Annotated in this window: 43 protein-coding genes, 12 tRNA genes, 1 rRNA gene, 2 pseudogenes and 1 other annotated feature (1 of these 59 running past the window's edge); of the genes and pseudogenes, 7 read left to right on the top strand and 51 right to left on the bottom strand. The window is 37.0% G+C overall.

The window, feature by feature from the left end; genetic code table 11:
• The 4 genes from ACYSNQ_RS07865 to yidD form a co-directional block, all read right to left on the bottom strand.
• Positions 1 to 270: the start of a branched-chain amino acid ABC transporter permease gene (locus ACYSNQ_RS07865; RefSeq protein ID WP_426082493.1), read on the bottom strand. It extends 609 nt beyond the left edge of the window; the window shows 270 of its 879 coding nt (coding positions 1–270); it begins with the start codon at positions 268 to 270; its stop codon lies beyond the left edge, outside the window.
• Positions 271 to 580: 310 nt separating this feature from the next.
• A complete protein-coding gene (locus tag ACYSNQ_RS07860; protein WP_426082351.1) occupies positions 581 to 1,750 on the bottom strand; it encodes an ABC transporter substrate-binding protein in 1,170 nt (389 codons plus the stop codon).
• Between the two features lie 392 nt (positions 1,751 to 2,142).
• Positions 2,143 to 3,021 carry an ROK family protein gene (locus tag ACYSNQ_RS07855; protein WP_426082350.1) on the bottom strand — a complete coding sequence of 293 codons (879 nt, stop codon included), beginning with the start codon at positions 3,019 to 3,021 and terminating at the stop codon, positions 2,143 to 2,145.
• A gap of 25 nt (positions 3,022 to 3,046) precedes the next feature.
• Positions 3,047 to 3,328 (bottom strand): membrane protein insertion efficiency factor YidD, encoded by a 282-nt coding sequence (yidD, locus tag ACYSNQ_RS07850; RefSeq protein ID WP_426082349.1) that lies wholly within the window; start codon positions 3,326 to 3,328, stop codon positions 3,047 to 3,049.
• A gap of 359 nt (positions 3,329 to 3,687) precedes the next feature.
• On the opposite strand from yidD, the gene ACYSNQ_RS07845 reads away from it, so the two are divergent.
• Positions 3,688 to 3,819 (top strand): SPJ_0845 family protein, encoded by a 132-nt coding sequence (locus tag ACYSNQ_RS07845; protein WP_426082347.1) that lies wholly within the window; start codon positions 3,688 to 3,690, stop codon positions 3,817 to 3,819.
• Positions 3,820 to 3,845: 26 nt separating this feature from the next.
• Here ACYSNQ_RS07845 and yihA read toward each other — a convergent pair whose 3' ends face one another.
• Positions 3,846 to 4,427 (bottom strand): ribosome biogenesis GTP-binding protein YihA/YsxC, encoded by a 582-nt coding sequence (yihA, locus tag ACYSNQ_RS07840; RefSeq protein ID WP_426082346.1) that lies wholly within the window; start codon positions 4,425 to 4,427, stop codon positions 3,846 to 3,848.
• A gap of 128 nt (positions 4,428 to 4,555) precedes the next feature.
• Entirely contained in the window at positions 4,556 to 5,806 is a 1,251-nt protein-coding gene (gene clpX, locus ACYSNQ_RS07835; protein WP_426082344.1) for an ATP-dependent Clp protease ATP-binding subunit ClpX, read from the bottom strand.
• 188 nt (positions 5,807 to 5,994) lie between these two features.
• On the opposite strand from clpX, the gene ACYSNQ_RS07830 reads away from it, so the two are divergent.
• Positions 5,995 to 7,023 carry a lactonase family protein gene (locus ACYSNQ_RS07830; RefSeq protein ID WP_426082343.1) on the top strand — a complete coding sequence of 343 codons (1,029 nt, stop codon included), beginning with the start codon at positions 5,995 to 5,997 and terminating at the stop codon, positions 7,021 to 7,023.
• 657 nt (positions 7,024 to 7,680) lie between these two features.
• Here ACYSNQ_RS07830 and ACYSNQ_RS07825 read toward each other — a convergent pair.
• From ACYSNQ_RS07825 to ACYSNQ_RS07810, 4 genes are all read right to left on the bottom strand, one after another.
• A complete protein-coding gene (locus ACYSNQ_RS07825) occupies positions 7,681 to 7,848 on the bottom strand; it encodes a hypothetical protein (RefSeq protein ID WP_426082341.1) in 168 nt (55 codons plus the stop codon).
• 72 nt (positions 7,849 to 7,920) lie between these two features.
• Positions 7,921 to 8,748 carry a prenyltransferase/squalene oxidase repeat-containing protein gene (locus tag ACYSNQ_RS07820; RefSeq protein ID WP_426082340.1) on the bottom strand — a complete coding sequence of 276 codons (828 nt, stop codon included), beginning with the start codon at positions 8,746 to 8,748 and terminating at the stop codon, positions 7,921 to 7,923.
• 72 nt (positions 8,749 to 8,820) lie between these two features.
• Positions 8,821 to 9,906, bottom strand: coding sequence for a threonine aldolase family protein (locus ACYSNQ_RS07815; protein ID WP_426082339.1), 1,086 nt, complete (start codon positions 9,904 to 9,906; stop codon positions 8,821 to 8,823).
• 377 nt (positions 9,907 to 10,283) lie between these two features.
• A complete protein-coding gene (locus ACYSNQ_RS07810) occupies positions 10,284 to 11,117 on the bottom strand; it encodes a Cof-type HAD-IIB family hydrolase (protein WP_426082338.1) in 834 nt (277 codons plus the stop codon).
• 322 nt (positions 11,118 to 11,439) lie between these two features.
• Here ACYSNQ_RS07810 and ACYSNQ_RS07805 point away from each other — a divergent pair, with 322 nt between their 5' ends.
• Positions 11,440 to 12,447: an ROK family protein gene (locus tag ACYSNQ_RS07805; RefSeq protein WP_426082337.1), complete on the top strand. Its 1,008-nt coding sequence runs from the start codon at positions 11,440 to 11,442 to the stop codon at positions 12,445 to 12,447.
• A 402-nt stretch (positions 12,448 to 12,849) separates the two neighbouring features.
• Here the strand turns inward: ACYSNQ_RS07805 and ACYSNQ_RS07800 are convergent, their stop codons facing one another.
• From ACYSNQ_RS07800 to ACYSNQ_RS07780, 5 genes are read right to left on the bottom strand one after another with little or no spacing between them, the layout of a single operon-like run.
• Positions 12,850 to 14,088 carry a dicarboxylate/amino acid:cation symporter gene (locus ACYSNQ_RS07800; RefSeq protein ID WP_426082336.1) on the bottom strand — a complete coding sequence of 413 codons (1,239 nt, stop codon included), beginning with the start codon at positions 14,086 to 14,088 and terminating at the stop codon, positions 12,850 to 12,852.
• Between the two features lie 11 nt (positions 14,089 to 14,099).
• Positions 14,100 to 15,035 carry a carbamate kinase gene (arcC, locus tag ACYSNQ_RS07795; protein ID WP_426082335.1) on the bottom strand — a complete coding sequence of 312 codons (936 nt, stop codon included), beginning with the start codon at positions 15,033 to 15,035 and terminating at the stop codon, positions 14,100 to 14,102.
• Positions 15,036 to 15,056: 21 nt separating this feature from the next.
• Positions 15,057 to 16,298: an MFS transporter gene (locus ACYSNQ_RS07790; protein ID WP_426082334.1), complete on the bottom strand. Its 1,242-nt coding sequence runs from the start codon at positions 16,296 to 16,298 to the stop codon at positions 15,057 to 15,059.
• A 16-nt stretch (positions 16,299 to 16,314) separates the two neighbouring features.
• Positions 16,315 to 17,154 (bottom strand): oxamate carbamoyltransferase subunit AllH family protein, encoded by an 840-nt coding sequence (locus ACYSNQ_RS07785; protein ID WP_426082333.1) that lies wholly within the window; start codon positions 17,152 to 17,154, stop codon positions 16,315 to 16,317.
• Complete coding sequence (locus ACYSNQ_RS07780; RefSeq protein ID WP_426082332.1) at positions 17,141 to 20,152, bottom strand: bifunctional FdrA/YlbE family protein; 3,012 nt, start codon at positions 20,150 to 20,152, stop codon at positions 17,141 to 17,143. The genes ACYSNQ_RS07785 and ACYSNQ_RS07780 overlap by 14 nt, the downstream gene beginning before the upstream one ends.
• A 113-nt stretch (positions 20,153 to 20,265) precedes the next feature.
• Here ACYSNQ_RS07780 and ACYSNQ_RS07775 point away from each other — a divergent pair, with 113 nt between their 5' ends.
• On the top strand, positions 20,266 to 21,846 hold the full coding sequence (locus ACYSNQ_RS07775; protein WP_426082331.1) for a PucR family transcriptional regulator: 1,581 nt from the start codon (positions 20,266 to 20,268) through the stop codon (positions 21,844 to 21,846).
• On the top strand, positions 21,839 to 22,651 hold the full coding sequence (locus ACYSNQ_RS07770; RefSeq protein WP_426082330.1) for an alpha/beta hydrolase: 813 nt from the start codon (positions 21,839 to 21,841) through the stop codon (positions 22,649 to 22,651). The genes ACYSNQ_RS07775 and ACYSNQ_RS07770 overlap by 8 nt, the downstream gene beginning before the upstream one ends.
• Positions 22,652 to 22,717: 66 nt before the next feature.
• Here the strand turns inward: ACYSNQ_RS07770 and ACYSNQ_RS07765 are convergent, their stop codons facing one another.
• The 5 genes from ACYSNQ_RS07765 to ACYSNQ_RS07745 all read right to left on the bottom strand — a co-directional run bounded on the left by ACYSNQ_RS07765 (position 22,718) and on the right by ACYSNQ_RS07745 (position 29,529).
• Positions 22,718 to 23,998 (bottom strand): MFS transporter, encoded by a 1,281-nt coding sequence (locus tag ACYSNQ_RS07765; RefSeq protein WP_426082329.1) that lies wholly within the window; start codon positions 23,996 to 23,998, stop codon positions 22,718 to 22,720.
• 724 nt (positions 23,999 to 24,722) lie between these two features.
• Positions 24,723 to 27,092 (bottom strand): transglutaminase domain-containing protein, encoded by a 2,370-nt coding sequence (locus ACYSNQ_RS07760; RefSeq protein WP_426082328.1) that lies wholly within the window; start codon positions 27,090 to 27,092, stop codon positions 24,723 to 24,725.
• A 62-nt stretch (positions 27,093 to 27,154) separates the two neighbouring features.
• On the bottom strand, positions 27,155 to 27,760 hold the full coding sequence (locus ACYSNQ_RS07755; RefSeq protein WP_426082327.1) for a hypothetical protein: 606 nt from the start codon (positions 27,758 to 27,760) through the stop codon (positions 27,155 to 27,157).
• The gene (locus ACYSNQ_RS07750) at positions 27,757 to 28,257 is read right to left on the bottom strand and encodes an RNA polymerase sigma factor (protein WP_426082325.1); all 501 of its coding nucleotides are present in this window, start codon (positions 28,255 to 28,257) and stop codon (positions 27,757 to 27,759) included. The genes ACYSNQ_RS07755 and ACYSNQ_RS07750 overlap by 4 nt, the downstream gene beginning before the upstream one ends.
• 474 nt (positions 28,258 to 28,731) lie before the next feature.
• Positions 28,732 to 29,529: an ankyrin repeat domain-containing protein gene (locus tag ACYSNQ_RS07745; RefSeq protein ID WP_426082324.1), complete on the bottom strand. Its 798-nt coding sequence runs from the start codon at positions 29,527 to 29,529 to the stop codon at positions 28,732 to 28,734.
• 556 nt (positions 29,530 to 30,085) lie between these two features.
• Here ACYSNQ_RS07745 and ACYSNQ_RS07740 point away from each other — a divergent pair.
• Positions 30,086 to 30,613 carry a GNAT family N-acetyltransferase gene (locus ACYSNQ_RS07740; protein WP_426082323.1) on the top strand — a complete coding sequence of 176 codons (528 nt, stop codon included), beginning with the start codon at positions 30,086 to 30,088 and terminating at the stop codon, positions 30,611 to 30,613.
• Between the two features lie 148 nt (positions 30,614 to 30,761).
• Here ACYSNQ_RS07740 and ACYSNQ_RS07735 read toward each other — a convergent pair whose 3' ends face one another.
• From ACYSNQ_RS07735 to ACYSNQ_RS07655, 17 genes are all read right to left on the bottom strand, one after another.
• Positions 30,762 to 34,394, bottom strand: a complete 3,633-nt coding sequence (locus ACYSNQ_RS07735; protein WP_426082322.1) for an Ig-like domain-containing protein — start codon at positions 34,392 to 34,394, stop codon at positions 30,762 to 30,764.
• Between the two features lie 230 nt (positions 34,395 to 34,624).
• Complete coding sequence (locus tag ACYSNQ_RS07730) at positions 34,625 to 35,365, bottom strand: cyclase family protein (RefSeq protein ID WP_426082321.1); 741 nt, start codon at positions 35,363 to 35,365, stop codon at positions 34,625 to 34,627.
• 13 nt (positions 35,366 to 35,378) lie between these two features.
• The gene (locus ACYSNQ_RS07725) at positions 35,379 to 36,485 is read right to left on the bottom strand and encodes a 5-methyltetrahydropteroyltriglutamate--homocysteine S-methyltransferase (RefSeq protein WP_426082320.1); all 1,107 of its coding nucleotides are present in this window, start codon (positions 36,483 to 36,485) and stop codon (positions 35,379 to 35,381) included.
• Positions 36,486 to 36,558: 73 nt separating this feature from the next.
• Positions 36,559 to 36,805 (bottom strand) — a binding site (T-box leader).
• A gap of 80 nt (positions 36,806 to 36,885) precedes the next feature.
• On the bottom strand, positions 36,886 to 37,347 hold the full coding sequence (locus ACYSNQ_RS07720; protein WP_426082319.1) for a phage tail protein: 462 nt from the start codon (positions 37,345 to 37,347) through the stop codon (positions 36,886 to 36,888).
• Positions 37,348 to 37,718: 371 nt separating this feature from the next.
• The gene (locus tag ACYSNQ_RS07715; protein WP_426082318.1) at positions 37,719 to 38,069 is read right to left on the bottom strand and encodes a DUF2200 domain-containing protein; all 351 of its coding nucleotides are present in this window, start codon (positions 38,067 to 38,069) and stop codon (positions 37,719 to 37,721) included.
• A gap of 495 nt (positions 38,070 to 38,564) precedes the next feature.
• Entirely contained in the window at positions 38,565 to 40,388 is a 1,824-nt protein-coding gene (locus tag ACYSNQ_RS07710) for an ABC transporter ATP-binding protein (protein WP_426082491.1), read from the bottom strand.
• A 41-nt stretch (positions 40,389 to 40,429) separates the two neighbouring features.
• Positions 40,430 to 42,157 carry an ABC transporter ATP-binding protein gene (locus tag ACYSNQ_RS07705; protein WP_426082317.1) on the bottom strand — a complete coding sequence of 576 codons (1,728 nt, stop codon included), beginning with the start codon at positions 42,155 to 42,157 and terminating at the stop codon, positions 40,430 to 40,432.
• A gap of 714 nt (positions 42,158 to 42,871) precedes the next feature.
• Positions 42,872 to 43,549, bottom strand: a complete 678-nt coding sequence (lepB, locus tag ACYSNQ_RS07700) for a signal peptidase I (protein ID WP_426082316.1) — start codon at positions 43,547 to 43,549, stop codon at positions 42,872 to 42,874.
• Between the two features lie 10 nt (positions 43,550 to 43,559).
• Positions 43,560 to 44,234 carry a hypothetical protein gene (locus ACYSNQ_RS07695; RefSeq protein WP_426082315.1) on the bottom strand — a complete coding sequence of 225 codons (675 nt, stop codon included), beginning with the start codon at positions 44,232 to 44,234 and terminating at the stop codon, positions 43,560 to 43,562.
• A gap of 33 nt (positions 44,235 to 44,267) precedes the next feature.
• Positions 44,268 to 45,347 (bottom strand): DUF916 and DUF3324 domain-containing protein, encoded by a 1,080-nt coding sequence (locus ACYSNQ_RS07690; RefSeq protein ID WP_426082314.1) that lies wholly within the window; start codon positions 45,345 to 45,347, stop codon positions 44,268 to 44,270.
• Between the two features lie 171 nt (positions 45,348 to 45,518).
• The gene (locus ACYSNQ_RS07685; protein ID WP_426082313.1) at positions 45,519 to 46,334 is read right to left on the bottom strand and encodes a WxL domain-containing protein; all 816 of its coding nucleotides are present in this window, start codon (positions 46,332 to 46,334) and stop codon (positions 45,519 to 45,521) included.
• 34 nt (positions 46,335 to 46,368) lie between these two features.
• Positions 46,369 to 47,190 carry a WxL domain-containing protein gene (locus ACYSNQ_RS07680; RefSeq protein WP_426082312.1) on the bottom strand — a complete coding sequence of 274 codons (822 nt, stop codon included), beginning with the start codon at positions 47,188 to 47,190 and terminating at the stop codon, positions 46,369 to 46,371.
• Positions 47,190 to 47,546 carry an LPXTG cell wall anchor domain-containing protein gene (locus ACYSNQ_RS07675; protein WP_426082311.1) on the bottom strand — a complete coding sequence of 119 codons (357 nt, stop codon included), beginning with the start codon at positions 47,544 to 47,546 and terminating at the stop codon, positions 47,190 to 47,192. The genes ACYSNQ_RS07680 and ACYSNQ_RS07675 overlap by 1 nt, the downstream gene beginning before the upstream one ends.
• Positions 47,547 to 47,563: 17 nt before the next feature.
• Entirely contained in the window at positions 47,564 to 49,978 is a 2,415-nt protein-coding gene (locus tag ACYSNQ_RS07670; RefSeq protein WP_426082310.1) for a hypothetical protein, read from the bottom strand.
• A 152-nt stretch (positions 49,979 to 50,130) separates the two neighbouring features.
• Complete coding sequence (locus ACYSNQ_RS07665) at positions 50,131 to 51,426, bottom strand: pectate lyase-like adhesive domain-containing protein (RefSeq protein ID WP_426082490.1); 1,296 nt, start codon at positions 51,424 to 51,426, stop codon at positions 50,131 to 50,133.
• 132 nt (positions 51,427 to 51,558) lie between these two features.
• Positions 51,559 to 52,287 carry a winged helix-turn-helix domain-containing protein gene (locus ACYSNQ_RS07660; protein WP_426082309.1) on the bottom strand — a complete coding sequence of 243 codons (729 nt, stop codon included), beginning with the start codon at positions 52,285 to 52,287 and terminating at the stop codon, positions 51,559 to 51,561.
• Positions 52,288 to 52,666: 379 nt separating this feature from the next.
• The gene (locus ACYSNQ_RS07655; RefSeq protein ID WP_426082308.1) at positions 52,667 to 53,779 is read right to left on the bottom strand and encodes a tyrosine-type recombinase/integrase; all 1,113 of its coding nucleotides are present in this window, start codon (positions 53,777 to 53,779) and stop codon (positions 52,667 to 52,669) included.
• A 1,043-nt stretch (positions 53,780 to 54,822) separates the two neighbouring features.
• Here ACYSNQ_RS07655 and ACYSNQ_RS07650 point away from each other — a divergent pair.
• Positions 54,823 to 55,989 (top strand): annotated as a pseudogene (locus ACYSNQ_RS07650) (transposase).
• A 19-nt stretch (positions 55,990 to 56,008) separates the two neighbouring features.
• Here the strand turns inward: ACYSNQ_RS07650 and ACYSNQ_RS07645 are convergent.
• The 14 genes and pseudogenes from ACYSNQ_RS07645 to rrf all read right to left on the bottom strand — a co-directional run.
• Positions 56,009 to 56,086 (bottom strand): annotated as a pseudogene (locus ACYSNQ_RS07645) (IS200/IS605 family transposase); the annotation flags it as partial.
• Positions 56,087 to 56,256: 170 nt separating this feature from the next.
• A tRNA-Leu gene (locus tag ACYSNQ_RS07640) sits at positions 56,257 to 56,340 on the bottom strand.
• An 18-nt stretch (positions 56,341 to 56,358) separates the two neighbouring features.
• Positions 56,359 to 56,429, bottom strand: a tRNA-Cys gene (locus tag ACYSNQ_RS07635).
• Positions 56,430 to 56,438: 9 nt separating this feature from the next.
• Positions 56,439 to 56,510 (bottom strand) — tRNA-Gln (locus tag ACYSNQ_RS07630).
• A gap of 29 nt (positions 56,511 to 56,539) precedes the next feature.
• A tRNA-His gene (locus tag ACYSNQ_RS07625) sits at positions 56,540 to 56,612 on the bottom strand.
• Positions 56,613 to 56,639: 27 nt separating this feature from the next.
• Positions 56,640 to 56,713 (bottom strand) — tRNA-Trp (locus tag ACYSNQ_RS07620).
• Positions 56,714 to 56,716: 3 nt separating this feature from the next.
• Positions 56,717 to 56,797, bottom strand: a tRNA-Tyr gene (locus ACYSNQ_RS07615).
• Positions 56,798 to 56,801: 4 nt separating this feature from the next.
• Positions 56,802 to 56,874: transfer RNA gene (locus ACYSNQ_RS07610), tRNA-Phe, on the bottom strand.
• A 22-nt stretch (positions 56,875 to 56,896) separates the two neighbouring features.
• Positions 56,897 to 56,969, bottom strand: a tRNA-Asp gene (locus tag ACYSNQ_RS07605).
• 6 nt (positions 56,970 to 56,975) lie between these two features.
• A tRNA-Val gene (locus tag ACYSNQ_RS07600) sits at positions 56,976 to 57,048 on the bottom strand.
• Between the two features lie 16 nt (positions 57,049 to 57,064).
• Positions 57,065 to 57,136, bottom strand: a tRNA-Glu gene (locus ACYSNQ_RS07595).
• Positions 57,137 to 57,146: 10 nt separating this feature from the next.
• A tRNA-Ser gene (locus ACYSNQ_RS07590) sits at positions 57,147 to 57,235 on the bottom strand.
• Positions 57,236 to 57,288: 53 nt separating this feature from the next.
• A tRNA-Asn gene (locus tag ACYSNQ_RS07585) sits at positions 57,289 to 57,362 on the bottom strand.
• A 6-nt stretch (positions 57,363 to 57,368) separates the two neighbouring features.
• A 5S ribosomal RNA gene (gene rrf / locus ACYSNQ_RS07580) occupies positions 57,369 to 57,484 on the bottom strand.
• Between the last annotated feature and the right edge of the window lie 187 nt (positions 57,485 to 57,671).

Below are 57,671 nucleotides of genomic sequence, written 5' to 3'. Positions count from 1 at the left end.
AGATTTCCGCAGTGGACGATAAGCTAAAAATTCAATAACTACACCAATAACAGCCGCACAGACCATTGATAGAATTAGTGCAGGGAAAAAACCTAGCTTGAAATTGTTAATAAAAAAATACCCCATGAATGCACCTAGCATATAGATTTCTCCATGAGCGAAATTGATTAATTTTATAATGCCGTATACCATTGTATATCCAAGTGCCAGTAAGGCATAGATGCTTCCTAAAAACAGACCGTTTACCAGCTGTTGAAGCAACATTTCCATTTCCATTTTCATCACATCCAATTTTGTTTTTGTTGAGAATAAAAGAAATCGGAATAAAACAAGTTTTCTTCAAGAAATAAGTATTGGAAACAGCTATTCAGTTGTTCTCACAACTTACTATCTGTAGGCATTTAAGAATCAGCAGTCTCAAATATAAAATGATTTATCCGCCTGTCTTATTCTTACCTGTCACTGTATAGATTATCCGGCTTATTCTTGAAGAAAACTCTTCTATCCCGCCATTTATTCATATTTTGTGCATATACAACTTGATTTATCCTGCACGCCTTTTATTCTCAAAAAGGTATTTCTAAGGATTTACAGGTTCAGCAGATGTTTCTTTTCCTTCTGTTAATCCAAGAACAACTGCAGATTTCTCAGGATTATGATTCTTATCCATCGTCATTTTTCCTGTTACACCAACAAAATCCTTCAATTCAGCAAGACCTTTGGTAATTGCTTCTGAATCAGCTGAATCTTGTTCTTCAATGGCTTGCTTCAACATATAGACAGAATCGTATGCCAGCGCATTGAAAGCTGAAGGCTGTTTGCCATACTTCTCTTTGAATGCATCTACAAATGGCTGTACTTTATCTGTTGCAGGTGCTTTTTCAGAGAAATGACCTGTATAGTATACATTGCTTACATTTGCTGCACCAGCAATCTCAACTAATTTTTCATCGCCAAAACCATCTGCACCAATAATTGGTTTATCAATACCCATTTCTCTTGCTTGTTTGATGATTAAGCCGGCTTCAGTATAATAGCCTGGAACATAAATAACATCGTAGTCAAGACCTTTAATTTTTGTTAATAGGGCTTGGAAATCTTTATCTCCAGCTGTAAAGTTTTCTTCTTTAACAACTTCCCCTTTATAAGTATCCTTAAATGAATCAGCTAATCCAATAGCGTAATCACTTGATTTATCCCCAAGAATAACAACCTTTTCAGATTTCAAATTGTCTTGAGCGAAGTTTGCTAAAATGACTCCTTGGAAGGTATCTTGGAAACAAGATCTAAACACATATTCCTGTACTTTGTCGTTAGCAATCGTAATGCTGTCATCTGTACCTGATGGTGTAATTAGCGGTACTCCAGCTTTTGTCATATTAGGAATCGTTGCTTTTACAGCACCCGACGTTGCAGGTCCTACCACGGCAACAACTTTGTCTTCGTTGGTCAGGTTGGAAGCAACAGAAGCCGCCTCACTGTTTTCAGATTTGTTGTCCTTAGAAATCAATTCTAATTTTTTACCAAGAACGCCGCCATCTTCATTGATTTCTTCAATGGCTAATTCAATTCCTTCTTTTTCAGCGTTTCCGTAAGCAGATACCCCACCAGAAAGCTCCATATTCATTCCAATCTTAATTGTATCCCCATCTGCCTTATTACCGGCAGTTCCGCCGCCACCGCTTGTTGCAGTAGGTCCGCATGCAGCCAGCAAAAATAGGCTGGCAAATAAATAGCTAAATCTTTTCATCTGATTACCCCCTCATTCTCTTTCACGCAACACTCAAAGAGTATGTATACAAATATAATAAAAAAACTAATGCTTGTCAATGAATTTTCAGAAAATTTCTATTATTCAAATTATTATTAAAATCTGCTTCTTTTTGTCGGATTTATACCAGCAAAAAATGACAGCGCATTCAATACTAGTTTAACTAAATTTAATTAGATTTTCTTATTTAAAAAGCAAGCCATTTATAAAAATCAGTTTATTTGAACAATAAAAATTCTTTGATTTCCAAACAGGAGAAAAAATTAAAAAGCCCGAGGCGTTTGTTCTCCTCAAGCTTTCAATACTCTATTTGTTTAAAACAGTTCAACCTATCAATGTTAGAGAAATACATTACGTTTGATAGCAGCTTTTTAATGACTCCAATTCTTTTTCGCCAAGAAGTTCGCCGCAGCTCCAACTAGGTTTGCATCATTTCGATAGTTACATATAACTATTTCCGGAACAAAGTCTTTTAGGCCAAAATGCTTCAGTTTCTTCTTCATACGCAGGTTGATTTCATCAAGCAAACCTGCTTTAGCGGAAACTCCACCGCCCAATACAATCACTTCCGGGTCAAGAGAAAACTGGATGCCAAACAACCCCTGCGTCAAATACTCATAAAAATTTTCAACCTCTTCTACAGCAACTGGATCGCCTGCTTCCGCCAAACCGAAGACCTCTTCACCCGATACAGCTTCTTTCTCCAAGCCTTTGCGCTCACAATAACGCCAAGCCATCTGAACAGCTGTTCCTAATGTGCTAAAGGTCCGATTTCCATCAAGAAACATTAGACCGAACTCTCCTCCATAAAGATGAGCGCCTTTTACGATTTCTCCTTTGTGAAAAACGGCTCCACCGATTCCTGTACCAATCACAACAAATGCAACTTCCTGTTTTCCTTTAGCTGCACCTTCATAAATCTCAGCCATCCCTGCACAGTTCGCATCGTTTTCAATAGTCACTGGTAATTCAAATAACTGTTCTAATTCATCATAAATATCAAAATGATGAATGTAGGGAATAGCAGAAATCCCTAAAATTTGTCTTTTTTGTTCATCGACTACACCAGGAGCACTAAATGCAACGCCCTCAATTGAACGTTCGGTTGCTGAAAATACCTTTGAGAATCCAGCTTTCATCTCTTCCCAATTTTTAGGTGTAGAAAATTTTCCAGTTTCAAGCAACTGATTTTCATCCCATACTCCGTACTTTACTGCTGACCCGCCTAAATCAAATGCTAATATTGCCATATTCTTCCCCTTTTTATTTATGTTATTATTTATTTCTCCGATAATTATATGGACCATGGTATTCTTCATCTGGATTTCTCTTTAAACTAAATTTCAGCGGCACATAATCTATTCCGCCCTTTACAAACGGGTGACAGCGGCAAATACGAGCCACGCCCATTAGCCCTCCCTTTGCACCACCGTGTGTCTGAACTGCATCCAGCATATATTGAGAACAAGTTGGGTGGTACCGGCAACGGGGTCCCAAAGCTGGAGAGATAAAACGCTGATAAAATCTAACCAAAGAAATAATTAACTTACCAATCATTTCGTTTTTTTCCTTCTTTCCTATATAAACCTATTTAAACGATGAGTAGTCCACTTTTGCTTAAAATTGTAGTAACTGACAATTCTGCAAAAACTTTGTAAAATCACTCTTTTGCTGTAAAATAGATAGAGCTTATCTCTGCTTACTCAGGAGAGTCAAGCGAAATCCTACTCCCAAAAATATTTTCAATTATTTAAGAAAATCAGCGACACTTACCGCCCGATTTTTCTCTAATAGAATTTATACATTTGGACAAACTATACCGTGTTTTTCTTCATATTGCAAGTTAGTTTCTCCTCACAAAAACTATCCAAAAAATGAAAAACATGATAAACTAACGAGGACTGGAGGGATGAAAAATGGGCTTAAAATTTGAACGAAGCGACGACCTTGACAAGCTTTTTGAATCTTTTGCTGTTGACCCTAAAAAGAAGGAAAAACCAGAAGATAAAAAAGATTCTGATAAAGATGAAAAAGAAAAAAAGCAGTGACCAGTTTCTAACTGATCACTGTTTTTTTATAGATATTTTTCAATAGCCTGCCAAGCTTCTTCTTTCCCCATTTTTGTTTGAGAAGAGAAAAGTATGAACTCATCAGTAGGATCAAAATTTAAAGCTTTTTTAACAATACTTTCATGCTTATTCCATTTTCCACGTGGGATTTTGTCCGCCTTTGTTGCAACAACAATAACCGGCAAATCATAATATTTTAGAAACTCATACATTTGAATATCATCCTGTGTGGGGCTGTGACGCAGGTCTACCAGAGATACCACAGCTTTTAGCTGTTCTCTCTGAGTAATATACGTCTCAATCATTTTCCCCCATTTGGCCCGCTCCGTTTTTGATACTTTCGCATAACCATACCCTGGAACATCAACAAAATGAAGGGTATCTTCAATTAAATAAAAGTTCAATGTTTGTGTTTTCCCAGGCTTTCCAGATGTTCGAGCCAGATTTTTTCGATTAATCAATGTATTAATAAAGGAAGATTTCCCCACATTAGATCGTCCGGCTAATGCAATTTCAGGCAGCTGAGAATCTGGATATTGAGCAGGTGAAACGGCACTGATTACAATCTCTGCATTATGTACATTCATCTTTTTACTCCTTTTTGCTTATTTTTGGTTTGCCTTCTGTTTACAAAGTTTCAGCCAAAAGGCCGGGAGCGGTATCTTCTCAGAAGATACCCTGTCCCGACCTTTCATCCTCGTTCTATAAACAATTGTTAACCGGCTTTTTGATCTTTTTTATCGTAAACGATTGCCGGTTTTCCTTTGCCTTCAACTGCAAGCTCCGTAATAATTACTTTCTTGATCGTTTCATCAGAAGGAATATCAAACATGACATCCAGCATAATTCCTTCAATGATTGAACGTAGTCCACGAGCACCTGTATTGCGCTCAATCGCTTGTTTTGCGATTCCACGCAGGGCATCATCTTCAAACTCAAGCTCTGTATTATCTAGAGACAGCAGCTTTTGATATTGTTTCACTAAAGCATTTTTAGGCTCTTTTAAGATGCGAACTAAATCATCAACAGTCAGTTTTTCTAAAGCTGCAGTAACCGGCAAGCGACCGATAAATTCAGGAATCAATCCGAATTTCAGCAAGTCCTCCGGAATAATCTGCTGCATGATGCTTTCATCTTCAGACAATTTACTGTTATTTGTTCCAAAACCAATCGTTTTTTCTCCTAAACGGTTTCTAACGATTGTTTCGATTCCGTCAAAAGCACCGCCAACAATAAACAGAATATTGGTTGTATCGATTTGAATAAACTCTTGATGAGGATGCTTTCTACCTCCTTGAGGCGGTACACTGGCAACTGTTCCCTCTAGTATCTTAAGCAATGCTTGTTGGACACCTTCACCAGAAACATCTCTAGTGATGGAAACATTTTCGCTTTTACGTGCAATTTTATCAATCTCATCAATATAGATGATCCCTTTTTCAGCACGTTCAACGTTATAGTCAGCCGACTGTAAAAGTTTTAACAAAATATTTTCCACATCTTCACCAACATAACCAGCCTCAGTTAAGCTGGTTGCATCTGCGATAGCAAATGGAACATTTAGAGTTCTAGCCAATGTCTGAGCCAGAAACGTCTTTCCTGAACCAGTAGGTCCAATCAGACAGATATTACTTTTTTGCAGTTCTACTTCATCTGAACTAGTATTTTCAGTATGATTTACACGTTTGTAGTGATTATAAACAGCTACAGAAAGAGCTCGTTTCGCCTGTTCCTGACCAATCACATACTGATCCAGAACATCTAAAATCTCTTGCGGTTTAGGAACATCTGTTAGTTCACGAACAGCTTCGTCGTAAAATTCTTCGTCAATAATCTCTTTACACAAGTCAATACATTCATTACAAATATATACGCCAGGTCCTGCAACGATTTTCTTAACTTCTTCCTGTGTTTTGCCACAAAAAGAACAACGCACAGGGCCGTTATTGTTTGTGTTGTCGTACACGTATGTTCCTCCTTAAAATCGAAAGTAATTGAGAGTACAGTCTTTAGCAATGATATCACAAAGGGACAAAAATTGCGAGTTTTCTGTTAGACTGCTCTAATGAAAGTAGTTCTTCAGTAATCCCTATTTATGTTATACTATCCTTGTATGTTTATTTTATCAAAAATCAATAACTTGGAGGGTAATATATGTCAGAAAAAATCTTGTTGGGTACGTACACTCGTAGAATAAGTAAGGGAATTCATGAAATTACTCTGGATACGGATAAAGGTGAACTAACTACAGCTGAGCTAGTGGCTGAAGCGAAAGGACCGACCTATGTTACAGAAAGCCAAGCTGGAAAGCTTTATTCTGTAATCGAAATTGGGGAAGAAGGTGGTGCTGGTGCATTTAAACCGGCAGGCGGCTCTTTTGAACTATTGAATGCGGTAACAGAAGAAGGCGCTCCTCATTGCTATGTGGCGGTTGATGAAGAACGTCAATTGGTCTATGGGGCAAATTACCATCGCGGAATGGTCTACAGTCACCGCATCTTAGAGGACGGTTCTTTAGAGTTAGCTGATAAAATAACTCATGATGAAGAAACCGGACCTCATGAAAATCAAAACAAAGCACACGTCCATTATACAGATTTAACGCCGGATAAACGCTTAGCGGTCTGTGATTTAGGAACAGATCGGGTTTACACATATGATGTAGATGCAAAAGGCAAGCTGACGGAGATTGCTCAATATATTGCGGAGCCTGGTACTGGTCCCCGCCATCTTGTCTTCCATCCAAACAGCCAATTTGCTTATATGTTTGGCGAATTAGATAATACGGTCACTGTTCTTTCATACAACAAAGCAGACGGAACCTTCAAACAGACGCAAAAGCTGTCAACTTTACCTGAAGATTTCACTGAATTCAGCGGCGGAGCTGCTATCCGTATAACCAAGGACGGCCGTCATCTTTATGCCTCAAACCGCGGACATAACTCTTTAGCTGTTTTTTCAGTAAACGAAAGCGGTGATACTATCGCACTAGTTCAACTGATTTCAACTGAAGGAGATTTCCCTAGAGATTTCGACTTGAATGCGACAGAAGATTTTGTAGTTGCTGCTAACCAAAATACAGACAATTTGACATTATACCGCAGAGATCAAGAAAATGGTTTGCTGACAATGATTCAAAAAGATATATTTGCTCCAGAATGTGTATGTGTGTATTTTAGATAAGCTCTTTTAAAAGAAGCAGATAAAATGCTATTCAGCATTTGAAGCACCACCGGAAATTAAATTTTTGGGAGGTGCTTCATTTTTTTCTGCTTTTTATGTGTTAACCAAGACGTGTTTGAAAACTAACGAGGAAACGATAGTTCAGTAGAAATCTAGAAAAAGAGTTTGGGACATAAGTAACTGCCCGAACTCTTCTTTCTCTAAAATCCGAATAAACGGCGTTCCAAAAGTAGCTCACTACACTTCGTTCCGATAGCATCAACTTCTAAGTGCTAAAAGCACTAAGAGTTGAAGTTCTCGGAAATAAGCCGAACGATCTCAAAAATATGAAAAGCTCCAGGTAGGTATCAATCAACAGCTACTCGGTTCCCTCGTAGTGTTTCTTGATAATTTCCGGATAATCCGTCTTATTGCTGTGAAACACAGCGAGGGATGAGCTGATGTTGAACAGTACCTACTTGGTTCTCGAAGCTAAACACTTTTGTCTCGACCTCTTCACGAAAACGATATCCATAAAGATCATGAAAAAACTCGTTATTTTAGCTTTCAAACACATCTTAGTATCTGAAATCTGGTGTAACAAAAAATTGACCATTTTCTATTAACTGATTTTTTACTTCTACTATCTCAGCTGTCTTCCCTTCGCAGACAAGAAACTCACCAGCTTTCAACTTTTGTTTTCAGCAGGTTTTCTCCAGCAGCACGCGCAACGGCTTTCACATATACCTTGTCTGATTTTTTATTTTGATACGCATACAATTGATAGTTAGCATCTTCTTTGTATACGTCGTTGCTACACCCCAACTGCAGCTTGAACAACCACATACCCAGCTCAAACCGACTATCTTACAGACTGCTCTTTATCCACATATCGGAAACTAAAACTCATTCATTCCTCTATTTCAAATTCCTCAAAATTTCCTCATAGCATTTTGTTGCTCGACCATTCGGCTTGCCCTTTTTACAAAAGGACAAGCCGCTAAGCTTACGGTTAACCCGTGTTAAAACAATTTGATTATCCTCCATAGTCGCCTCCAATGCAGCTAGCGCCTCCAGAAAACGCGGATCTTTTTTTGCTGTTTCATAGAATGAAAGTACATACACATAATAAAATAAATTATAGGTTCTAAATGGATATTCCGGCTGCATAAACAACGTACCAATTCCATAATGGCAGGGACCAATCGGCTTTCTAATACGCCAATGCTCCAACAAGAATTCAACAGTTGGTTCAAGTAGCGGTTCCTTGTTCAGATACTCAGTAAAACGAAACGCACTCAATCCCAGCAACGTAGTTCCCGGGTTGGAATATTCTGTCTCTTCTCCTCTTCCATAGCTGAACTTGTTACAGCGCCAGCCGCCGTCTATGTACTGAGTTTCCAGAAGATGCTGAAACGTCTTTTTCAGCCGCTCATCCTCCTTATATCCCAGTTGAACAAGAACATTAGCCGCATGAGTCGTATGACAAGGTAAAATACCGCCTTTAGGATACAGCTTAAATCGGCCATCTTCACGCCATGTACTCATAATCAGCTCACCCAGTTCAGCAAGCAGAGGATCTGAAACGGGCATTCCTGCTTCCAAAAGCAACATCGCACTCTCCAATGTTGAAAAAGGGGCCCCTTTAATCAAACGCTTATCTTCTGTTGTCCAATAATCCCAGCCATGATCAAATCGATGCCCAAGAATCAGCTCAACGTCGTTCTTATAATCAGTTTCTGTCATTTTTTACTCCTTTCAATCCAGAATCAACTCATAGAATCATCATTAACTATTAGCTGATTTACAACCCAGCAGCTAATTCATAGCCGTCTTCAATGTATCAAAAGCAATTTTTAAATTTTCCTCAGGAATCGTTAGGAAACTTTCGCCAATCGATAGTTCAAATGCTGAAACACCTTCGGCTTCTTCCCACAGCATTAAAGTAAAACCAACATCACTTTTCTCTTGCACCTCTGCAAAAACTTGCTCCATATCAGCAATTGTTTTTGAGAAGTGTACATGAAACATATTAGCTACCGGAATCTTTGGAACTGTTTTTGTGTTTGAACACTGATTAAACAATTCCGCCACTTTTTTTGCTGCTTGAACATAATCCGGCATGCTGCCTATCCGCTGTTCATAATAATAATCTGCTGTCACAATATAGGGATATAAACTAATCAAATCGCCGCCATGGCGCCTTTTCCAAATTTTTGATTCTTCAATAAATTCAGCCTCTCCAGCCAATATTGCGCCGGCAATTCCGCCAATACCTTTATAAAAAGAGACATAGACACTATCAAATAATGCACAAATTTCTTCTGCTGTTTTATCGTAATAAGGCAGGCATTCCCAAAGGCGTGCACCATCTAAATGTAGTTTAATTCCCTTTGCTTTACAATAGCCGGAAATTGCTTGAAGCTCTTCAAATGTTGGCAGCTGGCCGCCAATTTCTCTTTGGGGCAGCTCTATTAAGATACAAGCCAGCGGCTCTTCCACAGCTTGAATATCTTCCAATGTAATTAAACGTTCCTTGTTTCCCAGTAAAATTGGATAAATATGGTGAAGCTCCTTCAAACCGCCTTCCTCATGAATTTCTAAATGGGAAAGAGGATGATAACCAACGGTTGCTCCTTGTTTACGGTCTGACCAAATACGCAAAGCGATCTGTTGAGCCATCGTGCCGCTTGGGAAGAAAACCGCCGCCTCTTTTCCAAGAATTCCTGTCATTTTTTCCTGAAACTGTTCAATGACTTCGCCATTTCCATAAATATCACTTGATTGCTCCCCATCCAACTGATCAATGACCTGCTTCAATACAGAAACATTGCGCTCGCCGTGATGACTTAGCCGATAATGTGTTTGATCATAGCTTTTCGTTAACTTACTTTGTTCTGTCAAACGAATCCCTCCCCATTGCCTTCTATTTTGAAAGCATTTACTATTTAAAAGTGTAGCATAGCACCATAATAGAAACAATCGTTCCTTCCATGTTCCATTGAACTTAAAGAAGCTGAACTAAAAGTGTTGTGTTTAAAAAATAAGGCGGACTATACTGAAAATGTCTCGACATTTTCAGTATAGTCCGCCTTATTTCCGAAGAGGCAGCTTTTAGATCGCCCTTTATTTGGGTTTTAGGAATAGAAAGCGGTGAAGCTTTATTTATATCCTACCCAGTTTGCTAATTCAAAACCAAATAAACGTTGTTTCAGTCAGTCCATGCTTCAAGAGCTGCAGCCTATTAAGAATCAAAGGTATAAAAGCAACACTCAATCTTTCTACAAATATTTTTCCAGCATAACCGCTATACCGTCTTCGTTATTCGACAGAGTAATTTCATCAGCTGCAGCTTTTAACGCATCTACAGCATTTGCCATTGCTACGCCAACTCCAGCGTATTCAATGATTGATTGATCATTATGCCCATCTCCGAAAGAAATGATTTCACTTGAATGAATATCAAATTTTGGTAAAACAGTATCTAGTGCTTTCGCTTTATCAATTCCTTTATCCGTAAATTCAAAATAAACCGGCGCCGTGAACATTGCGTTTAAGCGGTCAATAAATGGCTCTTGAATTTTCTGGTAATTTTCTTTTAGATAATCAGGATCTCCGGCAATAAGAATTTTATTTAGCGGAAAATCAACAAATGCCGCTAAATCTTCTTTTTCACATAATTTGAAATTCCCGCCTCTTGACTCATATTCAATAATATTGAACTCTCCAGTTGGCAGGTTTACTATATTGTCAAAGACATCGTTCACATACAGATAATCTTCCTTATCAATCATCGGCTTAACATTAAAACTTTTCAAATGCTCAAGAATTGCCTTACTATCTTCAACAGCCAAAGCCTGATTAAACAATACTTCTTGTGTCCTGCAATCCACTACGCAGGCACCATTAAATGATACAATAAAGCCGTCATACTGATCCATTTGTAGCTCTTTAACGTGCTTCTCCATCCCCGTTGTCGGGCGCCCGGAAGCAAGTATGACCTTAATCCCTTGTTTTTGTGCATTGATTAACGCATTCTTTGTTTTTTCTGAAATCTCTTTTTGATCATTCAATAAGGTGCCGTCAATATCTAATACAATTGCTTTTATTCCCATCTGCAAGTCTCCAATCTTTTTTCCATCTATATAAATCCTGTAAAAGATTCTGTATATCAATGTAGACAAAGATAAGTCTAGTAGACGCTCCTTTAATAGCATCTATAATATTTTCTAACACAATTTATATAGTTTAATAGTAAAGTAAGCGGTTAAAGAAATCAATAGTTAAAAACCTTTATTAAGAGTTTTAATTAATTAAAATTCTTAATAAGTTTATCATTCCTTAAAATGAGTGAATCTTGTTTACAGATGCACTAATATAGTCTATCATTAATAAAGTGAATTAATTAAGTTTTTCTTTATGAAAGGTGGTACCTTCTTGACAGAAAAAAGTAATCTTATCCGACAAAAAAATCTGGAAAAGCTCAAAGTTTTTCTTTTTGAAAATAAAAAAGCATTAAAGGCAGAGATGTCTAAAGAAACTGGAATTAGTGTTGTGACAATCAACTCTCTGGTTAAACAACTGGTCGCCGACCAAATTTTTATCGAATCTAAGCCTATCCAACAGCCCTTAGGACGCCCTGCAAATGAATATCTTTTTAATTATGATTTGGTTCATTATTTATTAGTCTCTATTCAGGAAAAAAGAGAGCCACACGAAAAACGCAGTCTTGTTATCATCGGGAAAGTTGTCAATCTAGCAGGTGTGGAGAAGTATCATACAACAATCGATTTTTCAACGCCCTCTCTAGAAGGGTTGATGGCTGCATTTAAAGACATGCTTCAATTTTCAGTACCAGTCGAAAAAATAGGACTTTCCATTCCCGGAAAAATCGATCATTCTATTATTGTTTCCAGCTGGGATGATTTATTTGATGGTTGGAACATTGAACAAGAGTTGGCACGGTTTAGCGATATTCCTATTACTATTCAAAATGATGCACATTTAATGACCATGGGCTTTTGTGTGGAACAAGGTCTATTAGAACAGCATACAGTTGTTGGCATTTTCTATCCTGAAAAGAGTATGCCAGGTATCACTATTTGTGCTAACGGGGTATTGCTTGAAGGAAACCGCGGACTTGCTGGAGAAGCAAAATATTTGCCGGCTTTAATTGATTCTCCAGTACCTGCCACAGACGAAGAATTAGGAGAAAATCTTGCAGATATCCTATCTCTGTATAACGCCGTAATTGCGCCTGATAGTTTTGTGCTTTCGTCCGAGACAGTTAATGAAGAGCTATTAAGCGATAGAATTCAAAAACGATCATTACTTTCTAGACAGCCTAATCAGCCCCAAATTTATTTTGCTCAAAATTTTCAACATGTGCTGACACTAGGACTTCGCTGGCTGGTAAGCATAGAAACTACTTATAAACTGCACTAATAGAGCATGCCAGAACTTTTCACCGTCCAAATAAAACTAAGAAAAAGCGGCTCCATTGAAATAGAAATCTATTTATACAGTTGAAAGCATGCTTTTTCGATACTATTTGTTTCGTTTCATGAACGCATCATTTTTTAGTCAAGAATGAGAGTGGCCAATATTCAGAAGAAAATCTGATTGTTGTCTCACTTTTTAATTTTAGAGTACACAAAAAGCACACAGCCTTGTATGATTAAAGTGACTAAACCCAATCAAAAGAAGTGTGCTTTTATGTTTAAAGATTATACCATCAATCAAACGATTTTACCATTAGAGTTGGAAAACAGCTTATTTCTGAAACGGCTGTCTCTTGTGTAGTCAATACCAGCCTCTTTTTGTCTTCTATTTTAAAGGCAATCCTAATTATTTTATCGGTTCCTCTGAATTGCTATTAAACACGTTATAATTAATTTCATTCACTGATTTTCCAACTATGATTGCAGAATATACATCTGAATTTACATTTAATATTGTTCGAAGCATCCCCACAAACCATTCAACACCGGCAAAAACAGCAATACTGTCAAGCGGCAGCCCCATTTGGGGAACAATAACAGCTAATGAAACCAGCCCAGCTCCTGGAACTACAGCATTTGCCAGCGATACAAAGGTCGCAGTTACTGCTAGATAAAACATCTGCTGAAAATCAAACCCCTGTTGGTACATCTGTGCAATTGTCATCACTGTTATGCTCATATGCATAGCAGAGCCATTACTGTTCAATGACATTCCTAGTGGTAAAACTAAGTTCGTAATCCGTTCACTTAACCCTAATTGTGTCCGGCTTTCTTTCATTGCTACAGGTAAAGTGATGGCTGAAGAAGTTGTTGCCAAAGCCATTATAGACATATTTTTCATGTTCTTGACCAAACGAATTGGATTCACCTTGCAGTAAACGCTGACTAGTAAAACCCAAATACCTAAAAACAGTAGCGTACCTCCGCCATAGACAATCAGATATTTCAATAGCGGCAGAATAATCTGTAAGCCTAAGTTACTAATTGTTGAAGCAATCAAAGCAAAAATTCCGATTGGTGCGGCCTTCATTACATAACCAATAATGAGTATGATGACTTCATTAAAATCAATGATTCCTTTAAAAAGCTGTGATTTTGGATGGGTCTGCAGGTATTTATTCAAGGCAACACCAAAGAACAGAGCAAATACGATAATTTGAATGATTGATCCTTGGGTTAGTGAATCAAAAATATTTTTGGGAAAGAAATCCAGTAGTGTATCAGCAAAAGAAATCGTCTGTGATTTTAATCCTGTATCCTTTATTTCAGCTATCTTTATTCCATTACCGGGATTGAAGATTACCGCCATAACAATTCCCCAGCAAGCAGCGAAAAAAGAAGATACACCAAACACTAGAATTGTCCGCCAGCCAAGGCTTGTCAGTTCCTTTGAATCAATGCTTCCAACTGCCTGAATGATCTGACCAAGAATTAACAGCGGGATAGCCATCTGCATTAGACGGAGAAAAACATCGCCCAACAGCTTTACCTGTCCTGCAACAGAGGGCAGAGAAACTCCGAATACTACACCTAATATCACTGCTATAAGGATTTGAGTAACCATTGATACTTTCTTCGTAGTCATACTTTTTCCACCTATCTATTGGTGATTGTGGTTCCTACACCATCCTGAAGCCGAACAAGGTTCTCAATTGATGTAATGACTGCTTCCCGATGGTCCTTCCCCTTGACAAATGACACAGCTGCTTCTACTTTCGGAAGCATACTGCCAGCAGCGAAGAAACCCTCTTTAATATAGGTTTCCGCCTCTTCTTTAGTGACCTTTTCAAGTGCTTTTTGATTTGGCTGATTGTAATTGATGTAAATATTGTCTACACCTGTCAATATAATCAAACGCTCTGCATTGACATTCTCAGCTAAAACTCTAGCTGAAAAATCCTTATCATTTACAGCTTCTACACCAATTAGTTCGGTTCCTTTTTGAATTACTGGAACTCCGCCTCCACCAGCACAAACAACAACTGCACCCGAATGAACGATTGAACGAACTACATCTTTTTCAACAATCTCCTGAGGCATTGGAGAAGGAACAACTTTTCGATACCCTCTACCAGCATCTTCCTTAAAACTGCCGCCTGTACGCTTCGCTTCCAATGCTGCTTCCTCTTTACTAAGGAATGGACCGATTGGCTTTGAAGGCTCCTTGAATGAAGGATCTGTTTCATTTACACGAACTTGTGTGACGATTGATACTACAGGTTTTGAAATTTGACGGCTCAAAAATTCATTCGTCAGAGCATTCTGCAGCCAATAGCCAATACTTCCTTGCGTCATCGCTACGCAGGAATCCAGCTTTAGTGCGGGATTCTTTTCAGTTTCAGCTGCTTTCTGCTGCAGCAGTAAATTTCCCACCTGAGGACCATTTCCATGACATAAAATAACATCTTCACCAGCAGCTATAAAATCTGCAATATACACCGCTGCTTTTTTGATTACTGCTTTTTGTCCCTCATCAGTTGGATCCGTTTCTAGTATAGCATTGCCGCCAAGCGCAATAACATTCAAACTCATCTTGTTTCTCCTCTCGCTCTTTTATTCTTCAACAGGCTTTTCTTTTGCCAGTATGGCAAACAAAATTAGACCAATGACCAGCAGAACACATGCTAGATAAAAACCAACCTGCATTGATCCTAGTGAGTCTGCTAAATATCCAGTTAGATAAGGAGCCAAAATCGATCCTGACATACCAATAAAGTTATAGGCGCTCAAGGTAGTAGATAAAGATCCGGCAGGTGCATTTTTGGTCACATAGGTAACGATGATTGGATCCAGTGCCAGCTTACCAGTCAATCCATAAAGAATCAGCACTGCAATCAACAAGGTTCGGTCAGTCACAAAAGCAATTGAAAATACAGATAGTATTGCCAATGGCACTAGTAAATACACCAGTTTTTTCGTTGCACCGGATTTGTCGGCAAAACGGGCAAAGATTAGAGCTCCGGGGATAGACGCCCAAGGTACTAAAGATGAAATGAAACCGACACTTGCACCTTCAAATCCTCGTTCTGCAATTAAGAATGACGGCAGCCAGGTAATGATTACAAAATTGGCATAGATACTTGTAAAGCACAGAATAAATGCAGCCAGCAAGTTTTTATTTGAGAAAATCGCTTTAAGAGAAACCTTCTCTTTTGGTTCTGCACTTTTTTCAGCAGCTGTATCTTCTGGACGGACAACCTTTTCCTTCAACATTGTATAAAATAGGACCGCAACAATTACTGTTGGAATTGCCATAATAAAGAACGGCTTGCTCCAATGCTCTCCGTTTTCTAAAACGAGTTTACTTGAAAGCAGGTATCCTCCTGATGTTCCAAAAGCCATCCCACTGTTAATAATTGCATTTCCTACTGTTCGTTTTTTTGTCGGTATGGCTTCTGTAGATAAGGCATACTGAGGCCCATAATAAGCGCCTTGACCAATTCCCGCAAAAGCCCGAATAATCAGAAACATTACAAAAGTCGTCGCAATTCCGCTAAGATAAGTCATAATCCCCATCAAAACAAATCCAATTGTGATCACCAGTTTGCGTCCAAGCCGATCGCCTATCATTCCCGAAGGAATCTGCGCAACTGCATAGGTTAAGAAAAAGACACTATTTGCCAATCCTAACTGGGTATTACTTAAACCAAATTGTGCACCTACAGTTCCCATAATCGGATTAAAAATCGTACGAGTTGCATACATAAGTATCCAACCGACAAAAAATAAGGCAACGACTTTCATCCAGTAAGTCTCATTAACCTTAACTGCTTTTTTTTGACTTGTATTCTCCATATTAAATCCCTCTTTTCTATAATTTATCGTTTATTACAGCTTGTGCCCCCAGCAGCAAACCAAAACATAAATCATTTCCGGATGTGTGACCAATGGATCTGATTTTTTTTATCGCTTCATCTATTGATGCCGCTGTTCTTCTATTCTCCAGGTCTGAAAATAATTGATAAATAAATGAATTCACATTTCCCTCAGCCGCTTCGAGAATATAAGCTTTACTCACATCCGTTGTTGACGGCAGAGGATGAGTGAGAGCAGAGGATAAAGCCTCAGCTCTCTGATCACCCGCCCAATGAAGCACGCTAAGATATGCCGTCAATATGTCGTCTCCACTTGGAGTTAAACCTTTTCCCCGTCCTGCCAGATAAGACACACTTTTTTTAAAATCAACAGAGGCTGCTGTTTTAGGCATACTGCTTAGAGAATAAAATATTTCCTGCTCCTCTTTATTTAGAGGCAGCCCAAGAGCATCTGCCAATCTTAATTTTTCCAGCTTATTTTTCAATAGCTTCAAGTGTTCCATAGAAGAATTTTGACCTAGTACATTCAATGAAATGATTTGAAGCTGACTAAATTCAACGGTTCCCACACCATAACAGCTATAAATGCGAAAACCATTTTCTATGATTTTCACAATGTTTCCCTGCTGGATATAGGGCTGGATCTCCTCAAAAAGTTTTACGGGTATTTGAATGCCAAAACTAGATAAGTATTCTGTAAAGGCTGAGACATGAATCAAGCGATTAGAGATGAGCAGGTTGAACGAATGCTCAAAAACACTATGAATTTTCCCCATTCGTCCAAACCTTTTCAAATCGACAGCATTCTGACCGGCAACCGCCTTAGTCTTCCACATTGATTCCCAGCTCTTTTGCATAGGCTTCCAGTGCCTTTTCAAAGCAGCCCAACGGTGCTCGAACCGTACCAGCTCCTACCTGACCTACTCCAGCTTCTTTATGAGCAATTCCCGTATTAATAATCGGCGTAATCCCTGTTTCCACTACCTTACGGATATCAATTCCTAAGCAGGTTCCTTGAAAATCCCATGTTGGAATAGAGAAGGTTGAATTGTGTCCTACACAAATTTCAGCCATCTCATCAGAGATATTTAACGCATCTTGAAATCCTCCCGCACCAACAAAACGTGTTACACCTGGTGCTGCCACCATTGCCATTGCTCCTACGCCAATTGTTTCTGTAATCGCACTGTCTCCTATATCTGGATTTCCATCTTCTTCTGTAAATCCGGTAAAGTATAACCCCTTAGGTGTATTTACAGGAGCTGTATGCCAGCTATCGCCGGTTTCAGCGATGCGCACGCCGAAGTTTACACCATTGCGGGTCATCGTTGTTACAATGGTTCCCTTTGTCCCTTCTCGCGCCCCATCAACTATGGCTTTACCAGTTGCCATCATGATATTTAGGAAGAACTGATCTGTATCAGCAAGGAACTTGATTACTTCATATTTTTGCTGCTCTTCAATCGGCAGTTCAATAATCAACGGTGATATCTCTTTTAGAAAATTCAAAGAAGCTGCCATATTGCGCTGATGGAATTCATCTCCCATCGTAATTGAACGGGCAATCAGAACATTCAAATTAATTCCTTCTTCAGTCTTCTGTAATGCCTGAGCAATTGTCGGTCCTAAAATATCCCGCATCCATTCTAAACGAGTAACAACTTCTTTCGAGTACGCCCCAAAACGTAATACTTTCCCGATACCTTCATTCATGGTGCAGTAAGCCTGATTCCCAGTTAAACGATTTTCTACAACTAAAACCGGCATATTGCCAGAAGTAATTCCTCCCATAGGTCCCACCGCTTTCACGTGGTGACAAGGGATGAAGCGAATTTGTCCATTTTCAAGTAGTGTCCGGGCTTCACTTTCATTCTTCGCCCATCCTTCAAATAGCGCCGCTCCTATACAAGAACCCTGCATAGGTCCTGTCATCTCTTCATAGGCAATAGGCGGTCCAGCGTGGAGTAAGGTTTTCTGCGCTTCATTCAGTTCTGAAATCACTGTTTTTGCCGGTACCACATCAATTAGAAACGGTTGCGCATTTTTTATCTTATCAGTAACCTGTTGATTTTCAGCTTCGATTTTTTCTGAAAATTCATCCAACTCATTCAAGATGCGAATCATTTTTTTGTTGCCGCCAGCTCGCGGCTTCCAATTAAACTGCTCAGATGCTCCTCCGTACTCGATAATCGATTCGTTAAAGCTTTGCAGACCAACATTGATAATTCGCGGCTTCGTGTTTAACAACTCCAACACTTTCTCACTAACTTTGGGAAGCTCAATCGTTTTTCCAGTATATGGAAGAACTGCTTTGTCCTCCTCCTTTAATGTTATTCCTTTCATCATCATCGCTAAACGTACAGCCTTAGCATTACTTTCTTCAACGAAAACACCAGCTTCTTTCAAGCGCTGAACTGTTGACTGATAGTTTTGCGGATCTTTTTCAGTACCACAGACTGTTGCCACAAAATGCAATTCCCGCTGTTCTTTCTCTGCTGCTTGCTGTGCTTCTTGAATTGCAGGCAGCAAGGCGCCGGCCATATCTTGATGCGCACCATAACCCAATACAATATCCAGAAGAATGATGCCTGTTTCAGAATCGGCTGCGTAATCCTTTATCTTGTTTATCCGAACATCTGGATCAATCATTGGGTGTGGTTTTCCCTGCGTATAAATATCATCACCCAAATCGATAACATCATAGCCATGGGAATTCAGAATGTAGCCTTCCTTTTTCACTAACCCGTCCAAGCCCAATGCCTCAGAAATCAGCATACCAGCTTCGGCAGCTAGCGTACCGCCGGAATACAACCCCTTCACAACTTTATCTGCTCCAACAGTAGGTAAATTTGGTTGAATCATGTCTTCAAAATAATTACTCTGTACATCGTTGTCGTTTGCCAAATCCACTGCAATTTTAGCGGTCTCCTCTAATGTATGTGCTAGATAAACCTTTCCTTCATGAGCTTTAGGCCTCTCTCCCAAGAAAATAGCAACAACCGGTTTAGAAATACTTTGCAGTAACTCCACTACTTCATCCCGGACTTCTTTCGCAGGCGGTTTGGATATAACACAAATGACATCTGTCGGTTCATGATTTTCCAAAGCCATTACAGCATCCTTAACCGTTATTGCTCCTACCTCTGAGCTAAGGTCCCGTCCGCCAGTGCCGATTGCGTGTATCACGCCTCCACCCAATCGGTCAATAATGGTTGTTACTTCTTGTATCCCAGTACCGGAAGCACCAACAACTCCAATATTTCCAGGAGAAACAACATTGGTGAAGGCGATTGGAATACTAGAAATAATACCTGTACCGCAATCCGGACCCATCATCAGCAAGCCTCGTTCATGAGCCAGCTTCTTTAAGCGAACTTCATCTTCAATTGCAACATTGTCTGTAAATGAGAAAACATGCAAATCGTTTTTTAATGCCTTCTCCATCTCAGCTGCTCCGTATTCTCCCGGAATACTGAACAATGCCACATTTGCCTCAGGGAGTTTTTCCAATGCTTCTTGCCAAGAAGAAGCTGCTTGGCTGACTTCACTATTTCCTTTTGAAGATAAATCATCTAGAAAAAGATGAACTGCCGGCAGAACTTCTGTCATAATATCAGCGGTATCGCTTTCAACAACAATCATTAAATCATTGGGAGATGCCGCTTCTGCTTCTGCAGTCAGCAGATTGGTGTTTTTTAAGATATCTTTATTGGCATCTGTTCCCATCATAATCTGGCTCATTTTCACCTGATCCAATTCATTAATTGTATTGGTCAGCAGCATCAGATTAATTGAATCCTGATAATTATTTTTCAAAATAACTGTAGTTAACATTTTTTTCTCCTCCATTCACAAATCTATTGTAAAAGTTAATGTTTTCGTTTACATTGGATAAAAGTCCAAAATATACAGGTATTTTTTATCCAAAAGAGGAAAAGAGGAGAAAAATGAAACTCAAAGACTTGATGCGCCTTGATTTATTTAAAGCAAGTAAAATACTGACAGGAGAAATAGGATTAAATAATGAGGTCGAATCAGCTATGGTTTTAGAAGCCATTGATATTGAAAAATGGAGTAAAGAAAATCAGCTGATTTTAACGTCTTTTTATGCATTCAACAATGTTCCACATTCTGAACTAGTTGAATTTTTTGAGAAAATGCGTTCGATAGGCGTTAGTGGTCTAGTTGTTAAAATGAATCGGCTGATTACTATGATTCCAGAATGGCTTATTGCTTTGTGTTCAGAATTTAAAATTCCACTGATTAAAGTGCAGCAGAATGTCAGCTATGAAAAAATCATGCTTTCCATCTATGAGCCTATTTTAAATTATCAAACCCATCTTTTACGTACTTACTATGATGTACGACAACGGTTTACAAAAATTGAACGGAATCTTGCTTCTTTTGATCAAATCATGCAGGAATTTTATCAGTTAATTCAGCTGAGCTGCTCTCTGCACATTCCCAGCAAAGGAATTGATATCAAAATGGGAAAACTTCCCAACGATTTTGTAGTAGTTGAGCAGAAAACCTTGGAAAACATGGAATTTACAAAGAATAGTTATGAACAGCTACATCTTTTCTCTCATCAGGAGTCCAGAGAAATCATCGCACTAAAAACAAGGGTGAGTAATTTTTATACAAATGACTGTTCCTTACTGGTTTACCAAGACAGCCCCGAGCTAAATGAAGCAAATCTGATGATTATTGAAAATATCATTGATATTATCTACGAACGTCTGCAAATGGAATACCTGATAAAAAAAGACCGCTACACTCGTTTAAATAATTTAGCAGATGCCATTTTGCAGAATACACCTAGTAATATTGATGAGTTGAATAGTCTTCTTCTGGAAGCAAAAATGGACAGCTATCCTTACTATCAGGGGATTGCCTTTTCTTCGACGATTCATGATGATCCTAAAATAAGGAAAAAAATATTAACTGTTCTTCGTTCTCTAAATAGTCAAGAGCTCTTTTTTGAACACCACAATTACCTCATTATTCTTTATAATTTTGAACAACCTGAACAGGCGATAACAAAAGCTCAGCTAAAGAAAAAGCTCCATCCTTTTTTTGATGAACAGCCTGACCTGACCTTTGCAATCAGTCAGGTAAAAGAAAAAGAAGGACTGAAGGAAATCTTAGTTGAGTGTCTGGATGTCCTGCGATTCAACCGTTCCTTTTATATTGATCCAGTTGTAGAAGTTTCTGATTTAGGAATTTTCAGATACTTCATGCGAGAAAATCAGTTAGAGCAGTTAGAGGAGCTGATTCCTGAAGAATTGCGCCAGTTAGCTAAAAAAAATCCCGAACTGCTTGAAACCCTCTATACCTTTTTCCAGTGCGGCCGCAACTATAAGAAGACTGCGGAAACATTATTCCTACATTCGAAAACTATTCGTTACCGCTTAAATAAAATTGAGCAATCTTTATCAATTTGTTTGACAAATCCAATTCAGCTGGTTAATTATGAAATTGGTACTTATTTACTGAAATACAAGCAAAGGAGTCATACCCATGCCTGAACTGCTCACTTTATCCAACGGAGCCGAAGTCTCCATATTTATTCCAAAAATAGCTGAACAGCAAAAGTATTTACTTTATTTTCATGGAGGCGGTCTCGTTTATGGTAGTAAAAATGATTTACCAGAAGCCCTAAAATCTATTTTTTTATCCAAAGGGTATACAGTTTTAGCAATCGATTACTTGCTTGCACCTAACAGCTCATTAAAAGAGATTCTCCAACAGCTTCAGTTAACCTTTTTGGAGCTAAAAGAAAGACGTTTTCAAGATGCCCCTTATAGTTTCTGCGGTCGTTCTGCCGGCAGCTATCTCATGCTTCTTCTAACCAGCTATTTACAGCAGCAGGATGCTCAGCTGCCGGATAAACTGATAAATTTTTATGGTTACTTTGATTTAAACTTTATTACCAATGAACGAAAGCTTACTGATACTGTCATTACTGAGGAAATGATTCAAACAATCAATCAAACTACGCCTCAATGGGATGATCCATTGCTGCAAAGATATTTATTGTACCTCTATGCAATACAAAACAATCGACTAGAGAGCTTTTATGGCTTGGAAAGGAGCGAAACCAAACAATTTTCTCTCTCTTCGGTAGAGCTACAGCACTTTCCTAAGATTTTTAGTACAGCTAGCACTGATGATTTAGAGGTTCCCTTTAAGTACAGTAAGCAACTAGCTCGATTCATTCCTAATAGTAAATTTATTCCTGTGTATTCTTTAGAGCATGATTTCTTGAAACAAATGGAAGAAGAGCAAGTGAAAAAAGCGCTGCAGCATTTGGATACGTGGCTGGATTCATAAACAACAAAAAAGCAGTAAAGGAATTTTCACTCCTTTACCGCTTTTTTTAATCAACAAACTGGCTTATTACTCCTGCTCGTTGATTTTTTGTTTTTCTGCCAGTTTTGCTTGCAGCTTTTTATCATAATTTCTAGCTGCCGGCAACATAAAATTAATCAGTCCGCAAATCAATGTACCAACTCCAGCAATAACAAACATTTTTTCTACACCAAGTTTATCAGCTATCGGTCCAGCAAAAATCAGTCCTACAGGACCTGTAATACTCATTAGAGAATTCAATACGCCCATCACTCGTCCCAGGTACTTAGGCTCATAGCTTTGCTGAATCATTGCCATCAGCAGCGTGTTAAAGTATGGGGTAGCGAAGCCAGCAACGGCATTCAAAATAACAAATAGAATAAACCCTCGATTTGTTCCCGGCAGCAAGCCGCTCATCCCGATTGTAATGCCGATGACTAAATAGGATAAGAACACTGGTTTCATTCGATCCTTCCAATTTCCAAAAATACCAATCACGGCACCACCGACAAGCATGCCAAAAGCATAAACTACTTCAATTAGCCCTGCTTGACCTACAGTTCCATTGAAATACTGCATAGTCATTAGCGGGTACATACTGGCCGCAGGCATAAAAATAAGCGTAAATACGGAACCAATAACAGTAATATACCAAAGACCTTTATTTTCGATCAGCTTTTTAAAACCAAACTTTGTATCTGCCAGTAAATGGATTGTTTCGCCCTCAGAAACAACGCGTGGAATTTTCACGAATAGTAAAAGCCCCACACCAAATACCGCACCTAACACATCCAGTAAAATTAACCAGTTCATTGGTATAATAGAGAAGAGAAAAGCTCCCAAGGCCGGTGCTATAATATAATTAGCTGATTGAACCATTCCCAACTGACCATTCACTTTGGTTAGTTCTGCTTCTGGAACCATCATCGGCATAATCGATTGAATAATAGGCATTTGAAACGTTTGTGCAACAGCCCGTATAAATAGTGAAACAAACACCAGCCAAAGTGGAAAATCAGCAGAAATAGTTCCAACGACGGCTAAAATTAATGCAAAGAATGCAACGATACTATCTGTAACAATCAACACTGTTTTCTTGTTCATCCGATCGACAAAAGGACCAACAAAAGGACTCAAAACAACCATCGGAATCATTCCAAGCAACGTTGCAAAGCTGAGAATCGTCGCAGATCCTGTAGCTTTCGTTAAATACCAGATGATAGAATACTGTACAATCATGCTTGTAATGCCCGATAAAAATTGTCCTGAAAGAAACAAATTAAAGTTCTTACGCCAATGAGGTAAATCTATATTCGTTTGCTGCGTCATAAAAAACACTCCCTGATTCTTTTATTTTTTCAGAAGCTGCTACTTCCGGTCTTTCTTCTGATTCGGAGTGCTTTTATCCAAAACAGAAGGAATTATGAATATCTCAAACGCATAAAATGAGTTCCAGCTTTTATGATGTAAAACATGAGAAACACACCTCTCCTTAAATTTCAGTACATTTTGATGATACCTTAAGCTAACAATCTGTACAAGCCTGAAAACTCCTTCATAGAACGAAAAAACATAGTTAAATTATTCCAGATTTCTCATTGAATACTTATAATATTTCTATGTTTTTTCTCAAAAATTCTTATCACAATACCAACAGTGTATGACGTAATACCTGTCTAAAAATATTTTGTGTTCAATCTCCCCCTCCTTATTCAAAAAAACTGCTGGTCAATCATGCTATGATTGACCAGCAGCTTTCTGAGTTAGGGTTCAATTGCTCGTTAAGAATATCTGTTCCTCTTAATCAGATCATTTACTCCCATTAATGACCTAATTTAACTCACTGAATTCTTATTTGTTCTTTCACTTGGGTTTTAACATAATTCAGAGACATGAAACATTTTTGTTTACTCGTCTCCCTTCACCTTTTCAAAAGCACAATGTTCTTGACTCCTTCAAGTTTATCGGCTTTTGTTTTCCTTCAACGTCCTTTTTCAACCTTTTTATTTTACTCAACTTTTTTCTAGCAGCTCTACTTGTACAGACTAAATGTCTACTTATCGGATTTACTCCCGTCCTCCATATAAATAACGCCCATCCAGTAAAAGCCTTGAATCTCTTCGTTCTGTGTTTTTTCAATTACCTTATTGGTAATACTACTAAACCCCTTATCGTCTAAATCATAAACGGTCCGCAGCGCTGTACGACTGTCTTTCTGTAGAGCTAGGGCCAACTCCTCAGCAATTTTCTCTTCCTCATAGAACCTGTTCTCAACACGATAAAATTCTTTATCAGAAACGTCTTCAGTTGTCACATAATTAGTAAGAAAATTATCCAGCACATAGCGGTCGTCTTCAACAAGAACCTTTCTGGCTGCCTTTCCGGATATGTTTAATAACGGATTCGCAAGCAACTCATCATCATTATTCGTAGCATCAAGAACATTCCATTCACCATTTACCTTGACCTTATTCCAGGCATGAGGCAAATCACCATTTAGATAGCCTGTTACGACAATCGCTTCTAAATCAGCGGCATCTGCTAATAGCTTGAAGGCTCCAGCATAACTGGCGCAAACGCCAACTTTGTTAATCAACACACCATATGGCGTAAATGAATCATTGAATGCTTCGTCTACAGTTAAAAATTCATTTTCAGCAGCATTATCCAACGCTGCGTTATCGTACTCGGCAATATCGCATAGATACTGGTTGATTGCATACTCCTTTTGCAAGTCACTCATATCCTCGGTGATAATCTCTGCAATGACCTTTTTAACTTCAGAACGTAAAGTCTTTTGCTGCTTTTTCATCTGAGCGATATCCATGTTATACTCCACAAACAAGCTTTTTCCATCTTTTGAAACAGCTGCACTATCTGCACCTAAAATCAGCGGATTTTGATAGATAGCTTCCATCCAAGCATCCGAAAGAAGCGACTGAACCGCTGCCTCCGGAAATTTCTCTAAATCAATTACTCGATTGCCGGAAAGCATGTTGATTGCCAGATACTCGCTAAGAGCACTATTTGCGGTAATCTTATCTTCTGTTTTACTGACAGAGCTACTGGCCTTCTGCTTTTTTTCCGATTTTTCAGCCTCCTGTTCACCAACAACATCGGCTTCTTTTGCCCCGGCTTTTTTCTGCAGAAGACTCTGTTTTTCTTCCAATTTTGACAAATCCTTCTTAAAATTTTCTTTATCAAAATTAGTAACTCTGGCAAAACCAGTATAACCTGTGCCATCAATCGTATATGGTATGGATAGTCGTTCAATGGTTCCAGTTGCCACAGCATCAGACATATCCGGCTTTTCATAGCTCAGTATATGTTCCTTAAAAATCTCTGTTTTTTCAACATCATAAGTAACCAAACGTCGTACCAAATACCCGTCACACATTGTTATCCATTGATAAGAAGGCAGCTCGTCAATAGTCTCAGCATTCCGCTTTCCTTCTCTATCATCACTTAGAGTCATCTCGTGAATTGCCGGAATCCGTGCTGCCATATCTTTTAGATTCAGTCCATTACTGACCGCTGAAGTTCCTTCTTTACTTACCGCAATAACCATAAACCTTTGATCTGTAAAGGTTTCTTTTGGAATGGGTTCATCGCCCTCCCCATATTCCTCAATAGATGCTGCTGAAAGACGTCCCGCCTCAGAAACTGAAAAAGTTTGCAGACGAGTAACACTATCCTGAACAAAGGTTGTTTCTTCCGATGTTCCAACAACAAAAGCACTGGAATAGCCTCTTTCTTTTGAATAATCCATCTGCAAGAGATGATAGTATTCTGCACCGGGAACCTTGTTCCATGAGTATTCCGGCACTCCTTGTTCATTTAGTTTCATTTTTAACTGAATCTTTTGATCCAGTTCATGAATAATAGAGATGACCGTCACTTCAGGCTTCTTTAATTTCTCTCCAGTCTCTAGATCGACATAAACAACCTTATACAAGTTCTGTAAATTTCCCCAGTCCTTCTCTTTTTTAAACAACCAGGCATCATCTTTCTTATAGCCATAGGAACGGTTGTTTATTTCTGTTGAATACGCGGAAAGAGCACCAACTGCTGATTGCGGCGGGTTCAATACAATTTCATCCAGCTTTTCACTGATTTCATATTGCGTCAAAACTTTTTGTGTTAAATCTGTATTCTGATAAATTTCTACAATTTCTGTCGCATTCTTATAGCCCAGTTTCTCTACATCAAAAGCCAATTCAACTGTGATTGACTCATCACGCTCAATCATCAGATTTTCTTCTGCGTAGGTGACCCGCTCATCGTACTTGCTTTTCACATCAGAGGCCAGCTTGTCGGCTTTTACTTCTGTACCAGCTTTATCTACTGCTTTCTTTTGTGTACTTTGACATCCCCCCAGTATAAAAATGATTCCAACGAACATTACCAGTAGCTTATTTTTCATTTTTTCACCTTTCTAACAGTAATACCTTTTAGTTCCCGGAAAGGTTACCGATAAATTTGATTTTATTTCAGCCGCTCTTTAACAAATGTAATGAACTCTTCTTTAGAAATATTTTTCCCAATGATATAGTAGTACAGGTCTTCTTTTTGATAGCCCGCATAAAACAGGTGATTTTCATCCTCGGCTAGCCAAACCTCTATGCCTTGAACTTTATTGGACTTTGTTTCCCTAAGAAATTGTGGAATTACCTTTTCACTACTGCCTTTACTAATATCAAAATTATCTTTTTCACTATGCCCTGTTCCTTGACCAAAATTTTGTTCTGCTTCAAATGATCCATCTGATTCTCTGACAATTGAGGCAACCGATAGATTATTCTGAGATTGGTAAATTCCATAGCCTCCGCCAACCACAAGCAACAAAGCTGCTGCTAAAACACCTAATCGAACAACAACAGAGATTGCTGGTTTCTTTCTTTCCTTTTCGTGGTGAGACTCTGTATCCTTTTTTAAAATTTTTCCTTCAACTGACTGCTGCTTCACGTTATTAACTTCATCTATTTCATTGCTTTGTTCCTGCTCCAGTTTTCTCATTTCAAGTCTTGTTTTTTCGATTAAACTTTTGGGAGCCTTAATCTGTTCAAACTGTTTTCTATATTCATTTTTCATTCCAGATAGTCTCCTTTCAGTTTTAAACGCAGAGCATCTCGTGCCCTGGAAAGTCTTGTTTTGACTGCTGATTCAGAATGACCCAGCAGTTCACTAATTTCCCGAACCGAATAGCCTTCAAAATAAAATAAATGTACAACTGTCCGCTGCCCTTCTGGCAGCGATAGACAGGCCTCCATCAAATTCTCCTGATCATCATCCTTAGCTACATACTCCCTGTCCAGCATTTCCTCATCCATACCAATTACTTTTCTGTTCCAAGCATTGTCAAACTGCTTTTTACAACAGTTAATTGTTACTCGAATCAGCCAGTGCTTCGCATGTTCTTCATTCTTTAGGGTATGACTGTACTTAACTAACCGTAAAAATACTTCCTGAAATACATCTTCAGCATCGCTGGCCTGCTTCATCTGCACAAAAGCAATCCGGTAGACCATGTCGGCATATTTTTCCAACAGCTCTTCTGGATCCAGTGTTCCCATCTGTTCCTTATCCATGGGTCCTCCTCATAATAAATACCTTTTAGCATCCTCAAAGGTTACATGTTAAAAGCTATATTTTTCTTATTATCAATTTTTTTATTTTTTATTTGAATAATTACAAATCATTACTCATTATACCAGATTCGTCATTGACAATATATGAAATTTTGAGCAGTTTCAACCACCCCTTGCTTAATTTTCCAATCATATTTAGCTACTAAAAAATAAGGCTAGACCAACAAGAAATAAGCCAGACTATACGAAAATGGCTCTACACACATTTCCAGTATAGTCTGGCTTATTTCCGAAGCAGCAGTTTTTGAATCGCTGTTTATTCAGCTTTTAGGAATAGAAGATTTCTTTATGCCTACTCTTACGCACTTCATCTAACCGGTGAACGCACGCTCATTTAAAATCAAATAAGCTACCTTTTTACTTGATTCTTAACAGCTGTTTCGTCTGTTAAGACATACAGAAAACAGCTAACTGTTACTCTTCTCTTAGTAAATCTAGAATTTGTGTATACCCCAAAGCGAATGCATAATCTGCAGCTGTTTTTCCGTAATTATCCCTTAAATTTTTATCTGCACCATATTTTAATAATTCAGCAACAATTTGCTGATAAACTTCTGATCCATCTCTTAAGCCAACAGCTTCGATCAATGCAGTATACCCATAATTATTTTGATGGTTAATAGCCGACCGTCCATCTGCCAACAGCAGCTTAACATTTTCAAGATGCCCTTTCTCAGCAGCCGGTATCAATGCATTGCCGCCGAATCTATTTACAACGGCTTGATTTGGTTCCTCATTCTCAAGCATATATTTCAGAATCTCTGTACGACCTTGTGCTCCGGCATATAAATATGGGCTATCTTGAATTTCATCTTGTTGATTGATATCAGCCCCGGCAGCCATTAACTTTTCAGCTATTTCGATTTGATTGTTATGAACAGCAATCAATAACGGGGTTTCCTCTTTATCATTCACTTCATCTATTTGGTAGTCAGAATCGCCAATAATCAGTTGAACCTTTTCTAAATCACCAGCTGCTACAGCTTGAAGTAATGCTCCTGCTTCGTAATGCATAGTCTCCTCCTCCTTACTTGAACTAGGTTGATCTACTTTCGATAATGTCGTTTCAACAAGTTCCTCTGCAGAACTTTGTGTTGAGTAATGATCCGACGAGTTATCGCCTGAAGTCATCGACTGTTTTTCTGTACAGCTAGCTAATGCAACAACGGTTAGAAACAGCAACCCCACTATTAATTTGTTTTGTTTTCTCATGCCTTCCCCGCTTCCCTAAAATAGTGTGTCTCAGACTCTAAAACCAAATAATCGATACTTTTGTGCCTCCATGATTGAAACGAACAAAGAAACGTAAAGAAGCTTATAGGAACTTAACACTTTACTAAAATACCAAACGTTGCAATTCTCGAAAATAAGCCGAATAGTCCCAAAAATACGAGCAGCTCTATGTAGGTATCAATCACAATCTCTCAATTTCTTCGCAATGTTTCTTAATAATTTTCGAATTGTCCTTCATATTGCTGTGAAACACAGTAGGGTACAAGCTGATGTTGAACAGTACCTGCCAGACTCTCGAGCTAGAATATTTTTACCACAATCTCTGTTATCCTGCCATTTTAGCTATAAATAAATTTTATTGTCAATTTATCCGCTTAATGTTCCAGCATTAACTGCTGCTTAAATATTACAAGCTATGAGGATTCTGCAGACCATTTTGTAGCTATAACGTCTATTGCTCATGGCTTATGATATAATAAAAAAATGAGCCGCTCAGGGCACTCTTTAGCAGAAGAACAGATAGGGGGCTTTTCTTTTGGAGTATAGAAAATTAGCAAAAACAATCATCGAACCTGAATTATTTAGCCATTTTATTCGTCATCAGAAAGTAACACAATGTTGGCGTAAGGTAGATGAAAACTGGCAAATTCAACCTGTTGCTTTTGTTGAAGAATGGCAAGAAAAGGAGTTCCAACAACTTTGCTTCTATTTAAAACAGACAATTGAAAACAATGGTGTAGTACTTGGCGCATTTGATGCTGACAAGCTAAAAGGTTTTGTTAGTGTAGAAGGTCAGCTTTTTGGCTCTCAAAACCATTATCTGGAGCTTTCTTCTCTTCATGTTTCCGAGGATTATCGAGGTCAGCATATCGGACAGCTTTTATTCCAGCATGCAGCAGCATTTGCCCGTACAAAAAAAGCGAATAAGCTCTACATTTCCAGTCACTCTGCTGTAGAAACCTACGCTTTTTATTCCCATTTAGGCTGTACCGATGCAGTTGAAGTTTCTGCCAATCATCTTATCAGGGAACCTTTCGACCGACAATTGGAATACACGCTTTAACTATTTTTCACATTTCAATCTTAAAAATTAGAAGGTACTTCTTTTAAACTAAATGAGAAGGGATGAAAATTGACAGTCAATTTTCATCCCTTCTCTCTTGTTCATTTTAGCCTACTAATTCTGCTTCAACTTTTTTGATTGCTATACTCTATTTTTTCGGTTGAACCGTTACACTATATTCACCTGTACTTCCCTTACATGGAATAACAGATAGATACAGTGTCTCACCTTTAGTGAATGCCCATTCAATTGCAAATTGTCCATCTCCTCCATGATTGTGAACGTCCCCTGCACCTAAAGGAGTATAACTAGGTGCTCGATGAATCGCTCCCTGAACATGAACACTGCTTGCTGAACTAAAGACATATGTTCCTGCTTCTGGTGCTATAAATCGGAAGTAGTCATGATCCCCGCTATGAAGCAGTTGACCTTTTATTGTACCTAGACCGATAGTTGTTGCTGTTTCGTAGGTATGTCCATGATCATCAACTGTTACCTCCGAGTGAGCCCTCCTTCCCCCGTCTTCACTTGTTGCTGTAATCATTGCTTTTCCGCCGCTGACTGCTTCAACGGTACCATCTGAGCTAACCTTAGCTACCGCTTCGTCAGAGCTTGTCCACTGAACTTTTTTATTAGGCACTGTACTTGGCAGAACCGTTGCTGTCAGTTTGCGCTTCCCTTTCTTTTCCAAGTTAAAAGAAGCTGGTGAGATTGCTACACTATCCACAAGGCTGTCCGGCTGAATCGTTACTTTATATGCTCCTGTACTTCCTTTGCATGGAATAACTGACAGATATAGCGTTTCTCCTTCAGCAAAATCCCATTCTATACGGAATTGTCCGTCTGTATCATGATTGTGAACGTCCCCTGCACCTAAAGGAGTATAATTAGGTGCTCGATGAATCGCTCCTTGAACATGGTTATCACTTTCAGACCAAAAAATATATTTCCCGGCTTTTGGTGCGGTAAATTTGAAATAATCATGATCTCCGCTGTGCAGCAGGTTTCCCTGAACCGTTCCTACAGCAACAACTGTTGCTGTTTCATAGTTGTTCCCATGATCGTCCACCGTCACTTCTGAGCTAGCTGCCTTCCCACCGTCTTCACTTGTAGCGGTAATAACTGCCTTTCCTTCATTAACAGCTTCGACCATCCCGTCTACGCTCACCTTGGCTACTGTTTCATCAGAGCTTGTCCAACGAACAGTTTTATTTGGTGCTGTAGCCGGCAAAACAGTTGCTGTCAGTTTACGCTTCGCTTTCTTTTCCAAATTGAAGGTAACCGGTGAGACTGTTACCTTTTCTACAAATGTTTCTGGCTGAATACTCACCTTGTATTCTCCCGTGCTGCCCTTACAAGGAATTACAGATAGATACAGGGTTTCACCTTTAGCAAAATTCCATTTAATCATAAACTGTCCATCTGTCTCATGATTATGGACATCACCATCACCTAATGTTGCATAGCTTGGTGCTCGATGAAGTGCTCCCTGCACATGAATGGCACTTTCAGATTTAAAGATATAGTTTCCTGCTTCCGGCGCTGTAAACTTGAAGTAGTCATGATCTCCTGTGTAAGTCAGCGTACCATTAACTGTTCCAATACCAACTGCTGTTGCTGTTTCATACATTTGCCCGTGATCATCTACTACTACTTCAGCAGCTGCTGTTTTCCCACCATCTTTTGAAGTAGCTGTAATAATGGCTGTTCCACTATTTACGGCTTTAACTAAACCGTCTGTTCCAACTGTAGCCACATTATTGTCTGAGCTTAACCAGTCCACTACTTTATTGGAAGCCTCTGCTGGTTTAATTGCTGCTGTGAATCTAAATGTTTTTCCTTTTTCCATGATAGTGCTCGTTTTGTTTAACGTAATTTCTTGTACTGGAATTGAGCCCGCAGTGACAGTTACTGTGCTTGATGCTGTTTTCCTGCCATCTTCCGTTATTACTGTAATAGTTGTACTTCCTACTGCTTTAGCAGTGACCAAACCAGTGTTTGATACAGTTGCTACTCCAGTATTTGAGCTGCTCCAGCTGACCTTTTTGTTTGCGGCATTACTTGGAGAAACCGTTGCGGTAAACTGACGGTTTCCTCCAACAGATAACTCCAGATTTTCAGGAGCTAACGTGACCCCAGTTACTGAGACCGGCGGCTGAGCTGCACTTCCGATTCTAACCTTCATCGCCATTGCAGGTTCAGATAAAATTTCAAATTGAGTGCCTAAAAACTGACCGTCTGCTAATTGAGTCGATGGAGTTGTTTCTTGACTTATTTTGACAGGCTGTACGCCGCCATCCAATGTATTTCCGATATAATAAAATGGGTTGCTTCCAAACGACTGATTTGCATTGTATCTTGAGTAACCGAGCACACCCTCGTCAGCTTCTAGTACAGTTACAAGCTGGCGGCCAATCCCGTGATTCTGTCCAAAGGTTGTATTTACCCGATAAACCAGAATACCTCCCGGAATGTTTTCAGTATAACGAAACATTCCTCTGTCAAATCCATTCATTTGCCGATTTTCGATTAAAAAGTATTCATTTGGATTAATACTTTGTAATTTCAGAATAGTCGGATCCGCAGCAGAAACTGCTTTTACATCCTTTTCATAAAACAATGTCCGATCTAATGATTCAAACGGAACTCCTAGCTGTATTTTAGAATAAGCATCTAAGCCAACCGGTGAACTTCCCCAGAAATCAGTCTCCCAATACATACCGTTAAAAGTCCTGTCCGCTCCCCAAGCACCTTGAGCCATTAAACTGACAATTCCCACACCATACCCATCGGCAGCTCCATTTATCTGTTCCGTGTTATATAAATCCGGCAAGCCAATATCATGACCAAATTCATGACAAATTACACCAATTGATGAAGAAACATCTTCATCTTTATATCTCATCTTTTCACCAAACATCGTAAAATCAGTAAATTTCAATCCATTGACTGTCGTTAGATGACTACTCCAGCCTTTATGACCCCAGACCGATTTTCCCGGATTTCCTGAGCTTTGTTCATATCCAGCGATAATGAACATTACATGCAGCTCATCCGGCTCTATATAGTTGTTCTTATCCCTATCATATATAGAAAAATCAATCTTATCCTTAATACGCTGAAGAATATTTGCTGACAGCTCAAAGCTATTAAATCCATTGCCCATGTCGGGATGCTCCTGATCCATTTGAACTTTCAAGATTCCATTTTTCACCGCTGCCGTCTCTTTTGCCGGCTTTACTTCCATGCGTTTATTTGTCTGCTCTGAAAAAAAGTTTTTCATGGTTTTTCCATCCGAGCCAAAAATCTTTTGATGCCATTCCTCTTCTGTCGTACTTATTTTTATATCATTAAATTCAACGAGGACTACTAATAAATTCTGCTCCTTATTTAACACCTTGTTCTGTTGCGTCATCAATGTATCACTAAACTGCTGTCTTTCAGCAGCTCCATTACCTTGTTTAACTACTTCTGTTTTATTTACTGTTCCGCTAGGCTTAGAATCAATACCAACTTTTGCTTCCACGCTGCTTCTACTTAGTCCATTCACCTGATAATACCAATAATCATCTGCCTTTTTTACATAAACGCTGCCATCTTCTCCTGCAACATAGTTAAAAAACTCATCCCCATACTGGGTTGCTGCAAACGCTGTGCCATCCGGCTGAACATAAGTCTGTTCAACCTCTAATGACGGAACTGCTGCCGCTTCCTGCGAACCGCTAAAACCAGCTGCCATCGTTAACCCAACAATGGCTGTCCCAAATAATCTTTTTTTCATCTTACTTTCCTCCTTAGTTCATTTGAAAGAAAACACTTTCATTTATAATTATATTCATATAAAAAAAAGAAAAGCAATGGTTTATATAAAAAAAACTGCATATTTTAAATACAAAACAAAATATAATGAAAAAAATTTATTTTACCGCTTAGATATTAGCAAAATAACTGCACAAAAAAACTAGCAAAAGCACAATATAATTCTTGCTTTCCCTAGCTTTTCTCTTTTGTTTAGTCAGGTACAACAGCAACTGCCCGTATTGTGAAGCCAGGTGCTCCTTTAATCTTAGGAACCCCAAGAAAAATGACAGAGCCGGTTGCTGGCACTTCAGAAAGATTCGTTAAAACCTCTACCTGAAATTTATTTTGCGTCAGCCAATATCTTTCTCCAACGATATCCTGATTCCGAGTACAGTCGACTGCGGTATCCGTATCCAGCGTCTCGTGGCCAATCGCCAGTAGGTTCCGCTTTAAATGAAGAAACTTCAAGGCTTCCAGAGACCAGCCAGGCGTATGTGCCTGACCTAATTCATCCCGATTATAAAACGCTTCATGATTGTTCCATCGTTGTGACCAGCCGCTGGCAAAAGCAACAAAGCTTCCCTCAGGAATTTTTCCATAGCTCTCCTCAAATGCTAAAATATCTTCAACCGTAAGTGCATAATCGTGATTTTCAAAAACTTCTTTTTCTTTATGAATCACTATTAATGGCAAAACCAATTCCTTTAAAGTCAAGTCTTCTAAAAATCGTTTCCCTGAAGCAAAATGAACAGGCGCATCAATATGTGTGCCGTATTGCGAGACAATACTGTATTCCTTTGCCAAAAATCCATCCTGTTCAACTGTAAATAATGTTTTTTCAGTTAATGGTTTAAAAGACGAAAAATAAGGAATTTCTGTAGATACTTCATGAGTTAAATCAACCCATCTTTGGTTTTTTAGAAATTCTACACTTTCTATGATGGTTGTCATATCAATGCCCCTTCTATTCATTCGGCCAAACATCTTTGGCTGTTTCCACAACTAATTGAAGCTTTGCCCACTGATCATCCTCAGATACTTTATTCCCTTCATGTGTAGAAGAAAACCCACATTGAGGGCTTAAGCACAGCTGGTTTAGCGAAACAAAGCGGGACGCCTCGTTAATTCTTTCAATCAGCTGCTTTTTATCCTCTAGTTCCGGCGTTTTTGTTGTAACAAGCCCTAAAACAATTCTCTGATTCTTTATATTTTTCAAAGGATCAAAGCTGCCGGAGCGTTCATCATCAAATTCCAAAAAGAAGCCGTCAAACTGTTCTATTTTCAATAAACGTTCTGCAATCGTATCATATGAACCATTGTACAGCCAATGAGACTGGAAATTGCCCTTGCAGAAATGGAACGTTACTGCCATATCTGCAGGCTTATCTACTAAAATTGCCTCAGTAATATCTCCAAATTCCTGAATTAACTCATCCGGCTCATAGCCGTTTTGTTGAATTAATCCGCGGAAACGTTCATCAAACAAACCACCCCAGCTGGTGTCATCTAATTGAAGATAACGGCAGCCCGCATCATAAAAAGACTGAACAACTTCTTTATACGTTGAGATTAAATCTTTAATAAATTCAGATTTTTCTTTGTATACCGGATTTTCATGGTAGTGCTTAGATAGAATAAAGGAGTCCAGATAAATCATATTGGGACCTGGAATTGTTTGTTTGGCAATTATTTTACCCGCGTGCTTTTGAGTAAATTTAAAATGTTCTAAAAATGGATGATTCTTATCAAAAGCCAATTTACCGCTGACATACGTCCCTTGAGCTTCTGTTGTGATACCAAAAGCTGTCGTTTCAAAATCATATACAGTAATTCCAGCTAATCCGGCAATAAAATCCAAATGCCACCATCTTCTTCTAAACTCTCCATCTGTTACAGCCTGCAAGCCAATTTTCTTTTGTTTCTCAATAACTTTAATAATTTCCTGGTCTTCTATTTGTGTTAGTTCCTTTTTAGAAATGATCCCCTCTTTAAATTTTTCTCGTGCATCTTTCAAGGCTTGCGGACGTAGTAAACTACCTACCTGATCATAACGAAATGGTATTGTTGTCATTTCTTTTCTCTCCTTCTTTGCTAAATATTAGTCTATTTTTAAATAAAAAAGTCCTTAGACATCATCAAAGATATCTAAGGACATAGTATTATGTGTTACCACCTTAATTCGCGGTATTTTCACAAATAACCGCCTCAATCAGTACCCAACCATTATTGGAAACTGTTATTTGCTAACGGAACAAACCCGTATCTCCCTACTCATTCAGAAGATCCACTATAAAAGCCATTTTCAAATTAAACGCCTCACATCTCTTTTCAGCTTTCGAGACTCTCTGTTGGAAAAGAATTTAATCTTACTTTCTTTCTCATTGTGTTTTAATATTTGTTTCATCTACTATAGCAAAAAAAGAAAGCGTTTGTCAATAACTGTTTTTTTACACCTAATCGAAACAGAACAATCAATAGCTGCTTTTGATAACAAAATAGGAACCTCGAATAACGCCTGCCAATGCTGATTTTTGATAGGCAAACTTAAATTTTTCTGCTAATTCAGCTGGTACATCCATTCCTTCAGATAGTTTAAATCCTACAGCACGTTTTCCATCTTCAGCCAGTCCGTACATAACATTAACTACGAGTCCATTTTCATAAAAAACATAAGCGAAACGAGTCCCTTCTGTTTCAAAACCTGAGACCTCCAGAGGCTTATAAGGAAATTTCAACTCACGCTCCAATAAAATTTTCTCAATCCACTTCAGCGTTTCCAACTCTTCTTCAGCAGGAACAGTCACAAAATCATGCTTATACTTATTCCAGAAATATCTTGCTTCATTTGCCCGAAGACCAGCCAATGCCTCTGCTACATCAGAACTCTCTAAACCAATGGTTGATACTTCTTTAAAATCTACCTTGTATGACATTTCTTCTCCTCTCTTCATTTCATTTGTAAGCCTATTATAATCACCTTCTTCTATTAGCTACAACTATTAAGTTTCAGATAGGAAAACTCTATTAAAAGAATATACTATTCTTTCTCTCTCCATATTGCCGATAAATACGTTGCTATTCTCTGATAATTTCACCTAAAAAAATGAAAATTACTAGAGTTCAATTACTTATGTTTTTTGAAAGACTTATCTGTTCTTGCTCAAGTAAAAATTTCATAAGTAGCTTTTTATAAAAACAGTTACGAAGCTATAAAAAAATCGAACCTCCGCTTCATTTGCGTTTGGTTCGATTGTCATTATGAAGCTGCTAATCATTGCCTTAGTTTTCATTGCATCAAAAATATTTATTTTCTTAGTATCTTTTCCATCTTTTTTCCTTTTGCCAGTTCATCTATCAGCTTATCCAAATAACGAACTTTCTGCATCAGTTCATCTTCAATATCTTCAACTCGGTAGCCACAGATTACACCAGTTATAAGCCCCACATTGGGATTCATTTGAGGAGCCTCTTTAAAAAAAGTTTCAAAATCTACTTCATTCAGCAGCTGCTTCTGCAATCCGGACTCATCATAGCCAGTTAACCAGAATATAATCTCATCTACTTCTTCTTTTAAACGTCCTTTCCTCTCAGCTTTTTCAATATAAAGCGGATAAACACTGCTAAAAATCATTGTGTAAATTTTTGGTTTTTTCATTTACATTCTCCTTTTTTCAATCTTTTCTCTGGTTAAAAAGCAGATAAAGCAGTATAAAAATTTATCTTTTAGGAGCTCATTAAAAGATAGCTTAATTATCTCAAAAAAATACTTACAAAGCTATATTTAAACTTAAATCCGGACTTAACCTAAGCAATACCATAACACTAAGACTTCCATACATATATTAAACAGATTAAGAGGAAATGATGTAATCGCCAAAAGCTGTACCCGAAAAATACCGCTTTTAGTAATCACATCATTATTTACGCTGCAGCCTCTTTAATTTGCCTTGATTTAATTATTTTAATCCTTAAGAAACTAGCTTTAACCCTTATAAACATACATATCAGCTATTTATCAATGACTAATGTTTAATCAAACAGCCTCTCGATATTGCTGAATACTGATTAGCACTTCTCATCAATGCTGAGAAGCTTTCATTATCACAGATGTTGCTCAGCTGGTCGAGTCAGGTTAATACGAACTGTAACATTATATTGCCGAATCTAAAAACTGACTATTATAAAGCTCTGCATAAAAGCCATTTCTGTTCATCAGCACCTGATGTGTTCCTGTTTCTACTAACGCACCTTGATTCATTACAACAATATTATCTGCATCTCGAATGGTTGACAAGCGATGTGCTACTACAAAACTTGTTCTATTCTTTAACAGCTTTTTCATTGCCTGCTGAATAAGAATTTCAGTTCTTGTGTCTACACTTGAAGTTGCTTCATCGAGTATAAGCACTTCCGGATTTGCAAGAAATGCTCGGGCAATTGTAATCAGCTGCCGTTGCCCTTGGGAAATGTTACTCGCCTCTTCATTTAAAATTGTCTGATATCCTTCAGGGAGCATGTGGACAAACTCATCTACGTATGCAGCTTTAGCTGCTTGAAAAATCTCCTCCTCGGATGCCTGATTATTGCCATATTTAATATTGTCATAAATAGTTCCTGTAAAAAGCCATGTTTCCTGAAGCACCATAGAAAATTTTGAACGTAGCTCATCTCTATCAAAGTCTCTAATGTCGACTCCTTCATATTTTATACTTCCACCCGAGATATCATAGAATCGCTCCAGCAAATTGATTAATGTCGTTTTTCCAGCTCCAGTAGGTCCCACAATGGCAATCATTTCACCCTGAGTCACATCCAGACTAAAATCCTTCATTAATAATTCACTAGGTGTATAGCCAAATGCTACATGGCTGAATTGGACCTTATAAGAACCATTTTCCACTCCCAAAAGACCAGATGGTTTATCTTCCATCTCTTCCTCATCAAAAATCTCGAATATCCGTTCAGCTGAAGCAATCGTTGATTGAACCATGCTTATTAAACTTGCTATCTGCGTAAGCGGCTGCGAAAACTGATTTGTATATTGTAAAAATGCCTGGACATTACCAAGACTAAGATCGCCGCTCGCAACCTTAATTCCACCAAAAACAGCTACAAAAACGTATCCCAAATTTTTGGTAAAATTCATCAACGGCATAATAATCGCCGAAACAAACTGCGCCTTCCAGCCAAATTGATAGAGCTTTTCATTTTCAACATTAAAAGCTTCAAGATTGGCTCTCTCATGATTAAAACTCTTGACGATAAGATGAGCACCATAATTTTCTTCTACCTGATTGTTCAATAATCCAAGTGTTTTCTGTTGTCCAGTAAAGTTTTTCTGTGATCTCGGCACAATAATCATTATAATAATTAAACTCATTGGAATTGTCGCAAGAGCAATCAAAGTTAATTGCCAGCTAATCGTCAGCATCATGAATAATATACCGATAAATGTTACTGTATTTGTAATCAGCTGAGTCAGATTTTGTTGAAACATTCCCGCGATGTTGTCCATATCATTAATCGCTCGAGACATAAGATCTCCATTGCTGTGATTGTCGTAATAGGATATAGGCAGTCTATCCATTTTGCATTTTAGTTCCTGCCTCATTTCAGCGACCGTATGTTGAGAAACACGAGTCATGATAAACTGCTGCAAAAAATTAAATAAAGCTGAAGTAAAATACATTACCAATACTATTAAAATAATCGTACGTATCTTATTAAAATCAATTGGCAGTGAAGTGATTGATTTTCCCTGCTGCATTTGAACAGCCCCCTCAGTCACTCCTTTGTATATTTCAGTCGTTGCACCACCTAAGATTTTAGGTATTTGTACTTGAACAATAACCGCTGTAACCGCTAGTATCCAAACAATTATAATCGGCACCAGCCGCTTATTCATATAGCGTATCAAACGAATAATTGTTCTTTTAAAATGCTTTGGTTTTTTATCAGCAAGATCAGACTTCACAGGTTTGTGTTTTTCTTCTGCAGAAACAGGTTGTTCTTTAGTCACATAGCTTCCCCCTCTCCCAATTGAGATTGGACGATTTCCCGATATGTTTCATTACTTCTGTATAATTCTTCATGTTTTCCTTTTCCTACAATTTTTCCTTCGTCCAAAACCAATATTTCGCTAGCATCCATAACAGTACTTACTCTTTGTGCAACAATTATAACAACTGCTTTGACGAGTTCCATTTTTAAAGCTGCGCGTAGCTTAGCATCTGTTTTAAAATCAAGTGCAGAAAATGAGTCATCAAATATGTAAATATCAGCAGGTTTAATCAATGCACGAGCAATTGCCAACCGTTGTTTTTGCCCACCTGAAAAATTATTTCCACCTTGTTCCACCCAAGTATCCAATCCATTGGTTAATTCAGAAACAAAACTATCTGCTTGTGCAACTCTTAAAGCTTTCCAAATCTCTTCGTCCGATGCCTTCGGATAACCATATTGCATATTTTCTCTTATTGTTCCAGAAAATAAAACAGATTTTTGGGGAACAAAACTGATTCGCTGTCTTAGCTCCTCCTGCGCTACGCTGCCTATATTCTGACCGTTAATACAGATCTCTCCTGATGTACTATCATAGAATCGAAGAGCTAAACTAACCAATGTAGTCTTACCTGAACCTGTTCCACCAATCACTGCCATTCTATTACCCGAAACTAATGAAAAGCTAATATCAGTCAATGCTGAATCTTCAGCTCCTTTGTAGCAGTAGTTCACATGGTCAAAGATTAATGAAACCTGACCTTGATTATCAGGAAATTTTTCTAGATTTTTTGAATCTAAAACAACATCTTCAGCTTCTAAAATCTCATTAATTCGTTCAGCGGAGGCCTGTGCTCGTGGAACCATGATAAAAATCATTGCTAGCATAATAAAGCTCATCAAGCTTTGCATGGCATACGTCATAAATGCAATTAAATTACCTACCTCTAATTTTTGCTGCGCAACATAATGAGCACCGAACCACATAATAAGAATACTGGTTATACTCATAATGATGGTCATCAATGGAATCATTATGCTAATTAATGTATTTACTTTGATAGCAGTCTCAGTATAGCCTCTGTTTGCCTCCTTAAATCGTTGTTCTTCATAGTCTGTTCTAACAAAAGAGCGAATAACTCTTACACCTGTCAATCCTTCGCGAAAAACTAGATTCAGACGATCCATTTTTCTCTGTACAGTTTTAAATAATGGTACCGCAAAATATAAAATAGTACCTACAAGCCCCCCCATAAGCGGAAGTACTATAAAGAAAATTTTTGTTAATTGAGGGTCCTTGTTATACGCCATTAAACTAGCACCGATTAGCATGATTGGTGCGTTAATCATTAAGCATAAAAATACCTGTACAACCATTTGAACTTGAGTTACATCATTAGTTGTTCGAGTAATTAATGATGCTGTTCCAAATTGGTCAAAGGCACTAACAGAAAGAGACTCTACCTTTTTGAAAATCTCCGATCGTAGATTTCTTCCAAGTTTCTGAGATTCCTTTATTGCAAAATATGTATTTCCCAAAGAAGCAATAATTCCAAATAAAGAAAAGCCAACCATCAGAAATCCCGTCTGCCATATATAATTGATGTTTCCTTTTGCCACGCCTTTATTGATTATATCTGATGTTAAAGTCGGCAAGTATAAATCAGCAAAAACCTGAATAATCATAAAAGCAATTGCCAAAATCGTTGGACCAAACGATAATTTTCTTATTATTTTTTTCATTTTCCCCCACTATTCTTTATTTATTGGTATAGAAAAAGAGCTTGGATCTATAAAATCCCAAGCTCTTTTATTAAAGGTTGGATTAAGAGAAAATTCCGATAATACCAGTTAACATAGTTAACAGACCAGACCAGCCTAAACCAATCCATGTAATAATTCCTGAAATCATGTTAGTACCTCCTACTTATATTTTATTTTAAAAGAGCTTGAGATTAAACAACCTCAAGCTCTTTGCTCAGGTTTGGATTAAGAGAAAATACCAATAACACCTGAAACCATTGTCCAAAAACCAGACCATCCTAGGCCAATCCAAGTAATAATTCCTGAAATCATAAGTGCACCTCCTTTTTACTTTCGTCACAGCGAAATTTTAGTGGTTTCCTAAAGTAGCCATAATTTGTTTCCATTTTTCTACCATATTGAAAGCATTCAACATCCAGTAATCAACAAATCCCACAGTAAATCCCCCTTTACATTCTTTTATATACTAAGCTAGAAAAATAATTACATAACTTATAACTACTTTCTAGTTAGTTCCATTTTTCAAATGTGCTCAAACTTATAAATCAAGCACAAAGTCATTTATAAGCGATTTTTTGACACTTAATATACACTTATTAAATAACTAAAGTTATTATATATTATAAAAAATATTTTTGCAACTCTTTTTTTACAATTAACAAAATTATTTTTATTTTTAAAAAGAAATAATGACTAAAAAACAAACTTAACAACTCCGATAATCTCTGAATGGTCTATTACCCCATAGTCACGACTATCATGGGTATAAGGTCGATTATCCCCCAACAAAAAGTATTTTCCTTCAGGTATTTTCACTTCCCCAATAATCTTAAGAAGTTGGAAATCAGCAGTATAAACACCGCCATTTCTTTTTGCTTCTTCTTTTTCAAATTGTAAAAATGGCTCTAACTTGCTTTCCCCATTTACAAATAATGTATCATTTTCATATTCTATTTTATCTCCAGGTACACCAACAACTCTTCGAATTTCAATTTTTCCGCTTTTCTTTCGTTTCAAGCAAACTAAATCTAAATGTTTAATCAAACTTTGCTTTGCAACAAATACATGATTTCCTACTTGTAGCGTGGGAAACATACTGTAATTATCAATTTTTTGTATACTAAATAAAAACAACGATAGAATATAGAGAAACAAACTAACAAGTGTCATTGTTACTCCAATCTCAATTAACAAATTTTTTATAAGAAATCTGATTTTTTGAGACTTCTTTCTTTTTTTTCGTTTCAATTTTTTTTTATTTAGACTTTTGAAATTTTTATGACGCTTTTTTTTTACTAATTCTTTTTTATGATTTGTTTTGATTTTTTTTTTTGATTTCTGACTATAAATTTTTTTTTCCTTATTTACCATATCTATTGCCTCAATCAAGTGCCTGCTTTCTCAAAGCTTCCTCATCAATTTTATAGAAGGTCATAACTTTTTTTTGGTAACGTTTCACTTTCTCAATATCTTGTTTGTACTCCTCAACTAATTCTGGATTCTCATAAAAGCTCCCTACAACACGGATCGCGTTCGCACCTAATTCTTGCATCATATTATAGTATTGATTAATCACCAGCTGTCCTTCAATGCTATTCACAATACTTGCCTTCTTAGTTCCGTAACTTGAAATCATGCTTGTTAAGTAACGTATATTAGCGTCCAATTTTTCTTTAGCTTCAACTCCTACTCCAGCTTCTTCCAATTGTGCTTCAAAATCGTTTAGTAGATAATAGCTTTTTACTATTGATTTAGAATCCTCTTCTGTAAGACTCATAGACTGATAGTACGAAATCCAAAATGCTCCACCAGCAGTTAATACGGCGCAAATCAGTGTCACTATCAATTTATTTCTAAAACTTTTTTTGTTTTTTTTAAGTTTCTTCTTTACTATTGCCAATCTTTTTCTTTTTTTCGGGTTTTTAACTCTTTTTCTTTGTAATCTTTTTATTTTTTTTCCAGTCTGAAGAAATAGAAATAACAGTACAAGGAAAATGAGTATAAGTAGAATTGCTAAGCATGTCATACTCATAAAAATAATTTGTAAGGTTATCATTCAATGTATCTCCCATTCCTTTACTATTTCCTGTTACTTTTTTTCCCCATTTCGTTTTCTTCTATTCTTTTTCCGTAATTGATGAACAACTAAAAATACTACAGCAGCTACCAGTATAATCCCCCCAATAATACTGATAATTAACAGCCAATCTAATCCAGTATCTTGCACAATTCCAACGTCATCTTGATTAAACTTATCTGCTTCTGATTTACTGATTGTAAATGTTTCTGTCCATTCCCATTTTTTACTTCCTGAAGTCGCAAGTATCTTGGCTTTATATTCACCAGGCTTCATTTGTTCGCCATTCATACTCACCGGAAACTCCATAAAAGAGTTAGGTGCCATCTTCATTGCTGATTTTTTTGCTTCAAACAATACTTCATCATTGTTACTTCCGCTGATTTGTACTTCCATCATCAAATCTTTCAAAAAAACAGGCGCAACATTAGAAACATTCACAGCAATAGCATTACGATAATTTGATTGACTTGCGGACACCTTATTCAAAACTAAATCTGGCTGAATTTCAACATTAGTTTCTTGAAGAACTAATGCAATAATATATGCATATCTATTAACAATGTTCGCTTTATTGCCAGTTGTATCTGTTTCATCCTCTTCTTTCTCAATTTGTTGAAGCTGGATTCCTCCCACTATGAGTCCATCATAGCTCACCTCGGGCATTGTAATAGTAAAATCAACTGGCATTTCTCCATTAGCAGGTAATGTAACTATCTCCTGAGCTTTCACAATATCTGTAAAATCATATTTTAAAGAGGGATCACTTTCAATTTCATTTGGTCCATACTCAACTACACCATTTGAATTAGTTTTTGCACCATTAAGATCCACTTTGATATCAATTTCTTTATCAGATAAGTTTCTTAAAATAATTTGAATGACTTGTTGTTTGCCCGGTTCAATCATCAAGTTAAAATAACCCGAATCATCTTGTTGGTTCTCCGGATATTTAATTTCGTAAACAAAACTTTGTGCTTCCAGCATTTCATTTGAAGTGGCGCTTTCTTCTCCGAATGCTTGCTGTTGGAACATCATCGTACCAAAGAACATAATAAAAAATAGAAATATGTATTGTTGTAGTCTTTTCATGTATTCCATCCTTTTTCAACAAACTAATAAGACAGCAACTCTTGTCGATTTTTTAGTATCCTTACATTCGACAACTATTGAATACCATGCTTAACTGTTGATTTAATTATATATTTTATTTCTTTTAAAGTAGTCAGGTTGGATAACTCCAACCTGACTTCAAAGTAAAAACTATGGAGTATACTCGATAGTCCAAGTGATTTCTGCTTCATAAACGCCTTTACTCAAAGCTTGTCCACCATCAAATTTAAGGAAGACTGAGTTATCTGCTTCACCTTTAAATGAGTCACCACGTTTATTTGTTTCTGTTTTATATTCATCTGATTGACCGAATTCTGCAGTCCACGTACCAATACCAACACTACCAGTAGATGCATTGTTATCAAATACAAGTTGTTTTCCACCAGCTTCTGACAAAGTGAAATTCAATACATCAGTAGTTGGCCAGTTGGCTAAATCTTGAGCAGAGTTCAGCAAACCATTAGTATATTCAATTTTTGCTTTATCAATTGTATCAGTAGAGCCTTTTAACGTGAAAGTTTTTGTCATGTTCGCATTAATTGTATACTTATGATTTGTCCCTGTTCTTTTATCTGTCCACTGTACCCAAGGACCACGTAAAACATCTCTTCCAGCTGCAGTTGGATTTGCAGGATCTGTTTGAGTTCCAGCAATCGATTCTGCTGGGATTACTTTTTCTCCTGGTGTTACATCCAATTTCCATTGACCAAAGTTTAAACGGGCAATCCGGTCAATAGTAATTGGTCCTTGATTTCCAGTTTCAGTTACATCATCTGGATCTTTAGGATCTACTTCTTTGTCTGGATCTTCCGGGTCAGGTTTACCATTAGAGTCAGTGTTTTCAATTACCTCCAAAACCCCAGTTCCCACTGCTGAATCTTCAGCCGCGTGAACTACTGTTCCTCCCGCTAAAGATACTGCCATTACTGCTGCCAAAGCTGTTGTACATAATAATCTTGTTTTCAAATTTTTTTCCTCCTAGATGTGTTTTCAAATTTATTTATGGTAACTCGGCTAATATCCAAGTTAACACCGTTTGATATTGTACCGGATAAAGCTTAGTGGTCATCGGTACGGATAAGGATACGGCTTTATTGCCATAAACCTGCTGATTTTCAAAGGCTGTATCTAAAACAGCACTACCATCTTCATTTGTCTTTGGAAATAAGGTATTCATTTGTCCATTTGAATTGTTCTCTGATGCACCAAATTCAATTGTCCAAGTACCTTTACCACTGCCGGGAGTCGCTACCGCTACGTTATACGTTATACCTATTTCATTTATTTCTATTGTATCTCGTGTTACTTCTGGTGCTTTTTCAGCTGAGAAAGGTGAATTAGCCCATCCATTGTCAAGACTAAACACTGCACCGCGTAATTCTTTTTCTTCTTGTTTTTGAATAACGTCATTCTGAAACTGATGTTCTTGTCTTACTTGTAAGGACCAGCCTTTAGAACCAGAGCGCTGATCTGTAATTTGTACATAGTTACCTCGAGCTGGTGTACCATCATGAAACAACTGTGCATTAACATGATACAAGCGTTCTTTTTCATAAGTAATTTTATTTCTACCAAGATTAAAAGCTGAAACAAAATCAAATCTTAAATCACCATCTGTAGAGGGACCTGGACCTGGATCAACCGGATTAATTGGAATTTCGGGATCAATTGGTTCTTTAGGAATATCTCCTATAACTTCGACTCTTCCATCTGTTTTTCCAATATTTTCTTCCGCTAGCGCTTCAAGTTTTCCTGTAGTTGCACTACTTAACAAGAGAAGGAATAGAAATGAACAATAATATATATTTTTAATAATCTTCATTAACTAGCCTTCCCCCCTTGTTTTTTTCTAACAAACAATAGTAAAGCCCCAACTAGCAGTAAGATTCCACTTATTCCAATGGAGCCTTGCACTAAATCTCCAGTATTTGGTAACTTTCCACTAGGCTTTGCTGTTTCAGCAACGATGACTTTAGAACTGCTGTCTTCTGTAGACATACTATTGCTACTACTACTGCTTTTTTGTTCATATTCATCTTCATAAAAAGTAATTACACTTTCTGTTGCCACCTGTCCACCATTGACAGCTTCTGCTGACACCTTCAACGGTATCAATAACAGAGCTGTCATAACTATGGAGGAAAGCGACAAAGCGACAAATTTATTCTTTTTTATCATTTTACTCTCCTCACTCGTTATGGTGTAGCAGACAATTTCCACAAAATTTCTCCCTGATAAATACCTAGCTGGGTTATTTCTACTGGAACTACATCAAGTTTTAACCCATCACCTTTTTCAGTTTTCTCCCATGTATCACTAACATTCCATGGAGCATCATCGGGATTTGTATGTTCCATAATTGGTTGATCTCCGCTGTTTAAAACAATCTCATTTCCGTTATAAACATATCGGATTGAATCTGTAAGCGTTGCTTTCTTATCAGTACTTTGCATGGGAGAAGTTAAAGCTGCTGTTAAAGTCCATCGTGTTCTTACTGCTCTTGTATCACGAACTATCAAGTCTTTATCGTATTCAGGATTATTGATTCGCATTGCCGTTGCATTAATATCCCGTTCATGAATTCCAAAATTAATAACACTTGGTGCTGACTTTAACTTCAGCATTCCACTAAACTTGTACTGAACTACGGTACCACCAGCATTTACTAATACAGATTGCTCATCTGATGGCCTGCTAATTAGTTTATAATCATCGTCTATAATATTTTGAATAGCAGTTGTTATTTCTTTTATTGTTTGTAAATTAACCGTTTCTCCCACCGTTTTATCGGATAGAATAATCTCATTATGAACAATGCTGTCATCTTCTTTCAAAAATTGGACAGTAATTGCCGCTAACGTTTGAGAATCAGTTATCATTACTTTAACAGGTACTTCGGTAATTACTCCTTGACTTGATGTCAAAACAACATAGACAGTTACTTCACCCGGAACAGAGGTGTCTGGTAATTTATTCTGATTAATACTCAGTTGTACTGGACCATCTAAGAGTTCATTTTCAGTATCGAGACGAATATTTTCTACAAGATTCTTCCTAATATCTTCTTCACCAAAGTTGCTGAAATCGGTATCTTTAGGATAAGAGATATTATCTCTTGGATCTGCATAAGGTACGCCATTATAACGAACACGTGATTTTGTTTGGCCTTCAATAATTTGAGATTCTAATTTTCCAGATAATGGACGTACTGGATTGTCGAATGTATAGTAGGCAACGGTTCGCACTCCGGCCATCTCAAAATTCGTCATATATCCGTTGTCGACTCCATTAGATTGATATCCGTATTCATCTTTGTTGTTTTCAAAATCAAATGTTGCATTTGGAACTGCCTCTACATGAATTTCATATACAGTTCCTTCAAATTCTTCAGAAGTAGAATTTTTTGCTGAAATAATTACCTTACTTCGGTCACCACCGTTATAGCTGATATTGAAACGACTTGCTAAATCTTTGTTGGTTGAATCACCATATTCAGTAATTTTTATTTTATTTAAATCAATATCATAATAGGATGGTACTTCAGTATTAATCTGAAAAGTTGTACTCCTATTTCTAACTGAATTTTTAGAAATTGTTTGTTGAATTGAATATTTTAGATTCAGATAATCTGGTTCTGTATGTGTAGCATCATTACTTTCCCCAAAAACAATTGGTACCGAAGGAGCTATTCGCATAATAGGTACTTGATCATACAGAATCCCCATTGTACTTAATCGGGTCAAACCAGAAGCTGCTTTTCTTTGCATATTCATTGGTAAATTTATCCCTTGAAATGTTTGAGATAATTTACTTACATCTTGATTTTGAGCTGTTCCAACCCCATACAATTCTACATAACCGTTATAATCAGAGTCAGCTTTTCGATTCATTTTAATTCCAAGAGTGGTTAAGCTCCGAACATAAAAATCTGAAAAATCATCCATCGATGCATGAGGAATTGACACAGCTTTCAAACCATTAATATTGTTATAGTTCCAAATACCTTTGAAATCGATTTGCTGAGATGTTTCATGATCATAAAATTCATAATGATAAGAAACATTATCTCCAACGTAATAAAGATCATCTGACATTCCAGTCGCCGAGACATGTGTACTCCCAAAGAATAAGAAGAACTCACCCCAATTGTCGAAATAGGTTGCATCTCCTGGAAGATTACTTGTGTTATTTTTATCTTCTGGTCCAACTGCTATGAAATTAAAATATGGATTGTGATCAGCAGGTGCATTAGTACTGAATGAAATGTCATCAATCACAAATTTTAAATCAATTGGCTTACCATTATATACAGCGGCATTCCGTATCAGTACACTCTGTTCAGTTTGGGTATTCTTACTAAACCGATGAATTTTTGTATTTACTGTTTCATTTGGAATAATCACTTTAGATGCATCATCTCCAACAACCTCATATGTGACGTCATCAGTTAATTTAAAATACGTTCCATATTCTCCTGGCAACTCAATTACGTTACCGTGTTGATCAGTTCCATTAAGAGTAACAATATTTATTTTAGGTGTATTCGTATCATCTATATCTAGATATCCGGCTGGTGCTGCACCAACAGAGCTTATAGAAAGAAAATACACTAAACTGATTGTGATTAAACCAAGAACAATACATAGGTTTCTAATTTTTAAAAGATTGATTCCAGTTTTAATACTTACACCTCCCTACTTTTGTGAATCTTCAACATTTCTTAACCATAAAACACCACACACATACTTAAAAAGTTTTTTATTTAAAAGCTTCCGCCTTTTAATGAAATTTTTCCATAAATCTCTGGTCTAAACTGTTGTGATAAATCTCCAGTAACTGAAATCATTTGGCTATCATAAACTTTTCCGAAACTTACAAAATAGTTTTCAGCTTGAAAGACTCCCATAGAATTTTCAAGGTAATCTCCCCCTGTTTGACTCCATACTTCTATATTTTGCATTGCCACACCTTTTATTGATGTATTTAAAGAATAAAATAATTTAGAACCAATTTTTCTATTTTTAATTTCAAAATTTTCAGCCTGCAATAAATTAAACTGTGTTCCTCTAGCACTTTCAATAACAGCTTTTGTGCTGTTACCCGTAACTACTAATGAACCTCTAGGATTGATATTAATTGATGTGTTGCTACTTTGAAGCTTCATTGCTGCTTGATTTCCAGCACCTTGCCCATTAATTGAAACTTTACTTTTCTCTCCAATTGTAAAAATAGGATTTATAGTCGCATAGTCAGTTCTTGAAGCAAATTGAAACGCAACACCAGCAGCATCAATATTTAATTTTGCATCTTCTTCAACATCAATTTGTGTTACTTTACCTTGAAATGCTGGTCGAGAATAATTATTGGTATTTAAACCTACACCAATATTTACATTTGCTTTTTTTCCAACAATTATTGTTCCAACGGCTTTTCCACTAACTGATTTCCCATTAAAGTCAAATGCTGGAGATTGATAATTGTTTTTGGTTGCAGCCAGTCCTGTATATGTTGAATCTGCTTCAAATTTCAAATGACGAGCAGTAGCATTTTCATACAAAGTAGTAATTCTATTTTCTCCACTAAATGTCAAATTCCCATTACTTACGTTTACAAATCGAACGCCATCATAAATGACATCTTCAACTAACACATTCCAGCCGTCAGTAGCTTCAAAAAAACGTCCTGAGGTACTGTGTCCAACAATTTCTGCATTTTTTATTGTAAAATTATTAGTACCACTATAATTAGTTTTAGCTTGAATTCCATAAGGTCCTGAGATAATTACTACACCATTATCATCACTACCGTTGATTACAACATCTCTATTAGGAATTCCAGTAATATTTTTAGTAAAAGATATACTGTTTTTTAATACAATAGAATTGATACTAGCATCCTTCAATGCTGTTTCAAATTGTGAAATTGTTGAAACTGTAGCCTCTCCAGAAGATGCTTCTGCTACTACAGACATCCCATTATTTCCAAATAGAACTAATTCTGCCGCCGTTAAGGTCAGCATTCCTAAAACCACTATCAAACTATTTTTCAGAAAACTCATTTTTTTCAATTTCTTTCCTCCAATTTTATTAAAGTAGATAAGTTGTTTGAAACTAGATTTAAATCATCACCTCACTCGAAATTATCCAGTTTCACAACTAACAAAAGTTATATTCAATCTCTACACCTCCTTTTAAAGAGTTGACTCAACTATAAGCTTGTAACCTAGTGACCTTACAGTTTCAATATATTTTCTATTTCGAGTATTTTTTTCTAATTTTTTTCTTAATCTGAATATCACATAACTGACTCGATACTTTTGCATTGAAGCCTCCTCAGACCAGATATGTTTATAAATTTCTTCATAAGTCACTACTTCTTCAGAGCGATCATATAAAAAGCAAATTACATTGTATTCCATTCTAGTTAGTTCAATTTCTTCACCTGTTTCAAGAATAATACTTCTATTCTCTGGGAAAAGACGCAATCTATTATTAGTTTTTTGGATGGTATCCTCTACTTCATTATTAGAAAAAGTTTTTTTAGCATTATATTCTGAAAAATTTTTAGAGATAAGATAAAACTCGTTAAAATAATCTTCAGAATCAATAACCCCAATCGCACCTAACCTAAGATACAATAACCTAAATGTATTATCGATTTTTTCAGAAGAGATAACCCATAAAAGTACATTCAAATTCTGCTTGATTTCAATTATTTGCTGACATATTTGACCAATATTATCAATATGATTCCCTTCTACCAAAACAATATCTAACTTATTCTCCCAATCTTTGGGATTACCTAGTTCATCATTAATATTGTATAGCTTGTACATTTCATCATTCCAAAGACGGGAAACATAATCATTTTGGTTTTCATCTAGTAAAAGGTACCCTACCCGAATTTGAATTTGTGACATTACATTCCTCCTGACTTATATAGCTATATTCATATTACTCAACAAAAACGTATTACTACGTTATAATAAGAAAAACAGATATAAATTGTTGTAATGTTATTTTCGATTATTTTTCTGTGTTAATTTTCTTATATTCTAGTATTATAAGAAAATATCGTTTTAGCATTGATATATCTACGTTTTCAAAATAAATGACTGCTTTTCTACGGCGGAAATTTTTATTTCTAATTTTTTGAGCATAAAAAAACAGTCTTAAAAATTTTATTTAAGACTGCTTTCTTGTTGTATTCTACTGTATATATCCATTTGTTTTAAAACTCCTGTTTAAGTAAGCTTCTAATAAAATTTCATGGTATTAACGTATTTCTTTTTTACTATTTTAACCTCCTTCTAGCATTTTATCTAAATTAGAGATAACTTGTGTTCTACTTTCCCATAAAGAATCTGCATAAATATCTAAAGTCATTTTAGTTGATGAATGACCTAATAGCTTACTCACAGTAGCAATATCGGCTCCTTTCTCAATGCATCTAGTCGCAAAAGTATGTCTTAAAGAATGAAATTTAATATTATCTAATCCTTCTTCTTCCAATAATTTTTTAAAACGATAATTTATTACTCTCGGTTCGGCAAAGCCGTCTTTACATGAAATCACATAGTCAGAAATTGACAGTTTCTTTTTCTTTAGTAAATACTTTCTTAAATTTGTAGCCAAAGGGATACTCCGTTCAGATGTTTTTGTTTTTGGTGAACTCATAATTATTTGAGTCTTTCCTCTTTCATCTAATGAAGAAATCCTTGTGAGTGTTCTCCTAACACAGAGTAAATTTCTTTCAAAATCAATGTCTTCCCACCTTAAACCACTTATTTCACCAATTCTCATTCCTGTGTATAGCGCAATGATAGCTGCCGAACATTCCGTTTCAAATAGTGCTCTTTTTTCAATTCTTCTTTGCTGTTCAATGCTTAGAGCATTAATGTTTGTATATTCTTTCTTTTTAATAGTAATGTCTTCACACGGATTTTTTACTATATAGCTTTCTTTTACAGCTTGATTTAATGCACTTTTCAACACAAGACAAATTACATTTATAGAACGAGAAGACAATCCTAAGTTTTCTAATTGAAATATGAATTCTTGTATATGTGTACTAGTTAGATTTATTAATTTTTTGGAACCAAGAACAGGAAATATATATTTCTCCATTCTTGTTTTATAAGTGGAATAAGTAGATATTTTTATTTTTCCATTCATAAATTTTGCTAACCAATAACTCATCCATTGCTCTACTGTGCCATCGTACAATGTTAAATTACTGTAATTTCCAATATACTGTACTCTTAATTCTGCTAAACGATTTTTTACAATAGTATATTTTTTCCCATAAACATATCCATAAGTAATCTTTCCATGTTCATTTCTTGCCTTAATATATCTTCCTTCCCAACGTCCGTCTTTTCTCTTATAAATATTTTCTCCACGTCTACTCATAGATCAACACTCTTTCTAAAATAGAATGACGGTTTTATTGACGGCTTAAAATTAAGATATAATATCATAACATCACTCCTTTAAATTTATTACGTATTTTAAAACCTTTGATTATTTAAAAGTGCTAAATAATCAATACTAACTAATGAATAAAATTTGAATAAATACTAATTTGCTTAACTAAATCCTATTTCTTATAAATTCTGTTAATAATTTTATCTACATTTTTCCATTTCAATACAAGTGTTTTAGGAAAAATATCGAAAATGAATAAATTTGATATAGACTATTCACTTTTTTTGAGTTAAACTATTTATAGACAGTAAAGATATCACGTCTTTTAAATAATTATTTCTCTTAATTTTCTTAAATTACTAGAATATAAGAAAATTTATTTTATTCTTTTGACAAAAATAAAATCAAGAACATAAAATAAATTTTATCATATTAACTAAATTAATAATACTTTTTTTTATAAGTTGGAAAAATTTTACCCTCTATTTTCCCAGCTGTTAAATTCCCCTCCTTACCTTACTTATTTCCTCCTTCATTTCTAAATACGCATTCAACCCATTTTTATATTAAACTATTAAAAATTTCCTTAGATTACTTCATTTAATCTTTCTTACTATCACTAATTACTAAATAAAACACAAAAATGATTTATAATTCTAATATTTATTTCAAAGAACATTTTTTTACTGTTTAATCAAAGTCTGAAGAAGTCAAACATACAAAGATATTTCTCTAAACTACGCTACATTACTTATTCACTTTTTTTAAAGTTACCCTTCTTTTTTTAGATTCTTCCTTCCTAATAATTAAATCAATTTCTATAAAACTAAATAAGTCAGTCTTTACAAATTTTTTTTATAATGACTTACATTTTATCAATTTAAAGATATTGAAGTATAAAAAAACACCATAATCTAGAAATTTTCTAAATCGTGGTGTTTTTAGGCTTTATACCTTTTGATATTAGTAATCCACCAATATCTTTTCTATTTTATCTAACGCAATAGAAAAGACAGCCTATCAAAAAAATGTTGAATCCTCTAAACCAAAATATTACTTTTAAGGAAATATGTTTAATAAAAGACAAAATTTTCTACGCTATCGTAGAAAATTCTCTTATTCTCCTCAAGAATGTGTTTATTACAAGATTGGTTCTGCTTCGAATCTAATACATTTTTGGGATGAGAATCGTACGGTTGTTAATGAATCATGTTTCCGAATATCGGATGTATCTTGAACTGAAAAAACAACGCTTCAAGTGTAAGGCCTGTCAACGAACCTTTGTCACTCTCCTAAATTAAAATACCTCTATAACCGAGATTCTCTCTCAAAGAAACCTTGTCTACTTCTTTCTCATAACGTGTGACGAAACAATTCTATCATCCGATAGATCTGTTTCGAACACATCTGTCCAAAGTGTTGTGATTTAATGAATTTAATCTGTCCGCAGTATTAGCCTTAACATGATTTTTACTACGATGGATGGTGAACCCCATCATCTATTGGATATCATTAAGAATCCAGAACTGCTTTTTTTAAATATTATTTCAGCTGATTCTCAAGAGAAAATTACGAAACTGTGCAATTTATCTTAATCGATATGTATACACCTCATGTTTCACTGGTCAAAAGCTATTTTCCAATGCCCAACCTATTATTGACCGTTTCTACATTGTCCAGCACATTAGAAAAGCGTTTCGCAACCAGCGAATGAAGAAAAACGCCTTCGATTACTTCCAAAGCAAAGAGTCGAAACTGCGCAGTATGGTGAAACTAATGAAGCAATACAGGAAAGACAAAAGCAGGTTGAACGATGAAAGTCGTCTTTGTGTCCTGGTTTCAAGGCTTACTTAACAGAAGCTAAGGTTGTAAATTGCTTGATTCATGTTTCCTTTGAACTACAAATGGGCTATCAACTATAGTAAGCTCTGTTTTATGCAATAAAGAAACACAATCAATGATACTTTGAAAAATTGCTTGTTTTTAATCGATACTTCTAGAAAAATATTGAACTATTTTAAAGACGTTTCGAACGTTTCTACTGCAATTTAAGGGTGCTCTTCAGTCTCCCTACTCAAATGAACCAGTAGAATTTCTGAACAATCCTATCAAGAAATGCGTATAGATTTCGCAGCCTTTACAACTTCAGACGGCGAATCATGATTCACTGTGGCAATGCTTTGTTTATAAACTAAAAAAGCAAAAATTGTTTCCTCTGTATTTTTGTGCGAATACCAAATGATACTTACATTTCCATACAGTGTGTGATAAACTTTTGTTAACCTTTTTCATAAAGGTACCTCCTAAACTTTTTGATGTGGTGGTCGGGAAACCAACTTCATCTTACCAGTTTAGGAGGCTTTTTTACTACCACGCTGCAAGCTCTCTGGAATCTCTAGCATAGCTAGGGGTTTTCAGAACATACAAAAAAACAAGACTGATTAGTCTTGTTTTTAGAGAAATACCGGCGGCCGGGGTCGAACCGGCACGCCCTCGCGGGCACTGGATTTTGAGTCCAGCGCGTCTGCCAATTCCGCCACGCCGGCATAAAATTAATTATTGCAAGGCGGTAACCGGATTTGAACCGGTGATGAAGGTTTTGCAGACCTCTGCCTTACCACTTGGCTATACCGCCATAATTAAACTGGGGTAGCTGGATTCGAACCAACGAGTGACGGAGTCAAAGTCCGTTGCCTTACCGCTTGGCTATACCCCAATTACCTAAAATACCTTAATAAAGGTAAGGGCGAACGACGGGAATCGAACCCGCGAGTGCCGGAGCCACAATCCGGTGCGTTAACCACTTCGCCACGATCGCCATAAAAAATATTTAAAATAAAAATAATGGCAGGGGTAGCAGGAATTGAACCCACACTAACGGTTTTGGAGACCGCTGTTCTACCTTTAAACTATACCCCTAAATGGAGGAAAGTGGATTCGAACCACTGAACCCTAAGGAACGGATTTACAGTCCGTCGCGTTTAGCCACTTCGCTATTCCTCCATAATGGCGTGAGACAGAATCGAACTGCCGACACACGGAGCTTCAATCCGTTGCTCTACCAACTGAGCTACCACGCCAATAAAAAATTTATAAAACTAACGGTTCCGACGGGAATCGAACCCGCGATCTCCTGCGTGACAGGCAGGCATGTTAACCCCTACACCACGGAACCAACCAATGGAGGTTAACGGGATCGAACCGCTGACCCCCTGCTTGTAAGGCAGGTGCTCTCCCAGCTGAGCTAAACCTCCAAAACCAATCAAAAAATGACCCGTACGGGACTCGAACCCGTGTTACCGCCGTGAAAGGGCGGTGTCTTAACCACTTGACCAACGGGCCAAACAAAAAACGGAGAGTAAGGGATTCGAACCCTTGAGACAGTGTTTACCGTCTACATGATTTCCAATCATGCTCCTTCGGCCTCTCGGACAACTCTCCAGAGTTAAAAAGAAGCACTCACAATTACTCTACTTTAATTTCCTAAACAGGAACTCCGGCAGTAGGACTCGAACCTACGACATCATGATTAACAGTCATGCGCTACTACCAACTGAGCTATGCCGGAATAATCGCGCGGCGGCGTCCTACTCTCACAAAGGGAAACCCTTCACTACAATCGGCGCTAAGAAGCTTAACTTCTGTGTTCGGCATGGGAACAGGTGTATCCTTCTCGCTATCGCCACCACACTGGTGCTGCATAGTATTTAATTGAGTGATTTGCTCACTCAAAACTGGATAGATCAATCATCTTCAACACAGTCATTCCGAAAAACATTTTCTTACTCTTCCAATTCTTTGGTTAAGTCCTCGACCGATTAGTATTGGTCCGCTCCAACCATCACTGGCCTTCCACTTCCAACCTATCTACCTGATC

It is taken from the genome of Enterococcus sp. LJL51 (genome assembly GCF_054871795.1).
The sequence above is the reverse complement of the archived record's forward strand: the minus strand, read 5'-3'. Positions and strand labels throughout refer to the sequence as shown.

Excerpts from the sequence above, each read along its gene's own strand:
- ACYSNQ_RS07860 (WP_426082351.1), bottom strand. The coding sequence starts at position 1,750 with ATGAAAAGATTTAGCTATTTATTTGCCAGCCTATTTTTGCTGGCTGCA.
- ACYSNQ_RS07855 (WP_426082350.1), bottom strand. The coding sequence starts at position 3,021 with ATGGCAATATTAGCATTTGATTTAGGCGGGTCAGCAGTAAAGTACGGA.
- yidD (WP_426082349.1), bottom strand. The coding sequence starts at position 3,328 with ATGATTGGTAAGTTAATTATTTCTTTGGTTAGATTTTATCAGCGTTTT.
- ACYSNQ_RS07845 (WP_426082347.1), top strand. The coding sequence starts at position 3,688 with ATGGGCTTAAAATTTGAACGAAGCGACGACCTTGACAAGCTTTTTGAA.
- yihA (WP_426082346.1), bottom strand. The coding sequence starts at position 4,427 with ATGAATGTACATAATGCAGAGATTGTAATCAGTGCCGTTTCACCTGCT.
- ACYSNQ_RS07830 (WP_426082343.1), top strand. The coding sequence starts at position 5,995 with ATGTCAGAAAAAATCTTGTTGGGTACGTACACTCGTAGAATAAGTAAG.
- ACYSNQ_RS07825 (WP_426082341.1), bottom strand. The coding sequence starts at position 7,848 with ATGTGGTTGTTCAAGCTGCAGTTGGGGTGTAGCAACGACGTATACAAA.
- ACYSNQ_RS07820 (WP_426082340.1), bottom strand. The coding sequence starts at position 8,748 with ATGACAGAAACTGATTATAAGAACGACGTTGAGCTGATTCTTGGGCAT.
- ACYSNQ_RS07810 (WP_426082338.1), bottom strand. The coding sequence starts at position 11,117 with ATGGGAATAAAAGCAATTGTATTAGATATTGACGGCACCTTATTGAAT.
- ACYSNQ_RS07800 (WP_426082336.1), bottom strand. The coding sequence starts at position 14,088 with ATGACTACGAAGAAAGTATCAATGGTTACTCAAATCCTTATAGCAGTG.
- arcC (WP_426082335.1), bottom strand. The coding sequence starts at position 15,035 with ATGAGTTTGAATGTTATTGCGCTTGGCGGCAATGCTATACTAGAAACG.
- ACYSNQ_RS07790 (WP_426082334.1), bottom strand. The coding sequence starts at position 16,298 with ATGGAGAATACAAGTCAAAAAAAAGCAGTTAAGGTTAATGAGACTTAC.
- ACYSNQ_RS07785 (WP_426082333.1), bottom strand. The coding sequence starts at position 17,154 with ATGTGGAAGACTAAGGCGGTTGCCGGTCAGAATGCTGTCGATTTGAAA.
- ACYSNQ_RS07780 (WP_426082332.1), bottom strand. The coding sequence starts at position 20,152 with ATGTTAACTACAGTTATTTTGAAAAATAATTATCAGGATTCAATTAAT.
- ACYSNQ_RS07775 (WP_426082331.1), top strand. The coding sequence starts at position 20,266 with ATGAAACTCAAAGACTTGATGCGCCTTGATTTATTTAAAGCAAGTAAA.
- ACYSNQ_RS07770 (WP_426082330.1), top strand. The coding sequence starts at position 21,839 with ATGCCTGAACTGCTCACTTTATCCAACGGAGCCGAAGTCTCCATATTT.
- ACYSNQ_RS07765 (WP_426082329.1), bottom strand. The coding sequence starts at position 23,998 with ATGACGCAGCAAACGAATATAGATTTACCTCATTGGCGTAAGAACTTT.
- ACYSNQ_RS07760 (WP_426082328.1), bottom strand. The coding sequence starts at position 27,092 with ATGAAAAATAAGCTACTGGTAATGTTCGTTGGAATCATTTTTATACTG.
- ACYSNQ_RS07755 (WP_426082327.1), bottom strand. The coding sequence starts at position 27,760 with ATGAAAAATGAATATAGAAAACAGTTTGAACAGATTAAGGCTCCCAAA.
- ACYSNQ_RS07750 (WP_426082325.1), bottom strand. The coding sequence starts at position 28,257 with ATGGATAAGGAACAGATGGGAACACTGGATCCAGAAGAGCTGTTGGAA.
- ACYSNQ_RS07745 (WP_426082324.1), bottom strand. The coding sequence starts at position 29,529 with ATGAGAAAACAAAACAAATTAATAGTGGGGTTGCTGTTTCTAACCGTT.
- ACYSNQ_RS07735 (WP_426082322.1), bottom strand. The coding sequence starts at position 34,394 with ATGAAAAAAAGATTATTTGGGACAGCCATTGTTGGGTTAACGATGGCA.
- ACYSNQ_RS07730 (WP_426082321.1), bottom strand. The coding sequence starts at position 35,365 with ATGACAACCATCATAGAAAGTGTAGAATTTCTAAAAAACCAAAGATGG.
- ACYSNQ_RS07725 (WP_426082320.1), bottom strand. The coding sequence starts at position 36,485 with ATGACAACAATACCATTTCGTTATGATCAGGTAGGTAGTTTACTACGT.
- ACYSNQ_RS07720 (WP_426082319.1), bottom strand. The coding sequence starts at position 37,347 with ATGTCATACAAGGTAGATTTTAAAGAAGTATCAACCATTGGTTTAGAG.
- ACYSNQ_RS07715 (WP_426082318.1), bottom strand. The coding sequence starts at position 38,069 with ATGAAAAAACCAAAAATTTACACAATGATTTTTAGCAGTGTTTATCCG.
- ACYSNQ_RS07705 (WP_426082317.1), bottom strand. The coding sequence starts at position 42,157 with ATGAAAAAAATAATAAGAAAATTATCGTTTGGTCCAACGATTTTGGCA.
- lepB (WP_426082316.1), bottom strand. The coding sequence starts at position 43,549 with ATGGTAAATAAGGAAAAAAAAATTTATAGTCAGAAATCAAAAAAAAAA.
- ACYSNQ_RS07695 (WP_426082315.1), bottom strand. The coding sequence starts at position 44,234 with ATGATAACCTTACAAATTATTTTTATGAGTATGACATGCTTAGCAATT.
- ACYSNQ_RS07690 (WP_426082314.1), bottom strand. The coding sequence starts at position 45,347 with ATGAAAAGACTACAACAATACATATTTCTATTTTTTATTATGTTCTTT.
- ACYSNQ_RS07680 (WP_426082312.1), bottom strand. The coding sequence starts at position 47,190 with ATGAAGATTATTAAAAATATATATTATTGTTCATTTCTATTCCTTCTC.
- ACYSNQ_RS07675 (WP_426082311.1), bottom strand. The coding sequence starts at position 47,546 with ATGATAAAAAAGAATAAATTTGTCGCTTTGTCGCTTTCCTCCATAGTT.
- ACYSNQ_RS07665 (WP_426082490.1), bottom strand. The coding sequence starts at position 51,426 with ATGAGTTTTCTGAAAAATAGTTTGATAGTGGTTTTAGGAATGCTGACC.
- ACYSNQ_RS07660 (WP_426082309.1), bottom strand. The coding sequence starts at position 52,287 with ATGTCACAAATTCAAATTCGGGTAGGGTACCTTTTACTAGATGAAAAC.
- ACYSNQ_RS07655 (WP_426082308.1), bottom strand. The coding sequence starts at position 53,779 with ATGAGTAGACGTGGAGAAAATATTTATAAGAGAAAAGACGGACGTTGG.